Source organism: Candidatus Pacearchaeota archaeon (genome assembly GCA_038874355.1).
GTDB lineage: Archaea > Nanobdellota > Nanobdellia > Pacearchaeales > GW2011-AR1 > JAVZCO01.
In genome coordinates this window covers 56,764-113,204 of sequence record JAVZCO010000001.1, presented here as the reverse complement: position 1 = coordinate 113,204, position 56,441 = coordinate 56,764, and the positions used below count along the sequence as shown (strand labels likewise).

Below are 56,441 nucleotides of genomic sequence, written 5' to 3'. Positions count from 1 at the left end.
AATGTTAGAAATTTTTGATTCTTCTTTTTCATAAATTATTAGCTTTTCTTTTTCAACCTTTTCTTTAAATATGAATTGCATAGTTAAACCAGTAAGAATCGATATGAGAATAACAAAAAATATTCTTGCTAAACCAATTTTTATTCCTAAAACAGACATTGTCAAAAAAATTGCGGTAATATTTATTGCAGGACCTGCGAAAAGAAAAGTTATTGCCGGGCCTAAACCCGCTCCTCTTTTTCTAATTCCAGCAAATAGCGGCAAGATTGTACATGAACATACAGTCAATAATGCACCTGAAACAGAAGCAACACAATAAGAAACATATTTTTTTGCTTCATGCCCTAAATATTTCATAACTTTTTCTTTCTTAATAAAAACAGAAATCGCCCCAGCAATAAACAAAGCAGGCAACAAACAAGTTAAAACGTGTTTCTTTGCATAATCATGTAACAAATCAAAAGCTGATAAAATTGAATTTCTGAACCATTCTGTATCCGAAGGAACAAAGTATAGCAAGCTAAAGATAACTACAATCCAGATAAGTATATTCCAATCTTTTCTTTCCATATTATTTAGAACCCTTTTTAATTATTTCAAGAAGTCTTTCTTCATTTGGTGGCATTCCAACATTAGCAACTTTTCCATTAATAAATAAAACAGGACTTCCCATCACTCCAAGTTCAATTAGTTCATTGATGTCTTCAGAATACTCGATATCTGCCTTAATTTTTCCTTCATCTTTAAGTTTCATAACCAATTGATAAAGTTTTTTGCATGTTGGACATCCAGAGCCAATAACTTTAATTTTCATTTTTCCTCCAATAATTTTATTAATTTAGTTACTCGATTGTCCTTAATTTTATAATAAATTTTTTTGCCTTCTCTTCTCGATTCTAATATTCCATTTTTTTCTAAATTATTCAAATGAATAGAAACAGTTGATTGTGTTCTCTTAACATAAGGAAATATTTCACAGACACATCTCTCACCATTCATTAGAATTTTAACTATTTTTAGTCTTGTTTCATCTGCTAAGGATTTCAAGATATTAAGATTTTCTTCAACCATAAAACATATTGATATACATCAATATATAAACCTTTCGTTTGAGAATAGAAATCCTAAGGATTAAGATCCCAATAATTTCTTAGTGATATCAACTTTTAAAAAAATACTCTTTCACAACTCGTTTAAATCTAAAACTTTCCACTTTGAGAAATCATTTTGATTAAACTCATAAATATCTTTGTCATTTAAGTAGAGTATTTCATCACCTTTTCTTTTTTGCGCCAAAATACCACCAATTAATTTTTTACCCTTTCTGCTTTGTTCTTTTATGTATTTTTGCAATGCTTCAGCTTTTGCTTTCGCATCTTTTGCCGTCATTCCGCTTTTAGAGATTTATTTCTTTTAGCCCAGCAATAATTTCCTCTTCTAGCTCTAAAATTTTTTTCTTTAAGATCTCCGGTTTTTCATATTTAACTTCTTCATATTCAACTTCTCTATATTTAGAAATACTTAAGTCATAATCATTTGCTTTTATCTCTTCAACTGGAACAAAGAAATGCTTTTTTCTTCTGTCTTCATTAGGTTCTTCTTTTCTTTTTTCAAATCTTTCTAATATATCAGGAATATCATTTTTATCAATCTCTACTCTTTTATCATCTAAACTAAAACCATCATTCTCCATATCATAAAACCAAACTTTTTCTGTTGGTTCTCCTTTTGTAAAGAATAAAACAGCAGTTGAAACTCCTGCATAAGGTTTGAAAACTCCTGAAGGCATTGAGATAACTGCATCTAATCTGCATTTTTCTAATATCATTTTTCTTATTGCCTTATGCGCTTTTGAATTTCCAAACAAAACTCCATCTGGAACAATTACCGCGCATCTTCCTTGAGGAGCAAGTGCTAAAATCATTAATTCTAAGAATAAAAGCTCGGTCTTTTTTGTCTTAACACTAAACCTATCACTTATCTCTGCTTCATTTATACTTCCTTTAAATGGCGGATTAGCAAGAATTAAGTCATATCTGTTTTCTGGTATTTCTTCATCTCCTGCTCTTGATAATGAATTCAACCTTTTTATATTTGGTTTTTTTATTCCGTGCATCATTAAATTCATTAGAGCTATTCTTGTCATTGTTTCATCTATATCATAACCATAAATTGATTCCTCGTCTAGAATTTGTTTTTGTTTTGCTGTTAATGTGCTTACTCCTTCTTTTTTGTTTTTATCAAGAATATATTCATATGCTGTAACAAGAAAACCTCCTGTTCCACAAGCAGGATCTAATATTGTTTCGCCATACTTTGGTTTTGCTAGTTCTATCATCATTTTAATTATATGTCTTGGTGTTCTAAATTGTCCGTTTTTCCCAGAGATTTGTAGCTCGCTCAATAAATACTCATAAATATCTCCTTGTGTGTCTCTATTTCTTTCTTTGATGTGCATGTCATCAATTATTTTAACAGCTTCTATAAGCAAAGAAGCAGTCGGTATTGAGAAGTTTGCATTTTTCATATACTCTTTATATAAAGAATCTCCATCTCCAAGGTTTCTCATAAACGGAAATACTTTGTCTCTTACATGATCTAGTATCTCTTCAGCAGGCAAGTTGCTCCAATAGCTCCATTTACAATCTTCATGTCCTTCAAATATAGATTTATATTTTAGGCCAGCAAAATCCGCCTCTTGCTTTCTTTTATTATCTTCATCTTCAAGTCTTTTCATAAAAAGAAGATAACTCATTTGTTCAATTGCAGTTATTGGATTAACTAATCCTCCTGACCAAAACCTATCCCATAACTTTCTTATTTGCGATTTAAGCTGTGCGTCGAGCATTTTTATTTTCCTCCTACATTATTAGGTTTATTTACAGAATCTACTTTATCAAGATATACTTCTAAATGTTCTATAGCTGAATTTAAAATTTTATAAATTCTTGGGGAAGCTTTTACTATTCCCAAATTTTTATTATAATTTGAATAACCTATTTTATCAGTATCCGGATAATTTGATGTAAAGTAATGCGGAAATGTTATAAATGAAACACAAGCTAATTTAGTAAATGAACTGACTAATTGAGGCATTATTGAAAAATCTAATCTATCTTTTAATGATTGAGATTTCTCCGATATTAATGAAAGAGATTTATTTACAACGTTACTTATTTTTTTATTTATGTTTTCATCAAATATTTTATCCGCCTTTTCATAAGAATTTATCAATAAATTAATTTTTTCCTCACTTGCTTTTAATATTTCATTAATTTTTGTATTATCACTGACAAATTCTTTGATCTCTTTGGGGTCCTTATTAATAATATTGGGCTGTAAGGTATTAAGAATTTCAAGATAAGACTTGTACGGTTCTTTTTCCATTAATATCTTAAAAGTTATTGGAGAATCATGACCAATATTGAATAAATCCTTTTTTTCAATTCCAAAAGTTGCCAAACCATAAGATTTAATTATTTTCTCAGTTGCTAAAACAAGGTTAAATATTGCCGTAGCATATCTCTTTTTTTGATATGCGACTTTGTATAAAATTAAGTTGTCTTTTGCACTATTTAAAAAATCTTTTGCGAGTTTGATTTTATTACAGTCAAACCTTAAATTACTAAAGGAGTTTATAAATTTCATTATATTTATTTGTTGTGAATCGTCTATTTTAGTACCCTCCGGCATTAAACTGTTCAATGAATCTCTTATCTTATTCCAATCCGTTTCTTTTTGTTTATCAATCTCCTTCATTTTCATTTTACCAGCTCCCCCCTAAATGCTTTTTGCATTAGAGAATTAAACATTTCATCAATTTTCTTCTTGCTTTCAAGCTGTTTTTCTTTTAGCTTTTCAACCTTCTCAACTATCGAGGCAAATTTTTGCTGAAGCTCGATGGGCGGGAGAGGGATTTTTATTGATTTTAATTGTTTTGAAGTTATCGCTTTAAACGTGCTGCCTGCTCCTAAATTTTCAATCTGATTTTTTTTATAAATAAAAAAATAAAATAAATACTCAACAGATATATTTTTTGATGGTTTTATTGATGCTAAACCTCGACCAATACAAGATTTAATTTTATTAATATTCACATCACCTACAGGTGCTCTTACTGAGATTAAAATTGAATTAGGTTCTGCAATTTTTAAAGGATAAGTTGTCCATTTTTTTACTATGGGATACTTTTCAGTAAATTCTGCTTTTCCTTGAAAAAAAGGCATTCCTTTTTTTCTCTCATTGTAAGAATTTCCAGGAGGCGATTGTCCCATGATTATCTCTGTAACTTCCTCCAGCTCAACCTCCTCAAACTTATCCTTTTCTTTCAAAAACATCTCCGCAAAAACGCTCTTTAAATATTCATCAGCCAATTTTATGGCCTGCTCTCGTTTTTCTTTCAGCTTTTCAGCTTTTTCTAAAATAGCGACGATTTTTTTCTGGGTTTCGATGGGCGGGAGAGGGATTTTTATTTTAGCTATTTCTTCATTTCTAATCCCTTTCTGCGTTGCTCCAGAGCATAATGAATCTTTAATTTTATTAAATTCATTTGTAATAAAAAAATATTTTAAATATTTAGGATAAACTTTGTTTTCTTTACATCTTATTCCTGCAAAACCAGTAGACAAGATATATTTTTTTATTTCATCTTTATTATTTTCATCAAAAACATAAACTTTTAATGTCGCTTGCATTTTAGCAAACCAAACAGAATTAAGAACCGGTTGCATATTTGCCCTAGAAGGTCTATTTTTAAAAGTTATCTTAGCTTCAATTTTTTCTATTTTAGTAGCTTGAATTGATTCTGTTGATAAATAATCTTTTTCTCCTTCAAATTTTTCTATACCGCTAGATAAAATTTCAAAAAATTCTGAATCCCCAAGCTCAACCTCTTGCCAGCCTTCTGGAAGTTTAGTTTTTTGTGTTGTCATTTTGTTCTAAAATTGTTTTAATTCTATTAACCCTTTCTTTCATAGTGGGATGATAATTTATAATCTTATATAATTTAATAAATAAAGAATAATTTTTCTTTTTTTTAATATGTATCGATTTTAATGAATTTTCTAATAACTTTGAAACGTTTTTTATCTTATAATGCTCTTTTAATCGAGAACAAGCAAATAAATCAGCTTCAAATTCATCTTTTTTTAAGTAATTAAAAGAAAGTCTAAATACTGAAAAAAGGATAACTAAAGAAAGTATAAAAGAATAAATAAACTTCATTTTAAAAAGCCAGATGTTAAAAATGCAAAAAGAAAAAAAAGATAAGATGAGGGATGAAATAATTACATATTTTGATCTTTGTTTCTTTGTAGCATGCGCTTCTTCATGAAGGAGGATCAATCTTAAATAATTTTTGTTAAGATTTTTAAAAGAAGGATTAAAAAAAATAGTATTTCCTAAATTTTTAAAATTTGAAAAAAATTTACTTTCTTTTAACTTTCTTTCTTTTCTTATTAGTCCTTTTTCTTTTAATTCTTCAAAAACCTCTACTACATTTGTTCTAGTTTTTTGTGTTGTCATTTTCTTCATTTGTTATATTTAGCTCATCAAATATTTTTTCAAATTTTTTTCTATCTTCTTCATTACTTTCATCTTTCAATTTTTTTATATAATTTTCAAAATCTTTTTTAATATCCTCCAAAAATAAATGGGGGTTAATCTCAATAAGTCTTTCATTTATATTTAAAGCCCTTAGATAATCGCCACTAATTTTTACGGATTTACCGACCATTCCTGTATGAAAGAGGCCGCATCTAACCTCTTTATAAAAATTATTGAGAATTTCGTCAATTTTTTCTTTTTTTTCTAATTCAGGATATATTCTTATTAAACCTTCTTTAAAAAATTCTTTAGATTTTCCCTTACTTATTTTCCCGTTAATATACTGTTGAATCCCTTCAACGTAACTTAAAACAATCTGAAGAATAACAAAACCACTATCTCTTAAAGATTTTAGTTCAGTCGCTATATCTAAAAACCATCCTTTGACCCTATCTTCATAAATTAATATTTTTGTATTTATTTCTTTAGGATTTAAACCATGATCTTTAGAATACTTTTCCAAAAAGTTTTTTTCTGACCATATTTTAAAATTTTCTTCTTTAATTATTTTTCTGTTAAATATAGATTGAATATAACTTTTACTTATATATTTCTTCATCTCACTAACCTCCTTGGCACAGGAACGCTTTTTTTATTTTTTCTTTGGAGTAAATCGTCTCTTTCTTTTAGTTTTAGATGAATTTTGTTGAACAAATCTTCCATGAACTCCGGAGAAAGATCCTCTAAAATTGTTTTTTCTTCTCCATTATCAAGCTTAATTTTCCAGATAAATTTATCTTCTTTACTATCAAAATCAATTATATTCTGGCCAGCGATGTTTGAAATATTGCCTGAATTAATTTTTTCATTAATTGCTTCTCTAATAAATGTGGAAACATCTACTCCTAACTTATCACAATAATCTTGTAGTTGTAAATCTTCTGTTTTATCTAGCTTAACTGTTCGGGGTCTATTGTAGGTTTTGCCATTAACCATAAAAACTAAAAAAAGACCAGATTTTTAAACTTTGGGATTCCTTTGTAATCCCTATATTAATATTCCAAAACAGGGCTTTTTTCTTTTATAAAGGGAATCAAAATATTTGCTGTTTCCTCTATTCTGTTATCTGAAACGCTAAATTTAATAGCTTCCATATTCTTAAAATTAAAAATTTCAATTCTTATATCTTTTATTTTTGAAACTTCTTTTATTTTTGAAAGAATTTTAGAAAAAACTTCTGTGACATTTAATATTTGCATAGCCACTAAATTGCCTTCTTCATCAAAATCAAAAACAAAATTTCCTAATTCAATCGCACCCGAAGATTTTTTCCCCTCTAAATAAACAAATAAGTCGTCATTCTCTTCATCATAATTAAAATTAAATTTTTCCATTTTTATCCTATCGCCTTCTGCCAATCCCTATTTATTTTAATAACTGTTACTATAATAATCTTTCTATTTAGAGTTAGTACATAACGGTGATAAAAATGTTTTGAATAAGCAAAATAACAATCATATTTTTCTTCATTTTCTTTTTTCGATTCTTGCTGCCTAGCATAAACTAACCTAGAAGGATTTAATATGTTTTCTTTAATATCTTTTAAAGAAACATTTCTAACAAAGGCCTGAAATTCAGCGTGTTTAGTTAATATTATGTCTTCTTCTTTGTAATTTTTTAGTTTGTTCTTTAATTTTTCTAAATCCATTTTATCTAATCCTAATCTCTTCTACCTTTCTGATTATGCTATCAAGCTGTTCTCTGCTAAACTTCTCTAGAGGTCTTTCTTCTGCAAGAGGAAATTCAACAAAATCTTTTTTATCAAGATGTTTGTTAATTGCAAAGAAACTAGAAAGCATTCTTAAAAAACTAATTTGTTCTGCATTATATTCTTTGTTGTTTTTAATAATGAGCTCTTCAAATTGTTGTTTTATCATATCTTCTGGATTAGATAAATCTTTTAATTCAAGAATATCTCTCAAAAAAAGAACAAAATCCCGGCTTTTTTGAATGTTCTCAATTGTCCAAGAAGGATTTAGTTTTGCAAGCTCTTGTGATATTTGATATAATTCTTTCCATGTAACTCCTTCTTTAATCATCTTTTGAACAAGAGCGCTTTTTTTAAACTCCTCAAATCTTTTGTCCTCTTTAATTTGCATTTTGAAATTCTCAACCTCCAAAACAAGATCGGGGGCATCTACTCTTATAATCCTCTTCTTTTCTTTTTCATAGTAAATCATTAAAGGAGCGATCTCTCTAATAAGAAAATCAACATCCTCAAACGTTAGCTCTTGCCAAAACTTTTCTTGTAAAACTCGTTTAATTTGTTCGTCTTTTTTCTTTACTGCTTCTAAATCAGATTCCCATACATTAATAACTCTTTCTGTAACAAACTCTTGAACTTTAGAGATGCTTTCAATGTCGCTTTCTTTAATATATTTAAATAAATCGATACAATTAGAAATAAATGTTTGTACTTTTCCATCTCCAAATTCAGAAAACTTTAATAAAGGAGCGATTTCTCTTTTTATCTCTTCTATGTGCTTTTGTAAGTCATATTGTTTTGAAACTATTTTCTTTATTATTGGAATTTTATCTCTAACAATAAAGGACTTTGTATCTATTTTTCCAATTCTTTCAATAATATGGCTCTCGATTATTTCTTTTTCTCTTGGATTAAGATTTTTTTTCAGGAGATCTAATTCTTTTTTAAGAATTTTTTCTCTTATGTCTTCACTTAGTTTTTTTTCCTTACTCACTTCTAACTGATGCTCTAAAACATTAGAAAAATCTCCAAATTTAAAATCAAGAATTCTAAAATCTTTTTTATCATGAACTCCATCATAATTTGGAAGCCATTCTTTATGCTTGCAAGCAGATAAACTTCTTGTACCTCTTCCGACCATCTGCCAAAACCTAATAGGAGAGAAAACAGGAGTGACAAAAACGAGATTACAAACTTCTGGAATATCGATTCCCGTATCAAGAACCCCAACAGAAATAGCCACCCTAGGAGATGATTCTTTCATAAACCTTTCAACAGCATCCATATATCTATCGTATTCAGAAACAATAACTTCGGTTTCGTTACATAGATTTGGGTAAAGTTTATCAAAACACTTTTTTATTGCTTTGGCATGATCTACATTCACGCAAAAAAAGATAGATTTACAAGGCTTTCCGTCTTCTGTTTTATGACAGCGATTCATAAACTCTCTAATAATTAGTTCATTAGTTTTTTTATCTGTAAAGTATCTAGCAAATTTTTTTCCAGGAACCTCAAAATGATCTGGATCCTCGTCCTGTTTCATTAATTCTGTTTTAAGTTCTTTATCAAGCTCCATCCCTCTTATTCCTAATTTTAATACTTTAGTTTCAATAATCTGAGCATCATAAGGAACAAGAACGCCATCACGAACAGCTTCATCATAAGTATATTCTGCAGTAGGTTTTCCTCTTTCACATTCAAATAAATCATAAGTATTTTTGTCCTCAGTTTTAGAAGGGGTAGCAGTTAAACCAATTTTTAAAGCATCAAAATATTTCATGACAAGATTTTGTTTGTCATAATAAGAACGATGCGCTTCATCGAAAATTACTAAATCAAAAAAACCAGGACTAAACTTTTGAAATAGTCTTTCTCCATCGTTTTGTTTAGCCATAAGGGTCTGAACAGTTGAAACATAAAATCTTTTATCCTTCGTAAACTCTTGCTCATTTAATAAACAAGAAGGAGTTGAAGAAAAAAATTTCTGGAATCCATCATAAAATGCCTGCCTACCAAGCGAAATTCTATCAACAACAAATAAAACATTTTGTATCCATCTGGCCTTAACTAAAGCATGAATTATCGCCATTGCTACTCTTGTTTTCCCTGTTCCAGTAGCCATTGTTATTAAGGCGCTTCTGTTACTTATATTAAAGTGATTTAAAATTTGTTTTACAATTTGAATGCTTTTTGACCTATCAACAATATTTGTATTTATTTCTATTTTTGTGAGATCACTCTTATTTTTTGAGAGATTAAGTCTTCTTTGTAAATCTTCTTGCGAAAAAGGACCGGAAATTTCTCTCAGAGGATAATTTTTTTCCTTAAAATACCATTTTTTCCCATTAGTAAGAAAAGCGGGAAGAATGTAACCTATTTGTTTTTCAATATCTCTTTGATAGGTATCAGCTTGAATTCTTCCTTTTTCAGGATCTAGTGAGAATCTTTTTGCTTCAATTATTGCAATAGGTGAGCCATGTTCATCTAAAAGAAGATAATCAATAAACCTTCCTTCCTCTTTCCCATCTATTGTTTTTAAAGAATAAATCTTTTTTTTAAAGTTTGATTTAAGAGAGTTAACTTCTTTTTTTATGTATTCATCTCTCCAGCCTTCCTTTCTCAAAAGAGGGTCTATGTATTGTTCTCTTGTTTCTTTTTCAGGTAAGTTCATAATATTATTAAATAATTCCAACTTTTAACTTTTTCTTTTTGTCTTCTTTTGCTTCTTGAACTTCTCTAACTCTCTAATTAGCTCCTCTTTTGTCCAACTTGAATAATCTTTTTTAGGCATTTTTATTCTATTTTTTTTAGTTTCTATTGTAGATTTTTTCTTAATTTATTAATCTTTTTATAACCACTTCTTTATTTCCTCAACTTCTGGAATTCTACCATATGCTTTTAATTTTCCATCAATTGCTATCGCAGGAGTAGCCATAACTCCTCGATTTATTATTTCATTAAGGTCTGTAATTTTTACAATTTCGGCTTTTTTGTTTTTCTCTTCTAATGCTTTTCTCGCATTTTCTTCTAGTTTTTTGCATTTTGGACAACCCGAACCAAATATTTCTATCTTCATTTTTCCTATTCCTTAATTAATTTAAATATAGTTTCTATTCCTTTATCTTTTATCCTAGATTAAATATTAATACTTTTTATAAATTTTTCTTTTAAGAAAATTTAAAATACTTAACTTATTTAATAATTTAATATATAAATTAATTGAGAATCTATAAAAGCATACAAAAAAGAAAGAATTAAAAGTTAAGTTTGTCTTATGATATTATGAATTTGTCAGAAAAAGAAACAAGAGAAAAATTAAAGAGAGTTTAAAATAATGTGCCGCCCCGTCTTATAACAAAAACAAGAAATCTACTAAAATTTTTCATCGCAACCCATTTTTACTTTCCTCATAGCTTCGCTTCGGCAACTTCGTTTATCCGCATATGTTAGGCGTAATTCAGAATTCGGCTGCCTCCGCAACCACATACTCCAAAATACAGAGATATTTTCAATAAATTTATAAAAAACTTTTCCCCAGTATAAGTTATGATAATTGATGCACATCTCCATCTTCCCGTTGTTAAAAAAAATTCTACCTTTGAGCAATCTAAGAAAAAACTTCTTTCTGATTTGAAGAAAAATAAAATTGATTATGCAATTCTAATTCCAGATAATCTTCATGATTCAAGGATTGGGGATTTGGATGTTTGTTTAGAATTAATAAAAAATGAGAAAAAACTTTTTTTATTAGGGACCATAGATATTAGAACAGAGGAAAAAGAATGGATAACTAAATTGGGTTCGTTACTTCAAGAAAAAAAATCAAAGGAATAAAGATTTTTCCAGGACATGATCCAATTTATCCAACGGATAAAAGATTAATGCCGATTTACAGACTTTGTGTAAAACATAACTGCCCTGTAGTTATCCACACTGGATGGAATTCAAATCATCCAGAAGTTGCAAAATACAACAATCCAAAACATATTATAAAAATTGTAAAGAAATTTCCTAAATTACGAATTATAATATCTCATTATTATTGGCCAGAAGTAGAATATTGTTATAGAATAACAAGAGGTTTCAAAAACATCTATTTTGATACTTCTGCTCTTGCAGATGAGGAAGTTATAAAAGAAACAGGTTTAGATAAAATAAAAAAAGTTTTAGAGCAATCAATTAAAGACAATCCTGAAAGTGTTTTATTTGGTACGGATTATGCAATGTGTGATATTAAAGAACATATTAAATTGATTAATTCTTTAAAAATTTCAAATGAAAATAGGGAAAGGGTTTTTTGGAAAAATGCAAATAAATTATTTAGACTAAATTTAAGAAAGCGCCCTTGAAAATATTAAGAATCTATTCAGCCACCACTGATTCTAAACTCAAAATCCTTAGGATTTTTTCATGTTTTGCTGGCTTTCATTTCTTTCAAAGAGTTTAATAGGATTTATATGCAATTTAGAAAACAACTTCTTCAAAAGTTTTAAATATGCTGTTAAAATAAATTTATTTATGAAAAAAATAAAAGAGATTAATTTTTCTGCTATAGAAAAAAAATGGCAGAAAAAATGGGAAGAAAAGAAAATTTTTCAAGTTAAAGAAGATAATAAGAAAAAAAAATTTTATGTTCTAGAGATGTTTCCTTATCCGTCTGGTTCTGGTTTACATATGGGCCATGCCTTTAATTACATCATAGGTGACATTTATGCAAGGTTTAAGAGAATGTTAGGTTATAATGTATTATACCCTATGGGTTATGATTCTTTAGGATTGCCTGCTGAAAATGCAGCAATAAAAGAAGGAATACACCCTAAGTTATATACAGAAAAAGCAATAAAAAATTTCATTAAACAACAAAAATCATTAGGCTTAAGTTATGATTGGTCTAGAGTTATTAAAACACATGATTCTGATTATTATAAATGGGATCAATGGATATTCTTAAAAATGTTTGAAAAAGGATTAGTTTATAGAAAAAAAGCTCCTGTAAATTTTTGTAAAAAATGTAATACAGTTTTAGCTAATGAACAAGTACATGACGGAAAGTGTTGGCGTCATACAGACACAGAAATTGAAATTAGAAATTTAGAACAATGGTTTTTTAAAATAACAGCATATGCAGATGAACTTTACGAAGACATAGACAAATTAGAAAAATGGCCAGAAAGAATAAAAATAATGCAAAAAAATTGGATAGGAAAAAGTTATGGAACTGAAATAATTTTTAAAATAAATAATGAAGATTGGAAAATTTTTACAACAAGACCAGATACATTATATGGTGTTACTTTTTTAGTAATATCTGCTCAACATCCAAGATTAATGGAATTAGTAACTAATGAGCAAAAAGAAGAAGTAAATAAATTCTTAAAAAAATTAAGATCAACATCTGAAAAAGAATTAAAAGAACTAGAAAAAGAAGGTGTTTTTACAGGAAGTTATGCTATTCATCCATTAACAAAAGAAAAAATTCCAGTTTATGCTGGAAATTTTGTTATTGCAGACTATGCTTCTGGAATAGTCATGGCAGTTCCTGCTCATGATCAAAGAGATTTTGAATTTGCAAAGAAATATAGTATTCCTATAAAAATTGTAATACAGCCATATAATAAGAAATTATCAGAAAAAGAAATGACAGAAGCATATACAGAGGAAGGAATAGTTGTTAATTCAGATATTTTTAATGGTTTAGATAGTAGAGAAGCAAGAAAAAAAATAACAGAATTTTTAGAAAAAAATAATTTAGGTAAAGCAACAATAAACTACAAACTAAGAGATTGGCTTATTTCAAGACAAAGATATTGGGGAACACCTATACCAATAATTTATTGTGATAAATGTGGAATTGTTCCTGTCCCTGAAGAAGATTTGCCAGTAAAATTACCAAAAAATGTTAAATTCGGAGAAGGAAATCCATTAAACACAGCAAAAAAATGGATAAATACAAAATGTCCTAAATGTAAAGGAAAAGCAAAAAGAGAAACAGACACAATGGATACTTTTGTGAATAGTAGTTGGTATTTCTTAAGATATACTGATCCAAAAAATAATAAAGAAATCTTTGATAAAGAAAAAGCAAACTATTGGGTTCCTATTGATTTATATATAGGAGGTGCTGAACACGCTTGTATGCATTTAATCTATTTTAGATTTTATACAAAATTCTTAAGAGATTTAGGATTAATAAAAATAGATGAACCAGCAATACATTTATTTAACCAAGGAATGTTACATGGTAATGATGGCTATGTTATGAGTAAATCAAGAGGCAATGTTGTATTGCCAGAAGAAATAAGTAAAAAATATGGAATTGATACAGCAAGATTATTTTTAATGTCGCAAGCATCTTTGGATAAAGATCTCGTTTGGAGTTCTAGCGGAATAGAAGGAAGTTTTAGATTTATTAATAGACTTTTTAAATATTTTAAAAAAATAAATAATAACTTTGGAAAATCAAGTGCTAAATTAGAATCTAAATTAAATAAAACTATAAAAGAAGTAACAGATGATATAGAAAATTTGAGATATAATTTAGCTATAATAAAATTAAAAAAACTTTTTGATTATATAGAATCAGAAGAAAAAATATCTAAAGAAGATATAGAAATTTTTCTTAAATTATTATCCCCATTTTGTCCTCACATAACCGAAGAATTATGGAATAAGTTAGGAAATAAAAATTTTATAAGTTTAGAAAAATGGCCTGTAGCAGATGAAAGTAAAATTAATGAAAAATTTGAGGAAGAAGAAAAAATAATAGATAAAACTGTAGAGGATATTAAAAATATAATGAAAATATTAAAAGAAAAAAATAATAAAGAAGCCAAAAAAGTTTTTCTTTATGTAATACCAAATGAAATTGAATTATACAATAGAGAAAAGAAAAAATTAGAAAAAGAACTAAATTTAAATATTCAAATCTTTTCAGTGAATGATAAAAATAAATATGATCCTCAAAATAAATCTCAAAAAGCTAAACCAAACAAACCATCTATATATATAGAATAAAAATGGAAAAAGAGGAATGGACAAGAAAAAAATTAATTAAAGCATATATAGATTTTTTTAAATCTAGAGGACATAAAGAGATTCCAAATGCTTCTCTTGTGCCAGAAAATGATCCAACTGTTTTATTTACTACAGCTGGAATGCATCCTCTTGTACCATTTTTATTAGGAGAAAAACACCCACAAGGAAAAAGATTAGTCAATGTACAAAGATGTATTAGAACTAACGATATAGAAGAAGTTGGAGATGATTTTCATTTAACTTTTTTTGAAATGTTGGGAAATTGGAGTTTGGGAGATTATTTCAAAAAAGAAGCAATAGAAATGAGCTTTGAATTTTTAACTAAAATATTAAAAATTCCTATAGAGAGAATTGAAGTAAGTTGTTTTGCTGGAGATGAAGTTGCAGAAAAAGATATAGAATCTAGTGAAATATGGAAAAGTTTAGGAATAAATAAAATAAAATTTTTAGATAGAAATCATAATTGGTGGGGTCCTGCTGGAAATACAGGGCCGTGTGGTCCTGATACAGAAATGTTTGTGAATGGATATGAAATATGGAATGATGTTTTTATGCAATATAATAAAAATCCTGATGGAAGTTATAGTGAATTAAAACAGAAAAATGTTGATACTGGTATGGGTGTTGAAAGAACTTTAGCTATACTCAACAATAAAGATATGTTTCTTACAGATTGTTTTCTTCCAATAATAAAAAAAATAGAAGAAATAACTAAAAAATCTTATGAAAAAAATAAACGAGAGATGAGAATTATAGCAGATCATATTAAAGCTAGTGTTTTTATAATTTCAGATGGTGTTATTCCGAGTAATATAGAAAGAGGATATGTATTAAGAAGACTAATAAGAAGAGCAATAAGATATTTAAAAAAATTAGAAATAAATTTTTCTATAAAAGAAATTGCTTTAAGCGTTTTTGATATTTATGATGATTACAAAAACTTAAAAGAAAAAAAAGAACATATAATAAAAGTTTTAGAAGAAGAAGAAAAGAAATTCTTAAAAACTTTAAGTTTAGGAGAAAAATTATTTGAAAAAATAATAAAAAATAAAAGAATTTTAGAAGGGAAAGATGCTTTTTTATTATACCAAAGTTATGGTTTTCCTCTAGAGATGATAGAAGAATTAGCAAAAGAGAAAAAAATTAAATTAGATGTAGACGGTTTCAAAAAAGAACTTAAAAAACACCAAGAGTTGAGCAGAACAGCATCTGCCGGGGTTTTTAAATCTGGGTTAGCAGATAATAGTGAACAAGTAACTAAATTACACACAGCAACTCATTTGCTTAATCGGGCATTGAAGATAATATTAAAAGATAATAACATACATCAAAAAGGAAGTAATATTACAGCAGAAAGGTTAAGATTTGATTTTAATTTTCAGAGAAAATTAACAAATGAGGAATTAAAAAAAATTGAAGATCTTGTGAATCAAAAAATAAAAGAAAAATTAGAAGTGGTAAAAAAAGAAATGTCTTTAGAAGAGGCAAAGTCTATTGGAGCAGAAGGAGTATTTGAAAATAAATACAAAGATAAAGTTTCTGTTTATTTTATAGGAGATTTTTCTAAAGAAATATGCTCTGGCCCACATGTAAAAAATACAAAAGAATTAGGTAAATTTAAAATAGTAAAAGAAGAAGCAGTTGCTTCTGGAATTAGAAGGATAAAAGCAATTTTAGAATGATCTAAAAAAGAAAATTTATAAATCAAATTAAATACTTAGTATAGATGGCTAAAAAAGAAAAAATAAGTAGAGATATTGCAATTGTATCTTTGTTAATTAATATTTTAATTCTTCCAGGTCTAGGAAGTTTAATCGGAGGAAAAACAGATGAAGGAATTATACAATTAATTTTATTTTTGATAGGAATTCCTTTAAGTTTTATTCTAATAGGAATTCCTTTAATTATATCTATGTGGATTTGGGCTTTAATAACAGGAATTAAATTAATTCAAGAAGCAAAATAATCTTTTATAAATTTTTATAAGATTATTTTTAACTTTTTCTTCTATTTATACATCCTTTATTTCCCTTACATAGATTTTATTATAAAATACTCATCCTAAAAGATAAACTTTATCATTAACTCTTACTTTTTCTTCAACCTTCAATCCAATTAAGTCACCTGCCTTTGCTTTTTCAATTTTTTGATGTTCAATTTGCATTTCCTTTACTTCTTGTTCAAAATCAGTTGTAGTTCCTTTTATCTTTATTTTATCTCCTACTTCCAAGGAATCTGTAAGTTCAACAACAGCAACACTTATTTTGTCAAAGAAATGAGTAACTTTACCTATTTCTTTCATGTCTTTTTCCATTCCTTTTAATAAACATTCGTTCTATATAAATTTTACTGTTTATTTAAAAATGTAAAGATATAACAAAAGTTTAAAAAGAGTAAAATCTTTTGATAAATATGGGTTTAATAAAATTTTTTAAGAATAAATTTAAAAAAAAGGAAGAATATTTTGAAATACCAAAAGAGGAAATTAAAGAAGTTGAAGATATAAATATAAAGGCGAAAAAGGAGTTACTTAAAGAATTGAATAATATAGGAATCTTTCCTAAGATTATGTATTCTATTGGAAATTATCAAGTTGATTTTGCTTTTCCAAAAGAAAAAATTGTAATTGAGATAATAGGAGAAAGTATAAAGGAAAAGAATAATACTCTTAAAAAGAAATATTCTACAATAAAATCATTTGGATGGAAAATATATGGCTTTTCTTCAGAAGATGTTTTTTTAAAATCTAAAGAAATAGCATTAAAAATAAAAAAAATTGTGAATTATCATAAAAAAGAATAATCTCATATTTATTAATTTTCTAGATTACTCTTACTTAAAAATTTTTCTTTATTTATTTTTAAAAAGATATTAAAGATTCTTTTTACTTCATTATTTTAAAAATTTTCTAATTCTTTTAATTTTCTTTGTATTTCTCTCAACTCTAATTCTAAAACATCCTTATTTTTTATTTCTTTTTTATCTTTTAATAATAAAGTTTTTTTATTTTTTTTAATATCTTCACTTTTTTCTTCTATTTTTGGTAAATAATTTAAAAAAATGTAATTTATTTCAGAATGTATATTTTTTAATTTTTCTTTAATTTGTATCTTTAATAAAATTTCTTTTTTTCTTAAGAAAGAATACCTTTTTATAATTTGTAAAATTTTAATTAAACTTAATTCTATACCTAATAAATCCTTTTTCGATTTAATTACTTCATAAAAATCTTTTTTTAGATATATTTTTTTTTCCATTTTTATTTAAAGCACTATTCTTCTAATTCTGAAAAAAGAAGTTTGTCAATACTATCTATTTTTGATTTTGCAGATTGTATTTCTTTTTCCCACTCAATTATTTCAAATTCTTCTTTTTCTTTCAATTCTTTTATATCTCTTAACATTTTTTCTATTTCCATTAATTGCTGTTTTACATCTTGTATTTTTTCTATAGCATTTTTATATTTATCAATTCTAATAAATAAAGGACCTTTTTTTTCATTCGATGTTTTGTTATTTATTTTAATTTCTTTTAAATCTTCTTTTTCAAAATCTTTTTCAAATTTTTTGTCAATTTCTTTTATCAAAGGAGCTTTTATTTGCGGTTTTATTACCTCTAATTCTTCTTTTTCTTCTTTATCATAGTTATAAAAAGATTTTTCTAGATTTTCTTCTTCTATATCCTCTTTTATAAATTTTTTATTTGTATCATTTATATCCTCTTTAATTATAGTTTTTGTTACTTCTTCTTTTAATTTATCATTTTCCTTAAAAGAAGGAAGCGGGGACAATTCTAAATCTCTATCTCTTTTTTCAAAATCTTTTTCATAAAAATTTAAGTCTTTATTTTGACTTATCGAAGAAATTGGCGGAAATTCTGGTAAATTAGGTAATTCTGGAAGTTCTATATTTTTTTCTTCTCTTTTCCTTTTAAATAAAGCCATAAAAAAAATTCTCTTTCTATATATAAATATTTTTGCATAAACTATAAAGTAGTTACTATCTTTTAAAAACAAAAGATATATAATCTTTAATAGCCTATTAAAATAAGAACTATAGAAAATAAAAATTATTAAAATAGAAGATGCAACAAAAATTATTAGAAAATGCTATAGAAAGAGTTATTGGTAAACAAGCTGTAAATATACTTAAAATTTTAGAAAATAAAAAAAATGTTAATGAATTTTTAATAACAAAAAAATTAAATCTTACAATAAATCAAGTTAGAAATATACTATATAATCTTTCTAATCATAGAATAGTATCTTTTACAAGGAAAAAAGATAATAAGAAAGGATGGTATACATATTATTGGACATTAGATAAAAAAAGATGTTTAGAATTTTTAAAGAAAGAATTAGAAAAAGAAAAAAATGAATTAATAAATAAACTAAAGAGTAGAGAAACAAAAAGATTTTATTTCTGTAAAACTTGCGTAATAGATATATCAGAAGAAAATGCTTTATTTAATAATTTTACCTGTCCAGAATGTGGAAACATTTATGAATTAAAAGATAATTCTTTTTTGATAAATGAATTAAAGTCTCTTATAGAAAAGAAAGAAAAACAAATAAAAAATGTAGAGGAAGAAATAAAAGATTTGTCTTTAAAAGAGGAAAAAAATAAAAAAAGAAGAGAGGCTATATTAAAAGAAAAAAAGAGAAAAGATAGATTAAAAAATAAGAAAAAGATTATAAAAAAATCTTTTAAAAAGAAAAAATGAGAAATAAATATTTTTTTATTAGTGTTACAAATTTAATTATCATAATAAATATACTTTTTTTCTTTATATTTAATATTTTTTTTATAGTTCAATTAGATTTAACAAAATATTTAGCTTTAAATCCATTATTTATTTTGAAAGGAAAATACTTATGGACAATCATAACCCATTTTTTTATGCATGCTAATTCATTCCATTTATTTGCCAATATGATTTCTTTATTTTTTATTGGGAATTTTGTTGAAAAAATTATTGGTAGAAAAAGATTTTTTAGATTTTACATTTTAAGTGGAATTTTTGCAGCTTTATTTTTTGTTTTGTTTAGTTTTTTATTCAATAAAGACATTAATTCTTATGCTGTTGGAGCTTCTGGTGCTTTATTTGCTTTGGGTGGTTTATTAATGATTTTATTGCCGAAAATAAAAGTTTATGTATTTTTCTTTTTACCAATGCCCCTTTGGTTAGGAATGCTTTTTATGCTTTTGGCTCTATGGGCAGTTTCTATTAGTTTAGGTTTAACTATTGCAAATACTGCCCATTTAGGAGGTCTTATTATAGGTTTATTGTATGGATTTTATTTAAAAAGAAAATATAGGAATAAAGTAAATTTATTAAGAAAGATTTTTAGATAAAAATGAATAAATATGTAAAATATATTAATTATATAAAAAAAAATAGAAATTATATTTATTTTATTTTAATTCTTTATTTTTTTTCTAGTATATTAGGATATTTTTTTTATTTTTCCTTAGAAGAAAAAATAAATAATCTTATTAAAGAAATATTAAAGATCACAGAAGGAATGAATTTTTTTCAAATTTTTATTTTTATTTTTCAAAATAATTTAAAAACAGCTTTTTTTGGTTTAATTTTTGGTTTATTTTTTGGAATTTATCCATTATTTTTAACTTTAATTAATGGTTATATATTAGGTTATATAATAAAGTTTTCAATAAAAAATAATGATGTAATGAATCTATGGAAATTATTGCCACATGGTATATTTGAATTATTTGCGGTTCTCTTATCTTTCGCTTTTGGTTTAAAGTTAGGTATTTCTATTTTAAAAAAAGGAAAGAATTTTAAAGATAAATTTTTTAAAGAATTTTCCTTAATATTGGAAATATTTATTTATGTTATTTTACCATTACTCTTTTTAGCAGCTTTAATTGAAACTCTTTTGATTTTTTTAGTTAGATAAATAGTAAGTTATCTTTTTTTGTTCTTTATATTTTTTTATTAACCAAGATTTTTCTATAAAATTTTTTATAGGTAATTTTAATCTTTTTTGTATGACTTCAAAAGCATCTTTTAAGCTAGAGAATCTTTCAGCTTCTTTAGAAAAAGCCCCTCTGCTTGCTTCTCTCAATACACCAACACCACAAGGAGCATAATACTCTTTTCTGCATTCTCTAATTACTAAACAAGCAGCTTGTCTTTTTATTTTTTTTAAATACTCACATAAAGCTAATCTATTTGCATAATATGCTCCAGTTACATTTTTAGCATATTTTTTCCTTCCATAAAAATCTTCATAGTCTATTGCAAAATATGTTGGCATGTTAGGGTTCCATACACTTCCAGTTAGCTTTGCTTCTATAACTTCAAAGGAGAATTTGTCTGGAATTAATATAAATTCATAATGATTTCCTATGTAGTAGGAATTAAAAACTAAAATTTCAGAAATTTCTTGATATGTTTTTATTTTTTCTAAAAGTTTTCTTGAGATAATATCATCTGTAGCAGTAATACTCCATCTTGTAGGAACTAATTTTCTTTCTTTTTTCCTTCCTAAATTCCCAACAGATAAAAGTCTTATTATCTGCTCTATTTTTAATTTAGATTTATATAATTCTATTATAGCATCCTCTGCCTTTACGTCAATATCATTTAATAAATATTCTGCTTTCCTTTCTGTTTTTATATTTTCTCCTAATCTTATATTTTTTAGAGGAGCGGGATTTCCTATGACGGGATAATAATTATTAATTAAAATTTTATTTTTTATTGGTTTTAAAAGAAAGATTTCTGCAGAAACAGGCTTATTTGTTAAAGATATCTCTTTAGCTATTTCTAAAAATTTATTTTTTTGATCATATTTTATTTTTGTTTTAAATTTTGAATAAATTAAATTTGATCTCAAGAATAAAATTTTTTCTATATCATAATTATTTTTATACCATATTTCAGAAGAAGAGTAATAAGAAGTATCTCCATATTCCTCTGGAGATAAAATTCCGCTATTTACATTTGGATAATTGTATGTGCTAACAAAAATTTCTGGAGGCAAAGAACTTGAGAAATAAGTTTTTTTTAAATTTTTAATTTTAAATTTATTTAATATAGGACATTTTTTTCCACACAATCCTTTACCTTTACATTTGATACATAAATAATTATCTTCCATAAATTCAAAACTAAGAAGAAATTAATATATTTTTCTATTTATATTAAGAAATTTGTATTAAGAAATATTTAAATTTAATTAATAAAATAGTTTAAAATAATTTATAGAAATAATTATCAAAAGCAATTATTTTTGCTTAATTTTTCCCCCTTTCTTTTTTATTCTTTTAAATCAGATATTCCTAAAATAATGAATAATACTCCTATTAAAATAACAAACCAAATTAAACCACCTTTAAAAAATTCCCAAGCAGCATGTTTAAAATTCCAAAAAGCACCCCAATTTGCAGAATTAAAAGCAAAAATAATTGCTCCTACTAAAAGTATTAAACCTATCAATAATTCTAACCATTTATTCATATAAGTATTATAATAGCATAATTTATAAATATTTCTAACCATTTAAAAAAATGGAAGAAAAAAATAAAAAAGAGGAAAATATAGACAATAATCTTATTTCTTTAAAAAATACTGTAGAAGAAAAGAAAGAGGATTTTATTGAAATAAAAAAGAAAGAAAAATTTGATATCTTAGATGCTTTGAAATTAGTTTCTCCAGGCACGCCTTTAAGAAGAGGAATAGATGATATTGTTTTAGGAAGAAGAGGAGCTCTAATAGTTATTGCTTCTAGCAATGTCGAAGAGATTATTTCCGGAGGTTTTAAATTAAATTGCAAATTTACTCCACAAAGATTATTTGAATTAAGCAAAATGGATGGTGCTATTATTTTATCTAAAGACTTAAAAAAAATTATCTATGCTAATTGTTTATTAATTCCCGACCCAAAAATTTTAACAGAAGAAACAGGATCAAGACATCAAGCTGCAGAAAGAACAGCAAAACAACTAAAAACTTTAGTTATAGCGATTTCTGAAAGGAAATCTTCAATAACTTTATATTATAATAATCTTAAATATTCTTTAAGAGATACAAGAGATATTTTAAATAAATCTTTAGAAAAACTGCAGATATTAGAAAAACAAAAAGAAATTTATAACAATCTCTTGTTAAATTTAAATAAATTAGAAATTACAAGCTTAGTATCTATAAATGATGTTTCTTCTTTATTACAAAGAATAGAAATTATTTTAAGAATATCAAATATGATGAAAAAAGATATAGTAGAATTGGGAAATGAAGGAATCTTATTAAAAATAAGAATGAAAGAATTAATTAAAGAAGTTGATAAAATAAAAAAATTAATAATACAAGACTATTGCCAAGAAAAAAATAAAAAATACAATAAAGAAATTTCTAAATTAAATTTTGATAATCTATTAGAAACATCTAGAATCATAGAGATATATTTTCCTAACACAAAAGAAGAATACATAAAACCTAAAGGATATAGGTTACTTGATAAGTTAGATTTCCCAAAGGAAGATATTAAAATGATTATAGAACATTTCGATAATCTTGATTCAATAATAAATAGTAATCCAAAAGAATTAGAAAAAATACTAAAAAATCCAGAAAAGGTAAATAATTTTTTAAAAGAATTATCCGAACTAAAAGAAAATATTATGTTAGAAAAAATATTTTAAAAAATGTTAACTAAAGAACAAATAGAAGAAATATTAATTCATTTAGAAAAAACAAACAATCCTTTATTTTTTTTTGATGACGATTTAGACGGCTTGTGTAGTTTTCTTTTGTTGAGCCGTTTTATTAATAAAGGAAAAGGAGTTGCAATAAAATCTAGACCAGAATTAAATAAGAGTTATATAAAAAAAATAGAGGAATTAAATTCAGATTATGTATTCATTTTAGATAAACCTTTAGTTAGTAAAGATTTTATTAATAAAGTTTATGAGATGAATATACCCATTGTTTGGATAGATCATCATGATGTAAATCAAAATTATGATATAGAAAAAGAAAAAATTTATTATTATAATATTGCAAAAGGAGAAAAAAAATCTAAAGAGCCTGTAACATATTGGTGTTATAAAATAAACAAAAAAAGAGAAGATCTATGGATAGCTTTAGCAGGTTGTATAAGTGATGGTTATATACCAGATTTTATAAGCGATTTTAAAAAAGATTACAAAGAATTATTAAATTATGAAAATATAAAAAATGCTTTTGATATATTATATAAAACAGAGTTTGGAAAGATTGTAAGAATTTTAAATTTTGCTTTAAAAGACAAAACTTCTAATGTTGTAAAAATGATAAAAATATTACAAAAAATAAAATCTCCTTATGAAATATTAAAAGAAGAAAAAACAAATTTTATGTTAGAAAGATTTAATCAAGTAGAAAAAACATTTAATAAATTATTAGAACGTACAAAAAAATTTATAAAAAAAGAGAAAAAGATAATATATTTTCAATATTCTGGGAATCTCTCTTTATCTGCAGATCTTTCTAATAAACTATTTTATGAAAACCCAGATAAATTTATTGTTGTTGTTTATATAAAAGGTTCAAAAGCAAATGTTTCTATTCGTGGGGAAAATGCCAAAAAGATTACAGAAGAAGCAATAAAAAAATTAGAAAACGCTACTGGTGGAGGTCACGAAATGGCAACAGGAGCTACCCTTAATGTAGAAAATTTAAAAAAATTTAAAGATAAGATAGAAGAATTGGTAAATAAATACAATTAGATAAAAATTTAAAAAAATAATTTAATTAAATTTAATAACTTTTTCCAATATAAACATAATAGGACGCTTTTTTATTACAAATAATACACTTTTCATTTCCTATTTTTTTATCTTCAGGTATATTAAGGGTTTTTGCAGATGTTTCTTCTTTTATTTTTTCCTCACATCCTTCTGAAGAACATAATGTAGTTAAAGCAATTTTTTTATTATTTATTATTCTTTTTAACTCTTCAAAATCTTTAGCTATTAAAATACTTTCGTTCATTAGTTTTAATGCTTTTTCATAAAGTTCATTATGTATTTCTTCCAAAGTTTTTTTCACTTCTTTTTCTATATTCTTAATTTTAACAATTCTTTTTTCATTTGTTGTTCTTTTTACAATAACAACCTGGTTTTTTTCTATATCCTTAGGACCAATTTCTATTCTCAAAGGAACTCCTTTTAATTCCCACTCATTAAATTTAAATCCAGGTTTGTAATTTTCTCTAGAATCTAAAAAAACATTATAATTTTTTAGTTTTTTTTCTAATTCTTTTGCTTCTTTTAAAACTTTCTCTTTTGATTTCTCGAAAAATATAGGAACAATAACAATTTGTATTGGAGCTAGTTTAGGTGGTAATATTAAACCTTTGTTGTCTGAATGAACAATAAACATAACTCCAAGCATTCTTGTTGAAATTGCATAAGTTGATTGATAAACATATTTTTCCTTTCCATCTTCATCTAAATATTTTATATTGTATGCTTTTGAAAAATTTTGACCATCATCATGATAATCTGGTCCTTGAATAGCTTTTCCATTAGGCAAAATAACTTCTATCGTGTAGGTTGCTTTTGCTCCTGCAAATTTTTCTTTTTCTGTTTTTCTTCCTATTATTCCAGGTAAAGCCATATATTCTTTCATAAAATTATAATAAATTTTTAGTATTTTTTCTTTATCTTCATTTAGTTCTTTTTCATTAGAATAAACATGATGCCCTTCATTCCATAAAAATTCTCTTGTTCTTAAAAAAGGTATTGGGTTTTTAAATTCCCATCTAACAACATTATTCCATTGATTTAATCTTAATGGTAAATCTCTATAACTTCTAATCCATTTGGAATAAGAATCATACATTATTGCTTCGCTTGTAGGCCTTATAGCTAATTTTTCTTTTAAGTCTGTATTTCCCGCTTTAATGACCCATGCTACTTCTGGAGAAAATCCTTCGACATGTTCTTTTTCTTTTTCTAGTAATTTTTCTGGTATGAATAAAGGAAAATAACAATTTTTTATTCCAATCTTTTTAAATTCTTTGTCTAATATTTCTTTTATTTTTTCCCATATTGCATAAGAATAGGGTTTATAAACTAAACATCCCGAAACAGAAGAATAATCTGCCAAATCTGCTTTTATTATGAGTTGAGTAAACCATTCTGAAAATTCATCTTTTTTTGCTGTTATTCCAAGTTCTTTTTTCTTCTTCATTATAATTAATTTTAAATAAAAACATTTATTAAATCTTTCGATATAATAATTGTATATTTAAAATACATTTAGAAGATTAGGCCTATAAGTCAATGGATAGACTACTCGGCTTCGGACCGAGAAATCGAGGTTCGAATCCTCGTAGGCCTATAATCTTAAAAGTAATATCTTATGATTTATAGTAAAAAAGATGGTGAAAACAATATTAAAATTTATTCCAGCTTTAGCAATATTAATTGGAACTATTGTAGGCGCAGGATTTTTAGGAATTCCTTATGTTGTTAGTAAATCAGGATTTATACCAGGTTTATTAGTTATTTTATTTGTTTTTTTATTTATTCTTACTATAAAATTATATTTAGGAGAAATAGTATTAAGAACAAAAGGAAATCTTCAACTTGTTGGATATGCAGAAAAATATACTGGAGAAATAGGAAAATTTTTAATGTTTTTTGCAACAATTTTTGGTATATATTCTGCTTTAATAGCATACATTATTGCTGAAGGAGAAAGTTTATCTTATCTAATTTTTGGAAATTTCAATTATAGTTTTATTTTTTCTTGTTTTTTCTGGCTAATAATGTGTTATTTAACTTTTATTGGATTAAAAGCCTTAAAAAAATATGAAAAAATTTCAATGTTTTTAGTTATTATTTTGTTTCTAATTATTTTTATTAATTATGTAAAGTCAATAAAATTAGAAAATCTAATGTATGTAAATAAAGAAAATTTTTTTTTGCCTTTTGGTGTTATTCTTTTTAGTTTTTTAGGTTTTTCTGCTATACCAGAAGTTAATAGAGTTATGCATGGAAAAGAAAATTATATAAAAGATGTAATAATAATAGGAACTTTAGTTCCTTTTATATTATATTCTATTTTTAGTTTTGTATTGTTAGGAAATTTTGCAGAAAACATAAATGAAATTGCAACTTTATCTTTAAACAGAATTTACTCATCTTTAGCTGTACTTACTTTGTTTACAGCTTATTTTTCTTTGTCTATTGCAATACGTGACATGTTTAGATTTGATTTAAAATTAGGAAGAATGAAAGGATGGATTTTTTCTTCTTTTGTTCCATTCATTATTTTTTTGTTATTTTATATATTTAAAATAGATAGTTTTATAAAAATATTAGGTATAGGTGGCGTTATTTCTGGCGGTTTAACTGGAATTTTAATTTTATTTATGAATTATAATGCGAAAAAGAATAGTGAAAGAAAACCAGAGTATGAATTAAAAATAAATAAATTTATTATATTTTTATTTTCTTTAATATTTCTTATAGGAACAATATTAGAATTATTAAAATGATTACTTTTCTATTTCCTTTAATAAAATTTTTTTAATTAAATTAATATCTGCTCTTCTATCACTCTTTTTCATTACTGCTCCAATAAGAAAAGATAAAGCTTTTTCTTCTCCATTTTTGTAATCAGAAACTGCTTTTTTATTCTCTTCTATTACTTCTTTACAAATTTTTTCAATTTCTTTTTCAGATATCTTTTCAAATTCTTTAAGGTTCTTTTTTATTGAAAAGGAATTAGGAACAAATTCATTTAAAATTTGTTTTGCTTTTAGTTCTGTTATTTTTTTATTTTTTACGGCTTCTAAAAGTTCTATAAAATGTTCTACTTTAATATCAACTTCATCTAAACTTTTTTTATTATAGTTTAAAACTCTTAATAATTCTATAGTTATCCATGGCAATGCAAATTTTGCATCTATTTTTTCTGCTACTCCTTCAAAAAATTCTACTATATCTAAATTTTTTGTTAAAATTTTAGCATTCTTTTCATCTATTTTATACTTTTTTATTAATTTGTTTAATTTTTCCGAAGGTGTTTCTGGAAGAGATTTTTTTATATCTTCTATTTCTTTTTCAGAAATTTTTAGTATAGGCAAATCTGGCTCTGGTATAAATCTATAGTCCTCTTCTTTTTCCTTTTTTCTCATTACTACAGTTTTATTTATTGTTTCATCAAATCTTCTTGTTTCTCTTTTTGCTGTCTCTTTTTTTTGTCTTTTTAATTCATAATCTATTGCTTTTTTTATGTTTTCTATAGAAGAAATATTTTTTACTTCTACCCTCTCACCATTATTTGTTGATATATTGACATCAACTTTTATTCCTGCATTTTTTTCGATTGCTTTTATGTAAGATAAAGTTAATAAAAGATTTTTTATCCATTCAACAACTTGTTCAGAAGAATTAAAATTAGGCTCTGTAACAATTTCTACTAATGGTAAGCCAGACCTATTGTAATCTATTTCTCCTGTTTCTGGGTTCCATGAAGCAGGATCTTCTTCTAAGTGTAATTCTTTTATTTTTATTCCATCAAAAAAACCTTTTTCTGCTAAAGGAATACTATAACTTCCGGATTGAGTTATCTGATATCCTTTTGGTAAATCTGGCCAGTCATAATGTTTTCTTTGCCAGATTATTTTTTTATTAATATTACAATTTAATATTAATCCTATAGAAATTGCTTTTTTTATTGCTTCTTCGTTAGGCAACATAGGCTTACTTCCAGGCATTCCTGTACAAATAGGGCAAATATTTGTATTGGGTTTTATATTTTGTTTAACAAAATGTCTTATTGCTTTGCATCTACAAAACAATTTTTCTTTTGTTGTTAAATAACAATGTATTTCTAGGCCTATTTTTACAATATCATTTTTCATTTCTCTATAAAATTAACTCAATTAATAAATATTTCCAAAATAATTAAAAACTCCCCTTTATTAATTAATTTATGAAGAAAAAAGGAATGTCGGAAGTTATAATTGCTCTATTATTAATATTAATTGTTGTATCTGCAATATTAATTTTATCAAAATATTTAAAAAATGTTATATTAAAAATTCAAGATTCTTCTTCAGAAGAACTCGCTAAGTTTAATTGCCCATCTCAACTAACATTAACTTATTTTGGTTGTATAAATGAAGATGGAAGTTTATATTTTAAGATTAAAAATTTAGGAGATCCTATATACAGTTCAAGTTTAATAGTACTCATAGGAAGTAAAGATTCAATGTCTATAGTATTTGCAGAACCTTATCCTGATAAAATAGAAGGGATAAAAGAATATAATTTGACTATCCCAAACAATATAGGGTTTTTAGATAAAATAAAATTACTTCCTTCTATAAAAATAAAAAATAATGATAATTATATATTATGTAACAATTTAAATGAACAGTATGTTAAGAATTGTTAAATTAATAAAAGTATTAAGTTAAAATATCCTTCAACCTTTTTTAATTAATTCTAAGATAAATCCTAAAATAAACCCGAATTATTATTATATTATCGTATAATATTCCTTTTCTTCATAAGAAATAGAATAATGTATGAATATATAGAAAATTTGGAATATCTATTTTTTTTCATTTTATAAAATAAAGATATTTTAATATTAGAAGCAGAGAGGGGATTAGAAAATATTAATTTATTTTAAATTTTTAAAATTTTTAATATAAAAATTTATATATATACTTTACCTTTACAATTTATATGGAGAAAAAGTTTAAAATATTAATAATAATTAATATTTTATTTTTATTGATTATTACATTAATTATTTTTTTTTCTTTTAAACCAATAATTAAATCCCCAAATTCCGGAAATTGTAATATAATAAAGATTAATGGAGAACCTTCAGATAAAATAGATATCGTTTTTCTTACAGATAATTTAGATGAAGTTAAATTATTAGAATTATCTAATCTATATATTAATGAAATTTTTAATTTTACTCCATTTTCATCTGCTAAGACAAAATTTAATTTTTATTATATTCCAAATAAAACTACTTGCGAAATAAATAATAACTTTTTGTTTTGTTATAATAAACAAACAATACAACTTGCATCATCATGTAATTATGATTATATATTTGTTTTATCTTCGAGAAATAGCATTATAAGAAGTTCTGCTTATATGGGTATCGGGAGTATTAATATAAATTCTCCTAAACAAATTATATTACATGAATTTGGACATTTATTTGCCAATTTAGCAGACGAATATGTACCATCCTCACTTCCATTTAATCAAAAAAATTGTTTTTCTTCATGTAACTATTTACATGCAAATTCATATGGATGTTATCAAGGATGTTCAAATAATAATTATTTTAGATCCTCTCAGAATAGTATCATGAGAAGTTTATTTTCAAAGAGTTATTATGAATTAAATGAAAATATAATTAAAAATTATTTAGAAAAATACAAATGAAAAAAAAAATAATATTATTAATAGCAATTTTTTTACTAATTATTATTATATCTTCTGCAAAACTAACTTTCTCTCAAGAAGATAATTGTAGTAATAAAAAATATTTCTTGCTAAGATTTAATTATAACAATGGAAGTATAAAATTAATAAGTAAAGGTCTTGAAACTGGATGCTCTCCTAACATTTTACATAATATGAATAAAGAATATAACTTAAAAGTTACTGGAAATAATTCATATAATATAAATTTTGATCCTTCTTTTTTATTTGTCGATGGTTTAAATGACAGTAATGATACTGTTGGAGGAGCGAATCAAATAATAGAAAGTGAATTTTATTTAGCTATCCCTTACAATAAAGAAGAAAAAAAAGTAGAATTATACAAAGAAAATGAAAAGATCATGGAAATCTCATTAGAAGAATCTAGAATTTTTAAGATAAAATTGAATAATAAATTAGGATTTGGGAAGTATGCTTATATTTATAAAAATATTAATGAAACTTATATAGAAAAAATTAATTTATGTAGCGAAATAATATGTAATTCTATAAATTATAAATATAATATTCCAATAAATTTTGAAGGGACTTACTATTTTGTTTATTATGACTATGATAAGAAAATGTGGATAACTAAAGAATTTGATTGATTATTATATTTTATATATTTAAAATAGATAGTTTTATAAAAATATTAGGTATAGGTGGCGTTATTTCTGGCGGTTTAACTGGAATTTTAATTTTATTTATGAATTATAATGCGAAAAAGAATAGTGAAAGAAAACCAGAGTATGAATTAAAAATAAATAAATTTATTATATTTTTATTTTCTTTAATATTTCTTATAGGAACAATATTAGAATTATTAAAATGATTACTTTTCTATTTCCTTTAATAAAATTTTTTTAATTAAATTAATATCTGCTCTTCTATCACTCTTTTTCATTACTGCTCCAATAAGAAAAGATAAAGCTTTTTCTTCTCCATTTTTGTAATCAGAAACTGCTTTTTTATTCTCTTCTATTACTTCTTTACAAATTTTTTCAATTTCTTTTTCAGATATCTTTTCAAACAATAAGAGTTTTAAAATGTTTTTAAAAACATTTTTATATATTTGTTTTTTTATAAGTAAATGAAAATAGAAAAAAATATTAGTTTTGGAGATAAAATAAAAGTTATTACTTCTAAAGAAGATATAGAAGGGACTTTTATTCCTTCAAGTGATTCTTCTTTAATATTAATAAAATTAGATTCAGGTTACAATATAGGAATAAAAAAAGAAGATATAATAAATATAGAATTAATAGAAAAATTTAAGAAAGAGGAAGAAAAAATAAAAATAGAAGAAAATAAAAACTTACCTTATATAGATTTAATCATAACTGGTGGGACAATATCTAGTAAAGTAGATTACAAAACAGGAGGAGTTTCTTGGATAACAAAGCCAGAAGAATTATTTAAGTTTTATCCAGAAATTTTTAATATAGTTAATATTAATCAAATAAAAATTCCATTTATGAAAGCTTCTGAAAATATGTGTTGGGAAGACTGGAAAATTTTAGCTAAAGAAGTTGAAAGTAGTTTAAATAATAAAAATATAAAAGGAATTATTATAACTCATGGAACAGATTTTTTACATTATACTTCTACTGCTTTATCTTTTTTTTTAAAGGATATTAATAAGCCAGTTGTTTTAACTTATGCACAGAGAAGTAGCGATAGAGCAAGTAGTGATGCAGAAATGAATTTGTTATGTTCTGCTTATACCGCTCTTAGCGATATTGCTGAAGTTGTAGTAGTTGGACATGCAACGATTAATGATGATTATTGTTATGTTCATAGAGGAACAAAAGTTAGAAAATTACATGCAAGCAGAAGAGATGCTTTTAAATCTGTTAATGAAAAGCCGATAGCTAAGGTTTTTCCAGATGGAAAAATAGAAATTTTATCTTTTTATAATAAAAGAGATGAAACAAAGAAAGTTAAATTAGATTTATCTTTTGAAGAAAATGTTTTTTTGTTAAAATTCTTTCCAGGTTTAAAATCGGAAGTAATAGATTATCTTTCTTCTTGTTATAAAGGTATAATCTTAGAAGGTTCTGGTTTAGGCCATGTTGCTATTGGTAATGATGTAAAAGAAAATCTTTTGCCTTCAATAAAAAAAGCAATTAACAATGGAACCATAATTTGTATGACAACACAAACTTTGTATGGTAGGGTAGATGAATATGTTTATAGCCCAGCAAGAGAATTAGAAAAAATAGGAGTAATTTATTTGAAAGATATGTTACCAGAAGTTGCTCTTATTAAATTAAGTTATGTTTTAGGAAAAACTTCTGATATAAAGAGGATCAAAGAATTAATGTTGAGAAATATTTCAGGAGAATTTAATGAAAGGTTGGAAGAATGAAGTTATCACTTTATAATAGTTAAAAAATAGAAAGTTTTATAAATACAGAAAGATATTATGAATTATGGAAAATAAATTATCTCAATATACAAGAGAAGAATTTGAGTCTTTTGCTAAAGGAATAAAAAAAATTATAGATATTGTTAAGTCAAAAAAACCAACTTATATCTTTGCTCCTCTTATTGGTTCAATTCCTTTAGTAGATTTAATGTGTATAGCAGATAGACATTTTCCTTCAGAAATACTAGAATATCCTCCAAACTCTAGCAGATTTAAAGATAGAGAAAAAATATTGGATAAGTGGTATAGAAATTTCTTAAAATATAATTATAATGGAGAAAAAATAAAAATAGTCTGTATAGACGAAGTTGTTTCTGGAAGTTCTGCGGTGAAAGGTTACAATCAGTTCAAAAAATCTTTGTTTGATTATGGGAAAGAAATCAAAGAGAGATTAGATAAAAAAATAGATTATGAGATAGTTGGTATTGGAGAGTTTCCTACAGATAATAAAAGAAATCCTGCATTTAAAAGATTAATTAGAGATAAGAAAGCAAATGTAATTGAGGTTAAGAGAATAATCACTTCTGATAATATTTATTTTAATCCCATAAGATTTGAAATTGAAAAAATAAAAGAAAGCGGGAGATATATCTTCAAACCAAAAATAGAAAGATTTGAGTTTTCAGAAGAATACTTAAATTTGATGAGAGAATTTGCGGAATATTGTGGAGTAGATCCAAATAGTATTAAAATAAAAAATACTTTAAAAATAAAGGAAAGTTTAGAAAAGTATCTAGAATAACTTTTTATATTTTCAATTATTAATTTGTATAAATAACAAACACTAATTTTATTAACCTAATTTTCTTTTTAAGATTATGATGAAAAAAGAAGAAATAAAAAAGGATTTTGATCTTAGATGTGGTTTAGAAATACACCAACAATTAGATACTAATAAATTATTTTGTAATTGTCCTTCTATATTAAGACAAGATGTCCCTAATTATACAATAAAAAGAAAATTACATTTAGTTGCGGGAGAAGAAGGAGAAGTAGATATTGCTGCGAAACACGAATCTATGAAAGAAAAATCATTTATTTATGAATGTTATTATTATAATGTTTGTTTAGTAGATTTAGATGAAGAGCCTCCAAGAGAAATAAATCAAGAAGCATTAAAGATAGCATTACAAATTTCTTTATTATTAAATTGCGAAATTTTACAAAATACTCAAATAATGCGAAAAATTGTTATAGATGGAAGTAATGTCAGTGGTTTTCAAAGAACAGTTTTGATTGCTAAAAATGGATATGTTGATACAGATTTCGGAAAAGTTAGAATTGCTAAAGTAATTTTAGAAGAAGATGCTGCAAGAATAATAAAAGAAGAAAAAAATTATAGAATTTACAGATTAGACAGATTAGGAATTCCATTAGTTGAAATAACAACATATCCGGACATAAAAAATGCACAACAAGCAAAACAAGTTGCTTTAAAGATAGGAGAAATTTTAAGGGCTTGTAAAGTAAAGAGAGGTTTAGGAACTATAAGACAAGATATTAATATGTCGGTTAATGTCGATGGAAAACAAGGAGCTCGGATAGAAATTAAGGGAGTTCAAGAACCAGATTTAATAGAAAAAACAATTTTAAGAGAAATAGAAAGACAAAAAAAATTAATAAGAGAAAATAAAAGTAAAGAAGAAGTAAAAAAAGCATTAAAAGATGGAACAACAGAATTTTTAAGGCCTTTACCAGGAGCATCGAGAATGTATCCTGAAACAGATTTACCTTTGTTACATATTTCTAGAGACTTTATAAATAAAATAAAAGAAAATCTTCCTAAATTAAAATCCGAGATAAAATCTGAATTAGAAAAAAAAGGACTTCATAAAGAATTAATTAAAGAACTTCTGGAGGAAAAAAGGATAGAAGATTTTGAAGAATTATTAGCAGTATATAATAATCCTGAACTTATAGCAAAAATGTTAACTGTATGGAGAAAAGAAATAGAAAAAAAAACAAATAAATCTACAAAAATTTTGACTTTAGATGTATTAGAAACAATCATTCAAGCTTTGCAATCAAAAAAAATTAATGAGAGTGATGTTAAAATTATCATGGAAGAGATTGTTTTAGGGAAAAGTGTTAATGAAGCATTAAAGAGAGAAAAGATAGAAAATATAGAAGAGGAAATATTAAAAATAATTAAAGAAAAGCCAGGATTAACTATAAATGCTTATATGGGATTAGTAATGAGTAAATTTAAAGGAAAAATAAATGGAAAAGAAGCTTATGAAATTATTAAAACTTTATTAAATAAAAAAAGTTAAAATGAAGATAATTGTTACTGGAGGTGCAGGTTTTATTGGAAGTCATATCGTAGACTCTTATATAAAACTTGGTTATGATGTTATTGTAATTGACAATTTGTCTAGTGGAGATAAAAAAAATATAAATAAGAAAGCAAAATTTTACAAAGCAGATATCTGTGATGAAGAAGAAATAAAGAAAATTTTCAAAAAAGAAAAACCAGATATTGTAAATCATCATGCAGCTCAAAAAGATATTAATTTCTCTATTTCTAATCCTTTAGAAGATGCTAAGATTAATATTTTAGGAAGCATAAATATAATAAAAAATTCATTTAAACAAAATGTAAAAAAAATAATTTATGCTAGTTCTTCTGCATGCTACGGAAATATACAAAAGAAATACTTACCTATAAAAGAATCTTATGAAGTTTATCCAATTAATCAGTACGGATTAAGTAAATATATAGTAGAATTATACTTGGAAATGTATAATAAAGAAAGCGGGTTAGATTTTGTTTCTTTAAGATATAGTAATGTTTACGGGCCAAGACAAAAAGGAGGAGAAGCAGGTGTTATTCCTATTTTTATAAATAAAATGTTAAAAAATGAAAGACCTATTATTTTTGGAGATGGTAATCAAACTAGAGATTTTATATATGTTGATGATGTAGTGAGAGCAAATATTATTGCTTTAAAAAAGACACCATCTCATATTTATAATATTTCAACTTCAAATCAAACATCTATAAAAAAATTGTTTTATGTTATAGCAAAAGAATTAAATTTTAAACAAGAACCAATTTTTAAAGATGCATTACCTAGGGAAGTTAAATATTCTTCTTTAAGCTATAAAAAAGCTAAAAAAGAATTAAACTGGGAACCAAAAATAAGTTTAGAAGAAGGAATAAAAAAAACAATTGGATGGTTTAAAAGAAATTAAAAATCTATAAAATAAACATATAGATTTATAAATACAAATATTTACAAATTTTAGAATATAAGAATCGTTTTTGCGATTTCTTATATATAATAAAGTAAAAGTTTATGTAAGGAGGTTTAATAATGGCATACGAAAATAGAAGAAGGAGAAGAGGTTTTAGAAGATTTAACGGGCCTAGACAAATGCATAAAATAACATGTAGCGATTGTGGTAAAGAAGGCGAAGTTCCTTTTAAACCAAGAGAAGGAACACCTGTTTATTGTAAAGATTGTTTTATGAAAAGAAAAGGGATAACTCCTAAAGAAGTAGAAAAATCCCAAGAATCTAACGAAGAAGAAACAGAAGAAGATGATGAAGATTTAGAAGAAATTGAAGAAGAAAGCGAAGAATTTGAATAAAATTTAGATTGTATAAAAAAGAATAAAAATAACACAAAAAATAATTTTTAAATTTTTATTTTTTTAGTTATATTTTTAAATATTTATTTCTTTAAAGATTTTAAAATGGAAAGATCTTATATAGAAAATGTTTTGAAAGGAAAAGAAAAAAAATATAAAATTTATGGCTGGGTACATGATATTAGAGATTTAGGAAAAATAAAATTCTTAATCTTAAGAGATATAACTGGAATAATACAAATAACTGCTATAAAAGGAATAACAAAAGATAATATTTTTGATTCTATAGATAAGGTTCCAAGAGAATCTGTTGTGAGTATAGAAGGAAAAGCAGTAAAAAATTCGCAAGCACCAGGAGGAACAGAGATTAATCCAGAAAAATTTGAGATTATAAGCAAAGCACAGCATCCTTTACCAATAGATGTTTCTGATTTTAGTAAAACAGAATTACCAAAAAGATTAGATTATAGATTTTTAGATTTCCACAGAAGAAAAACACAAGCTATATTTAAAATACAGACAGAAATAGCTTTTTCTTTTAGAGAATTTTTTTATAAAAAAGGTTTTATTGAAATACAGAATCCTTGTATTATAGGTGTTGCAAGTGAAGGTGGAACAGAATTATTTCCTGTTCAATATTTTGAAAAAAAAGCTTATCTTGCTCAATCACCACAATTATACAAACAAATGCTTGCTTGCAGTATGGAAAAAACCTTTACAATCACTCCTGTTTTTAGAGCAGAAAAACATAATACAACAAGACATATTAATGAGATAAGACAAATGGATATAGAGATGGCTTTTGCAGACCAAATGACAATAATGAAAGAATTAGAAGAATGTATTATATACATAGTAAAAAATATTTTAAAAAAATGTAAAAAAGAATTAGAGTTTCTTGATATTAATTTAAAAGTTCCAAAAGGAGTTTATTTAAGTTATGATGAGGCAATAGAAAAAATTAATGGTAAGTATGAAGAAGATTTTACACCAGAACAAGAAAAAAAATTATGCGATCTCTATAAAGATAATATAGTTTTTGTTCATTCTTGGCCATCTTCTTTGAAACCATTTTATATCATGCCAAAAAATGCAGATCCTAAATCTAAATATAGCGAAGGTTTTGATGCTTTATACAAAGGTATAGAAATAAGCTCTGGCGGGCAAAGAATTCATATACCAGAATTATTAATAGAAAGAATAAAAGAAAAAGGATTAAATCCTAAGAATTTTAAAGATTACATAGACAGTTTTAGATATGGAGCTCCACCACATGCTGGTTGGAGTATTGGTTTAGAAAGATTAACTCAAGTTATTTGTAATTTGGACAACATAAAAGAAGCAACAATGTTTCCAAGAGATAGAGATAGACTTACACCATAATTATAAATAAGAATTTTATTATAAAAGATTAAATTTCTTAATAAGAAAGATGAAAATTCTAAATTTAAATAACAAGAGATTTAAATTACCAATTTTTCTTCCAGATGCTACATTAGGTAAAATAAAATATTTAACATCAAGAGATTTAAAAAAATCCGGAACAGAAGGAGTTGTAGTAAATATCTTTCATCTTTTAAAAAATAATTTAATTAAAAAAATAAAAAGAGAAGGAATCCACGAATATATGAAATTTAATGGTTTGATTATTTCTGATTCTGGCGGGTTTCAAATAATGAGTTTATTACATAAGAATCCTAATTTAGGGAAAATAGAAAAAGATAAAGTTATTTTTTTTATTGATAAAAAAAGAATAATTTTAACTCCAGAAGAATGTATAAGATTACAAATAAAAATAAAAAGTGATATTATTATGTGTTTAGATGAATGTACTTATCCATCTTATAATTATAAAAAACAAAAAGAATCTGTTGAAAGAACTATTTTTTGGGCAAGAAAATGTAAAAAAGAATTTGAAAAAATAACAAAGAACAAAAAAGAAAGGCCATTATTATTTGCAATAATTCAAGGTGGTAATAACAAAAAATTAAGAAAATTTTGTGCAGAAGAATTAATAAAAATAGGTTTTGACGGATATGCTTATGGGGGATTTCCTATAAAAAAAGGAAAATTAATGACAGAAATGTTAGAATACGTTTCTAAATTGATACCTAATAACAAAATAAAATATGCAATGGGTATTGGAAAGCCGCAAGATATTATAGAATGTAGAAAAATTGGATACGATCTTTTTGATTGTGTTATTCCAACTCGAGATGCAAGACATAAAAGATTATTTGTTTTCACAAAAAAACCAAATAAAAAAAATTTACTTAATTCTTTCGAAACAATAAATATAAGAAAAAAATATTGTAATCAAAAAAAGATATCTAAGTATTGTGATTGTGAATTATGTAAAAAATATACAAGGAAAAATTTTATAAATCTTTTTAAAAACGATAAAGAAGAAGCTTTTAGATTAGCAACATTACATAATTTAACTTTTTATTCTTCTTTAACTAAAATATTAAAGAAAAAATATATTAAATATTAAAATAGAAGAAAAAGCAATATTTTATAAAAATATAGAAGAATTAGGCATCTTAAAAAATGCAGAAGAAATAAGAGAAGCAAGAAGAAGATATAAAAAATATACTGGAAAATCTTATAAGAAATAATATAAGAAACAATAAAACAATAAATTTATATACCCTTAAATTTCTTTATGAGAATGGCAAAGGATATAAAAAATGAAGATTTAGATGAACTTGAAGAAGATGACGAAGATTTAGAAGAAATTGAAGAAGAAAGCGAAGAATTTGATGAAGATTTAGATGAACTTGAAGAAGATGACGAAGATTTAGAAGAAATTGAAGAAGAAAGCGAAGAATTTGAATAAGATCTTTAAATATTTTATTTTCTTTTTTATTTTTTATTTACTAATATTTTTAAACTCTTTTTTTCTTTTTATATTATGTTAAGTGAAGAAGAAAAAGAAAATATAAAAAAAGAAGCAAAAAATATAATAGATAAGTTTTCTAAAGTTTTAGATTCTGTAAATGAAAATATAGAAGATTTTTTTATTGAAAGAGAAAAGGATAGGAGAAAAGAAAGTGAAAGTGAGAATTATTTGGATTTAGATTTTAGAAATACTTTTTTTGAAAATGCTCCAAACAAAAATAATAATTTTTTAATAGCTGAAAAGAAAAAATGGGAATAACAGAAGAAAAATTAAGATTCTATTTAAAAAATATAGAAAGAAATAATAAAAAAGGGAAAAAAATAAATGCAATATTGCATCTTAATGAGAATGCAGAAAAAGAAGCAAAAATAATAGATGAAAAAATAAAAAAGGGTGAAGCTGGAAAATTAGCTGGAAAAATAATTTCTGTAAAAAGTAATATTCATGTTAAAGGGATGATTTGTAATTGTGCTTCTAGAACTTTAGAGAATTATAAAGCACCTTATGATGCAACAGTAATAAAAAAACTAAAAGAAGAAGACGGATTAATTATAGGAATGTGTAATATGGACGAATTTGCTTGTGGTTCTTCAGGAGAAACTTCTGCTTTTGGAGTTTGTAAAAATCCTACTGCTCTTGATTTAATTCCTGGTGGTTCTTCTTCTGGAAGTGCAGCTAGTGTTGCTGCTGATTTTTGTGATATCTCTTTAGGAAGTGATACTGGAGGAAGTGTAAGAAATCCGGCTTCTCATTGCGGTGTTATTGGAGTTAAACCTACTTATGGTTTAGTAAGCAGATATGGTTTAATTGACTTAAGCATGAGCTTAGATCAAATTTCTCCAATAACTAAAAATATAGAAGATGCGATATTAATTTTAAATGTAATAAAAGGAAAAGACGAAAAAGATCCAATAACTTATGAATCTGAAGAAATAAAATTTATAGAATTAAATAAGATAAAAATAGCTTTTTTAGAAATGAAATGTGATGAAAGAATATACAATTTTGTTTTGAATAAAGTTATGAATATATGTGAAAAAGAAAATTTTATATTTAATAAAATAAAGCCAACTTATATTGATTTAGCTGTTCAAACATATTACCCTATATGTTATGTTGAATTTTTTTCTGCTACAAGAAAATTTGATGGAAGAAGATTTGGTAAAAGGATAGAAGATTCTTGCGGAAAAGAAGTTTTAAGAAGAATTTTAGGTGGGCAAGAAATATGCCAAGCAGAATATAAAGGAAAATATTATAGGCAAGCATTAAAAGTTAAACAACTAATAAAAAAAGAATTTGATAAAATATTTATTAATTATGATGCAATTGTTTTACCAACAGTTCCAAAACTGCCACATAAAATAGGAACTAAACTTTCTGTAGAAGAAATGTATTCTTACGATTCTTTTACAATTCCAGCTAATTTAGCAGAAATTCCCTCAATTTCAATTCCGATAGGGAAAATAAATAATATCCCTATAGGATTACAAATAATGTGCAAAAGATTTGATGAAAGTAAAATGTTTTCTATAGCAAATAAATTTATTGAATAAATTAATAAAATGAAAAAATCAATTAAAAATAAACTGTATGTTATATCAGATGGCCTTGGTTCAGGAAAAACTTCAGTGATAAAAAAACTTTCTAAAAAATATAAAACTGCAGAAGAAGCTGCTAAAATTATTATAAAAAAAGTTTAATGGTAAAAATATAAAAGAAATTAATTCGAGAATATTACAAAAAGAAATTTTTATATTACAAGAACAATAAATAAAAAAATAAAAAGTAAGGATAAAATCATTTTTTGGATAGGGGTTTTGGAGATACATTAGGTTATTATTTATATCATAAAATAAAAATACCTAAAATTTTTTTTAAAAAATCAAAAAAAATAAGATATGAAAAAATTTTCTTTTTAGATCCTTTAAAAATATATAAAAAAGATAAAATAAAAAAAGAAGAAGAAAAAGAAGCAAAAGAAATAGCAAAATGTATATTAAAAGCTTATAAAATATTAAGATATAAAATAATTAAAGTACCTTTTATTTCTATAAAAGATAGAGCAAGTTTTATTGAAAAAAGACTTTAAATTAAATTGAACCTATAACTAAATTTATAAATTATAAAATAATATAAATAAAAAAATGTCAGAATCTACTTACCTTTTAGCGGATTTAAATGACGAGCAAGCAGAGATTTTAGGTAATGTTATTGCTAATAAAACTTCAAGAAAAATCTTAAATTTGTTATCAAAAAGAGATTTAGCAATATCGGATATAGCGAAGGAATTAAATTTACCAATCTCTACAATAAGTTATAATATTAAGAAATTATCTGAATCTAATTTAGTAAAAATAAAAGATTATTATTGGAGCGAAAAAGGAAATAAAATGCCTATTTACTCATTAACTAAAAAATTAATTTTAATCTCTCCAGAGAAAAAGAAGATAAAAAGAAAAAAAATAAGAGATTTAATTTCTGTTTTTTTTATTAGTTTTGGTATATCTGTTGCTATAAAACTTATATATCCAAGAGCAACTTTTAAATTTAGAGAATCCGCTGTTGAAAAATCTTCAGAGTTATTAAAAAAAGGAGTAGAAGAAGCTTCTTCTATTGCAATAAAAACAACAGAAAATATGCCTTTATTATATTCTTTAGTTAAGGAAGCAACTAATTATGCCCTCTTCTTTTTTGCAGGTGCATTATTAGCAATTTTACTTTATCTGTTTTTTAGTAGAAAAGATTCAAATTAAATTGAACTTAAGAAAAAGTTTAAATATTTAATAAAAAATATAATAAAAAAATGAAAAAAGAAATAAATTATACAGCAATAATAATAACTTTAATCTTAGTTGTAGGTTTATTTTTTATTATGTCCCCCTTTAATAAAAGAGAATTAAATACAATAACTACACAAGGAAACTATAATATAAAAGTTTTTCCTGACAGTGCTGTTGTTTCTATTTTCATAAAAACAAACTCTTTTTCTGCAGAAGAAGCAAAAAACAAAAATTCTGAAGTTTATTCTAAGATACTAGAAGAATTAAAAATGATTGGATTTAAAGAGGGAGAAATACAAACAGAGAACTATAATATATATGAAGATTATGAGTGGAATTATGGAAATAGAAAATTCAAAGGTTATGTTGTTTCTCATTATGTTAAAATAGAAACAAAAGATTTTGATAAAATAGGTGAAATAATAGATGTTGGTATCAATAACGGAGCTTTAATTAATTATATAAATTTTGAATTATCTCCAGAAAAACAGAACGAATATAAAACAAAAGTTTTAGAAGAAGCAACAAAAGATGCTAAAATAAAAGCAGAATCTATTGCTTCTGGTTTAGGTAAAAAAATAAAGGGTATAGTTTCTGTAACTACAAATGATTATTATTACTATCCTTACAGATTTTATGAATATTCAGAAAATTTAGAAAGCTCATCAATAAAAGAAATTTCTACAAAAATAGAACCACAAAACTTAGAAATTAGTGCTGTAGTTACAGCTGTTTTTAAAGTTTAATTGGGTTATCTTAGTTTAGGTAATAAAAAATTAATAAAAATTTTTGATAAATTTTTATATTTTTTAATTCTAAAGAAACAGGAATAGTTAAATTTTTAAATTATACTTTTTTTCTTTTTTAATGAAAAAAGTACAATTAAGTTTATTTATTATACTTGAATTAGCGCTAATTGTGCTTTTATTATAAAACAAAATTCTAAAAAAATTTTTCTTAAATTCTATGGAAAAAAATTATTGTGATATAATTAAAATAAAAGAAAAAGAAATAGAAAGAATAGTTTTTAGTGTTAATAGTACTTATTACACTACAAAAATTAAATGGCCAGGAATAAACCCTATTGTAATATTGAATAACGAAAAAGAAAATTTATTATTCATAATTTATGATAATGAAATAAAAATATGTAATCCAAATAATAATAATTCTTTAATCTTAAAAAAACAATTAGAAGATATATTAAATGAAGAATAAAAAATATGAGCTAGTTGCTCCAGCCGGAGATGTTGCAAGTTTTATTGCAGCTTATAAAGCAGGAGCAGATGCTATTTACTTTGGTTTAAAAGAATTCAATATGAGATATAATGCAGAAAATTTTTCTTTAAAAGATTTAGAAGAAATTCAAAAATATCCTGTAAAAAAATACTTGACTTTAAATACAATAATTTTTGATAATGAGTTAAAAAGAATAGAAAATATAATAAAAAAAGTAAAAAATAAGATTGATGCAATTATCTGTTGGGATTTTGCAGTTATTAATTTATGTAAAAAGTATAATATACCTTTTCATATATCAACTCAAGCTTCTGTAGCAAATAGCGAAGCAACAAAATTTTACAAAAAATTAGGAGCAAAAAGAATTGTTTTAGCCCGCGAGCTTAATTTAAAACAAATAAAAAAAATTTCTAAAATAATAGAAATAGAATGTTTTATTCATGGTGCAATGTGTATTTCAGAAAGTGGAAGATGTTTTACTTCTCAATTTTTACATGGAAAAAGTGCAAATAGGGGCCAGTGTTTACAGCCATGTAGAAGGGAGTATAAAGTTATAGATGAGCAAGGTAATGAATTAAAATTAAAAAATAATTTTGTTATGTCTGCTAAAGATTTATGTACCTTACCATTTTTTGAAAAATTAAAAAAAGCTGGAATTAAAGCATTTAAAATAGAAGGAAGAAATAGAGACATAGATTATGTAGATACAGTTGTTAGGGTTTATAGAGAAGCTATAGATAAAAATTTAGATGAAAAAAGAAAATTAGAACTAATGAAAGAATTAGAAAAAGTTTATAATAGAAAGTTTTCTTCTGGATTTTATCTTGGTTTACCAACAGCAGACGATTTTACTAATATTAAAGGAAGTAATACTTCACAAACAAAAAAAATTATAGGTAGAATAGAAAATTATTTAACAAATAAAAAAGTAGCAATTATAAAATTATTTAGTGATAAATTACAATTAGGTGATGAAATATTAATAGAAGGAAGAAAAACAGGACTTGTAAGATTAAAAATAACAAGTATGCAACAAAATAAGAAAGATATAAATAATGTAAAAAAAGGAGAAATTTTTGCAATTTTGTGTGAGGAAAAAGTTAGAAAAAATGATTCTGTTTTTAAGATAATTGACAAAAATAGATAATCTTTTAAACTTTAAAATTATTTTTTATTAATGTTATATAATAATATAGAAATAGAATGGTTAGGTCACGCTTCTATTTACCTAAAATATAAAAATAAAATAATTTACATAGATCCATATATTTTGAAAGCAGAAAAAGAAAAAGCCGATATTATTCTAATAACCCATAATCATTATGATCATTGTTCTATTGCAGATATCAAGAAAATAGTAAAAAAAGAAACTACAATAATCATTCCACCAGATTGCCAATCTTCAATAAACAAAATAAATATAGAAATTTCTACGAAAATATTAGAGCCAAAATCTTCTATAAAAATAGATGATATAAAAATTTTAGCATTCCCTTCTTATAATATAAATAAGCCTTATCATCCAAAAGAAGAAAATTGGAATGGTTATATTATTGATATTAATGGTACAATAATTTATCACGCAGGTGATTCCGACTTAATAAAAGAAATGGAAAATTTAAAAGAGAAGATAGATATTGCTTTTTTACCTGTGGGAGGAGTTTATACAATGAATGCAAAAGAAGCAGCAGAAGCAGCAAATATAATAAAACCCAAGTTAGCAATTCCTATACATTATGGAAGTATTATTGGAGCAGAAAAAGATGCTTTAGATTTTGTTAAATTATGTAAAGAAAAAAATATTAATTCTTTAATTTTATAAAAAAGATAAAATGTCTTTTAAAGATTTATTGAAAAATTCTTTAAAAAACAAATTAAATGAAAAAGAATTAGAGAATTTACCTTCGGGTTATCAGGCTTTAAATAATATATGCATAGTTAATTTAAATAAAAAAGTTTTAAGGTATAAAAAAGAGATTGGAAAAAAAATTTTAGAATTGTTTCCGCGTTTTATAGCAGTATATAACAAAAAAGATGTCATAAAAGGAGTTTTTAGAAAGCCACAATTAGAGTTTTTAGCAGGAAATAAAAAAATTAAAGAAGTAAAAATAATTGAAAATAATTGCATTTATTGTTTTGATTTTAAAAAAATAATGTTTGCTAAAGGAAACATAAATGAAAGAATTAGAATTGCTAAATGTGTTAACACGGAAGAAATTATTGTTGATATGTTTGCAGGAATTGGATATTTTTCTATTCCAATTGGAAAATTTTCTTATGCAAAAAAAATATATTCTATAGAATTAAATCCGCTATCTTTTAAATATTTAAAGAAAAATATAGAATTAAATAAAATAAAAAATATTGAGCCAATTTTTGGAGATAATAGAAAGATAATAAAAAAATTAAAAAAAGAAAATATTTTAGTAGATAGGATAATAATGGGTTACCTGCCACCACCAAAAAAGTTTTTTAAATATGCTCTATTAATAATAAAAAATAAAGGAATAATACATTATGAAACTCTTCTTAATAAAAAAAATTTAAAAAGAGAAATAGAAAAAAATTTAAAAGAATTGAAAGAAATTGCTTTAAAAAAAAATAAGAAAGTCGAATTAATAAAAGTGAATTATGTTAAAAGTTATAAGCCTCATATTAATCATTATACTTTAGATATTCAAGTTTTTAATATTTAGGATTTTAGGTTTTTTATAAATTATATCCCAAGAAAGATTATAACAATAAGCTCCAACATTTTCTACTTTTAAAATGTCTCCTTCTTTCAAATTTCCTTCATAAAATCCTAAAATATCGTTTGAGAAAAGTAATGGTCCTGCTAAAATATATACCTCTTTTTTTTCTTTTTCATCTTTTTTACTTAATTTAGAAAAGATATATTTTGATAAAGTTATCTTTGGCAATAAGTTTATTCCAGAATCTAATATAGCATATTTTTTTCTGAAGTTTTCTTTAATCAAAACTACTTTTGTTAAAAGAAAAAAAGAATCTGCAACTAAATATCTTCCAGGTTCCAATATTATAGTACAATTAAATTTTGATAAATTTTTTTTTATTATTTCTATATAATTTTCTAATTTTAAATTTAGGTTTTTTAATTGAAATTTATCAGGTAAGCCGCCACCAATATCTATGTATCTTATTTTTATTCTTAAATTTTCTATAATTTCTGATAATTTTTTTATATATTCTTCATATTCTTTTATTTTTAATTGTGTTCCAGCATGACAATGTATACATATAGTATTCATATTTTTTAATCTAGCATACTCTATTGCTTTTTTTAATGATTCTTTTTCAAAGCCAAATTTAGTTTCTTTAAGAGAAACCCTTATACCTACATTTAATTTCTTATTTTTAGAAATCTTATACAACTTGTTAATTTCAGAAAAAGAATCTACATTAATCAAAAAATTATTTTTTATTGCAAATTTTAATTCTTCTTCTTTTTTAGCACATCCATTAAAAATAACAAATCTTTTTAAAGAAATTTTTTTTGCTTCTTCTAGTGAAGCAACTTCAAAATCACAATTCAACTTATCTAAGGTTTTTATAACTCCTTTATAAGAATTTGTTTTTACAGAATATGCTATTTTAAAATTTTTTAAATTTTTTTTACATATATCATATAGTTCTTTGTAATTTTTTTTTAATATTCTTTCATCAAAAACAAAAACAGGAGTTCCTATTCTCATAATTTTTAATAAAAAATAAAGTATAAAAAGTTTTATTTTTATTTTTATTTATGAGCTGGGAAAAAATTAAGAAAAATCAATTAAGAAAGAAAGATAATTCTAGTATAGGTAAAATAGATAAAAAAATAAAAAAATTATGTGAAAAAATAAATAAACAAGAGAATTATTATACAACTTCAAGCTGTTCTGGTAGAATTGTTTTAATTAAAAAAGAAGAGAAAAAGAAACCGAATTTATTTTTATTTAGAAAACACGAAGAAATTGATTATAATTATTTTGTCAAGGTATTAGATGAATTAAAAAATAAAAAAATAAAAGGAATAATATATTTTAAACAAGAACCTTGTGTTTTAGCTGTTGCATGTAAAACTTTAGAGGATGCTAAAAATTTAATTAATAAAGCGAAATTTTGTGGTTGGAAAAATTCTGGAATGATAGCCGGAAAGAAAAGATTTATTTGTGAGTTAAGAAGTACAGAAAAAATAGAGTTACCAATAATTGGGAATGGAGAAATTCTTTTTAGTGAAAAATATTTAAAAATTTTAATTAAAGAAGCAAATGAAAAACTTAAAAAAACTTGGGAGAAAATAAATAAATTAGAGAGGCTATTTTAAAATGGAAATTGGAAAAAAGTATCTAGAAAAAATATTAGAGGATATATTTAAATATTTAAGAGGAGAATTTTTTTTATCAAAAGAAAAAAATTCTTCTGGAAAGAGTTATGCTTGTTATATATGTTTAAAAGAGATAAAAGAAAGTTATGTTTTAATAAAAGAATTTGATGAACTAACAAAAACAGAAAGAAGATATCACGAAAATTGTTTAAAAAGTTTATTTAGTTATTATATTTTTATTAAAAATCATGACAATATTTCAGAAAATTAATCAACTTTTTTTATTTTAAGATTACAGAAAAATAATTTTTTATAAAAGAAAAGTTTTTAAAGAATTAAATTTTATTCTTTTAAAATAAAAAAGGAGGAAAAATAATATTTTTCAGAATTTTTCTGAATAAATAAACTGAAAGGAGGTAAAAATGGTTTTAGATTTTGCAAAAGAAGCTATCGCTAATGCAGAAAAGCATAGCATAAATTTTGACGAACTTAAAGCAGGAAAAGCAAATATAAAAGTTATTGGAGCTGGTGGTGCAGGATGTAATGCAATAACTTGGCTTTACAACAAAGGAATCAATGGGGCAACTGTTTATGGAGTTAATACAGATGCTTTGCACTTATCAATAACAAAAGCAGATGAAAAAATTTTAATTGGAAAAGAATTAACAAGAGGTTTAGGTTGTGGTGGTTATCCTCAAAAAGGAAGAGAAGCAGCAAAAGAAGCAATTGCAGATTTAAAAAGAGCAGTTTCTGGAGCAGATATGGTATTTATTATTGCTGGTATGGGTGGTGGTACAGGAACAGGGTCAGCGCCAGTAATAGCACAACTTGCTAAAGAAGCTGGAGCAGTAACAATAGGAGTTGTAACAATGCCATTTGATTGTGAAAAAGCAAGAATAGATAAAGCAGAATTTGGTTTACAAGAATTAAGAGAAGTTTCAGATACAGTTATTGTAATAGATAATAATAGATTAGTTGATATTGCTGGGAATTTGCCTATGGAACAAGCTTTTGCTGTTGCAAATGAACTGGTTAGTACAATGATCAAAGGAATAGTGGAAACTATTACCTTGCCATCATTGATTAACCTAGATTATGCAGATGTCTCAGCAATAATGAAAAACGGAGATGTAGCAGTTATAGGAATTGGAGAAAGTGATACAGCAAATAGAGTTGAAGAAGCAGTAAGACAAGCTTTATCACATCCTTTATTGGATGTAGATTATAAAGGAGCTACTGGTGCTTTAATTCATGTTACTGGTGGTCCTGATTTGAAACTTGAAGAATTTAGTAATATTGGTAAACTTGTTTCAGATAATCTAAGTGAGGAAGCTCAAGTTATAATTGGGGCAAGAATCAACAAAGAATTTCAAGGAAGAGTTAGGGTTATAACAATAATGACAGGTGTTAAAAGTCCTTATGTATTAGGAAAGCCAAGATATGCTGAGCCAGAAATGAGAAGTGAGATGTCCGAACTTGGAATAGAAGTTTGGAAATAATTTTATGTTTTTTAGCGCGTCTTTTTTGACGCGCTTTTTCTTTTTCTTATTCTTTTTATTTTCTTTTTTTATTCAATATTAATTGCTTTTAGCAAGTCGCTAGAAAGCAAAAGATAACAAGGCGCGGTTGAGCGAGATAAGAAAAATTTTGAAAGAATCTGTATAATTTCAGGGTCTGACGAAGTGCGCATTTTTTTCCTTTCTTTTTTAATTTTTATAAATGATCATTTAAGTTTCTGTTTTTACCCATTCTTTCATATACTTATTCCCATATCTATTAAAAAAAAGAATTCCTGAAAGTTCTCTTTTTTTTCTTTGTTCAGATTTACCTAATTCATATCCTATAGGAAATACTGCTTCTACTTCTATGTTTTTAGGAATTTGTAAAATATCTTTAATTTGATTATCAACAAAAGCACCAACCCAACAAGTTGCTAAACCCAATTCTGTTATTTTTAGAAGAAAATTTTGTATAGCTGCTCCTGCTTGTTGTTTTACATATCTTAAAGCTCTTTCATCGTACATTCTTACTGCCTGAGAAGGATCAGAACAAAAAACAACAACGTAATAAGAATCTGCTATAAATTGTTGTTGGCAAGCTTCTGCTATTTTTTTTATTTTTTCTTTATCATCAACCAAGATAAATCTTAAAGTTTGTATATTCCCAGCAGAAGGCGCTAATCTAGCAGCATCTAATGCTTCTATTATGTCACGCCAATTCGGTTTCTTAGTAGTAAATTTTCTTACGCTATGTCTTTTTTCTATTGCTTCATCGAGTTTCATTAAAATTATTATTATTCTAGAGTATAAAAATTTTATTAAATTTATTTTTTTATTTTTAGAAATGAAATTTGATAAGATTTTTTATTTTGCTTTACTTAAAGAAGGTTCTTATGAGCATATAAAAATAGCAGCTTCAAAATATCTTTATAACTCTGATTTTATAAGTTCTTTAAATTTACAAGAATGTTTAGAATCTTATATTTATTTCAGAGAATATTTTAAAAAGGAAAGTTTGGAACTAGAAATTTTAGTTAATCTTATTGTAGATAATTTTAAAATTCCAGATAATTTAAGAAATAATCAATTTAGAAATGTTTTTAATATCTTAGAAAAGATGTATAAAAATTACAAAAATAAATAAACGTCCCCGGGAGGACTCGAACCTCCGACCCCACGATTAACAGTCGTGTGCTCTACCTGCTGAGCTACGAGGACTTATATTTATTATTAATATAATTCTAATAATATAAAAGTAATTTTTAAATTTTCTTATTTTATATTTTTATTCTTTTAAATGGTTTTTTTACTAATAAAGGAAATTCTCTTAATAAGAAATTATTAATATTATAAATTTCTGAAACTAAGGGAACGTCTTTCCAACTTACTTTTTGTTTTATTTCTCTAACCTCTTTTATTTTAAAAACTAAGAGGAAAGCAAAGGCATATCTTAGTATACCAGATATCAAAGAAATAAACATTAATTTATGAAAAATTAAAACTTTTTCTGGAAGATGTGTTGCTAATAAACCTCCAATAGTGGCCCCAATAAATACGCCAGCGCCATTTAAAACACTTGTATAAGCAACACATAAGCTTCTTCTTTGTGGTGTTGCGGCATCATAAACAAAATTTCCTGCAGCTAAGTTAAATCCAGCCCATGAAAATCCTGAAATAAAATTTGCTACTAATATAAAATAAAAAAACCAACTAAAATTAGGATTAATAAGCCAAGCAAAACATATTAATGGTATTAAAAAACTTGTTATTTTTAACATAGTTATATTTCCGAACTTATCTGCAAATCTTCCCCATATAGGCATAAAAATAAAGCTTGCAATAGTAGCAGATATATTAATTAGAATAAATTTAGAATAACTAAAATTTAAAACTCTTAACATATATATAGAATAAAAAGGTGATGAAATATTAGTTACTAATACAATAAAAGCAATATATATAGAAAATCTTCCAAAATTATTAAAAGGAGCTTTTTTTACAAATTGAAAAAATGAAAAATAATATTCCTCTTGGAATTTAAAAGCCGGTTCATATTGTTGTAAAACATAATATCGCGATATTAACCTAAATATCATTGCAAAAAGAAAAATTATAGAAAAACCAAAAAAAATCCATGCCTGATTATTTGTTATTCCTGAAAAAAACTTAAATTTATCTAAAATAATACCAGCAATTAACATAGAAATTAATGCAATAATTCCTCCAATTTTATTCCTTAAACCAAAAAATCTTCCAAATTCTTCTTTTTTTATTAAATCCCCTAACCAAGAACTCCAGGCAGGAGCAGCCAAATTTCCAAGAGAAGCATAAACTGTCCAAAAAATAATAACTAGTAATGGAGCGTATTTTATATCTTTTAAAAATAGAATTGAAACTAAAATTATAGGGATCCATAAAATAGACTGAATTAATATAGCTATACTAAATATTCTTTTTCTAGAATATTTTTTCATTAATTTAGATGTAAACAACTGAGCTAATGGCGCAATTAAATTTGGTATGGAAGTTAAAGCAGCAATCTGCTGATTTGTTGCTTTTAATTCTATCATGTAAGGTGAAATATAAGAATCACCAAAACCAACAGTAGCATTTACAAAAGCGGCGTCTTTTAAAGAATGAGATTTTGATTTTTTAATTAATTCTTCTTTTTTATTATCTTTTTCTAATTTTTTTTTGTTTATTTTTATATTTCTTTTTTTCATATAAAGAGATAACTTTATTCTCTGATTTAAAAATCTTTATTTTTATACCTTTATTCCAGATTCTTTAACATCTTTGCTGTGCTGATCCATTTTTCCTTCTCCTAAACAATCCCAACAAGTATGAATAGTTCCGTCTTTTTCTTTTATAACTCCAGTTCCTTTACATTTTTGGCATGTTTTTTCCATTATAATAAAGATAATTATGGGTATTTAAGTTTATAGTTTTTAAAAAGAATATTTTATTTATTATAATATTCCTCTTTCTTTTTATTAAGATTAAAAAATTTATACCAATCCTATTAAATTCTTTAGATTTATCTTTCTTTTTTAAATTTTTTATTTTTCCGCAAGTTCTAATATTAATTTTTCTTCTTTTAATGTATAGTTTATGATAGGTAAATTTACAGGAATTAATTTAAAATAAACTTTTTCTTTCGAGAAAGCTTTTATTTCTATACTATTTTCTAATTTGTTTATAAAAACATTTTTTATATTTTTAACTCCAGGTAAATTAATCTCATAAATTATGCGATTACTTAATCTTCTAACCTTTGTTTCTGCTTCTTGTCTAGGAAGTTTTGCTATTTTCTTAATTTCTTCTTCTGTTATCTCTTGAATTTTTCTAGGGGTTACATTTATATTTTTTTCTTTTATTCTTTTTTTCCCGGATAAATCACTTACTTCTATTTTTGGAGATTTTCCAGGTTCTGTAGATATACTTATACTTATTCCATTTTCAATATCTTTCTTTTTATTTTTTTCTTTTGCTATTTCTTTATCTATTTCTATAAATTGTCTTTCAAATTCTTTGATTAAGGAATTAAACATTTTATCTAAAAAAGAAATTCCAAAATTAGGGAATTCTATAGAATCGTTTTTTCCTAAAAAACCATAATCTTCATTTATATTTTCTTCTGTTTTATTTCCGCAAAAGGGACAGTAATTAAATCCTTTTCTTATAATTTTTCCACAAAATCTACATTTCTTCTTAAACATAATCTTTAAAAAATTTAGTTATTTAAAAACTTAATGGAAAATAAGGATAATTATAAAAAAATTTTAAAGAAGTTTAATATAACAGAAGAACAAATAAAAAAATTAAAAGAAGAGCAAAAAAAATTATCTAAATTAATAAAAATAAAAGATTCTACAAATTTCGATTTAGTAGAAATTTATGCCGGAATAGAAAATATTTTTAAAGGAAATAGAATTATTTCTGCAATTGTTTTGATGAAAGATAAAGAAATTATAGAACAAAAATATATTACTGAAAAAGTAAATTTTCCTTATATTCCCGGATTAAGAGCTTATAGAGAATTACCTTCAATGATAAAAGTTTTTAATATGTTAGAAGAAAGGCCAGATGTAATATTTGTTAGAGCTTCTGGAATTGCTCATGAAAGAGGATTGGGTTTAGCAAGTCATTTTTCTCTTTCTGTTAATGTTCCTACAATAGGAATAACAGATAATTTGTTAATTGGAGAAATAAAAGGAAATGATATAATAATAAATAAAAAAATTGTTGGTAAAGTTTTGAAATTAAAAAAAGAAGCAAACCCAATTTATGTTTCACCGGGAAATTTAATTTCAATATCTGCAGCAGAAAAATTAACAATAAAATTTACTACACCCCCCCATAAATTTCCAGATCCTTTAATTGAAGCAAGAAAATATGCGAAAAAATTATTAAGAGAATTATTTCTCAATTAAATATATTTTTAATTATAATAATATTTTTAAGTAAATCCGTTAAAAATTATAATATGAAACTTTTTAATTTTGCTTTTTTATTTTTATTTTTAATGAAAATTTCTCATTATGAAAATGTAAATCTTTCTAATTCTAATATGTCTAAATTAGAAGAAGAAATTTTATCAGAAACACAAAAAAAATATTTTGAAATATCAAAAAAATATTTAGATAATGAAATAACTCCACCAAAACCTGTTATAAAGATAAAGAAAAATAAAAATGGCGGGATAATAGAAAAAAAAATCTATTATTGTGCCGGTTATGTTCAACAATTTTTTTTAAATTATTTTGGTAAAAATTGGTGTATTGAAAAGGGGTTAATTAAAGAAGATGGAAAAAATTCTGGAGGAACCTGGGATATTGTTAAAAGTATGGAAGAAAAAGGATACCTTTTTTGGTCTAATAAAGATCCTAAGATAGCAAAATTAAAAGAAGAATATAGAAAAGCTTTCAAAAAAAATGATGAAAAATTAAAAGAAGAAATAACAATAAAACTTGCAAAAAGAAATAGAAGATATATCGAAAATTACTTAAAACCTTTTGATATTTTATCATTATGGTATAAAGATTCTCATTATAAAGAAAACGATTTAACCCATCTATGTGTCTATTTAGGAGATAGAAAAGTTTTGCAGCAATGGGGGGAGAAAATAGAAATAATAGATTTAAATATTTTATATGAAAGAACCCCCGCAGGAATAGAAAGAGTTTTTAGATTAATTAAGTAAGTTTAAAAAACTCTTTTTCTTTATGAAGATATAAAATGAAAAATAAAAAATTAAATAATAAATTAAAAATAACAAAAAAATATGTTTTTAGAAAGAGTAAAGAAGTTAGAGGAAAATCTATAAAAGGATATGATTTTAAGAAAGGAATAGATTATGAAAAAATTTTAGATTCTTATGAAACAATAGGGTTCCAAGCAACTAATCTAGCAAAAGCAATTAACATTATAAAAGAAATGAGAAAAAATAATTCTTATATTTATTTAGGCTATACTTCTAATTTAGTTAGTTCTGGATTAAGAGATATTATTTGTTATTTAACAAAAAATAAAATGATAGATGTTTTAGTAACAACTGCTGGAGGAATAGAAGAAGATTTTATTAAATGTTTAGGCGACTTTAAATTAGGAGATTTTAAGGTTTCTGGTAAAGAATTAAGAAAAAAAGGAATAAATAGAATAGGAAATATTTTTGCTCCAAACAATAGATATGTAGAATTTGAAAAATTTATTCAGCCAATATTAAAAGAAATTTATGATGAACAAAAAAGAAAAAAACAAATAATCACTCCTTTAGATTTAATATGGAAAGTTGGAGAAAAAATTAATGATGAAAAAAGCATTTATTATAATGCATGGAAAAATAAAATTCCAGTTTATTGCCCGGCAATTTTAGATGGGGCAATAGGAGATAACATTTATTTTTTTTCTCTTAATCATAAAGATTTTAAGATAGACATAGTTAAGGATTTAGAATGGTTTAATAATACTACAATAGGAAAGAAAAAAACTGGTGCAATTATTTTAGGTGCCGGAATAATAAAACATGCTATATTAAATGCAAATATGTTAAGAAACGGATTAGACTATGCTGTATATATCAATACAGAACAAGAATATGACGGAAGCGATTCTGGAGCTTCTACAGAAGAAGCTGTTTCTTGGGGAAAAATTAAAGGTAAAAGAATTAAGGTTTTTGCTGATGCTACTTTAGTTTTTCCTTTAATAGTTGCTAAGTGTTTTAGAAATTAACTTTTAGAGGTTATTAAAATGGTATCTACATTGGGAAATTTAAAATTAAAAAATCCTTATTTTCTTGCTCCAATGGAAAAAATTAATGATATTGCTTTTAGAATTTTATGTAAAAAAGCAGGAGCTAGTTTATGTTATACTGGAATGGTAAATCCTTTAACAAAAGAAAATTTAATGTTAGATGATAAACCAGCTTTACAATTGTTTTCTAATAACGAGAAAGGAATAATTAGTTTTATTAAGAAATATGAAAATAAAGTAAGTTTATTTGATTTTAATTTAGGCTGTGCAGCAGAAATAGCAAAAAAATGTAAAATAGGAGCTTTTATGCATAATAATTTAAAAAAAATTGAAAAAATTATAAGTGTTATGAAATCAACTACTAAAAAACCAATAACAATAAAATTGAGAAAATCTTCTTATACAGAAAAGATAATAAAAATAGCAGAAAAATATTGTGATGCCATAGCAATACATCCAAGAACAAAAGAACAATTTTTTAATGATGATCCGGATATAGATTTTGCTAAAAAAATAAAAGAAAAATTTAATTTACCTATAATTTATTCTGGAAATGTTAATGAAAAAAACGCAGATTTTTTATTAGAAAAATTTGATTTTATCATGATAGGGAGAAGTGCAATAGGAAATCCTAACATATTTGCAAAATTAACAAATAAGAAAATAAGATTTAATTTTAATGATTATTTAAAATTAGCACTAAAATATAATTTAAAATTTTCTCAAATTAAATTTCAAGCAATTAATTTTACAAAAAATAAAAAAAATGCATCAAAAATTAGAAGTTTAATAACAAAAATAAAAACCTTAAATGAATTAAATAAAATTATGAATGCAGCCTGCGGGAATTGAACCCGCCCCACGAGCTTGGGAAGCTCGGATTCTACCGATAAACTAAGGCTGCTTATAAAAATAAAATTTTTAGAATATTATAAAGTTTGTGTAAGAGAAAAGAAGCAAAGGGAAAGTTAATTCAATAACTTTTAAATTTTTCTAAATAATTTTTGTAATACAATAATTTTTATATATATCTAATCTTTTAAATAAAAATGGCAAAAAGAACAGAAATTGAAAAATATGTAAGATGGATGATAGCTTCTGATATATTATACAGGACTATAAAAAATTTAGGAGAAAAGGGTATGAGAAGATTAAATAAAACTGCAAAAAATATAGCAGATTTAATTGAAAAAAAAGAAGAGATAGGAGAAAGAATTATTGCAAAGATAGAAGAATTAACAGAGGAAAGAAGAGCTAGAACAATGAAAGAAGGAATAGAAGAATTTTCTAAAAAATATCCACAATATGGAAAAATATTGAAAGGTATAATAGAAGAAAAAAGATTAGAAAGGAATAAATATTTAGTATATGCTTTAAAACCTTCCTTTACCCTTGCAGAAGAAGATTATTTACAAGTGATAATGGATTTGGGTTTTGATAGAAGAGAAGCTTCTGCTATATATCCACATATATTAGAATATGCAGAAAGAGAAGGAAAATCTTCTTTTTATGAAGAGAGAAAAATTCTTTTAAAAGAGTCAAAAAATAAGAAAAAACAAAATAATAAATCAGAATAATTTTTTTATAAT

69 protein-coding genes, 3 tRNA genes and 1 pseudogene (1 of these 73 running past the window's edge) are annotated in these 56,441 nt (G+C 24.6%); 44 read left to right on the top strand and 29 right to left on the bottom strand.

Annotated elements, in window-relative coordinates:
• The 14 genes from QW117_00705 to QW117_00640 all read right to left on the bottom strand — a co-directional run.
• Window positions 1-570, bottom strand: the 5' portion of a protein-coding gene (locus tag QW117_00705) for a permease (protein MEM3405483.1). Its footprint begins 546 nt before the window's first position; the window shows 570 of its 1,116 coding nt (coding positions 1-570); the start codon lies at window positions 568-570; its stop codon lies off the left edge, out of view.
• Window position 571: 1 nt separating this feature from the next.
• Window positions 572-814 (bottom strand): thioredoxin family protein, encoded by a 243-nt coding sequence (locus tag QW117_00700; GenBank protein ID MEM3405482.1) that lies wholly within the window; start codon window positions 812-814, stop codon window positions 572-574.
• Entirely contained in the window at window positions 811-1,071 is a 261-nt protein-coding gene (locus tag QW117_00695; GenBank protein ID MEM3405481.1) for a metalloregulator ArsR/SmtB family transcription factor, read from the bottom strand. Before QW117_00695 ends, QW117_00700 begins: the two co-directional genes overlap by 4 nt.
• Window positions 1,072-1,182: 111 nt before the next feature.
• Window positions 1,183-1,389, bottom strand: coding sequence for a hypothetical protein (locus tag QW117_00690; GenBank protein ID MEM3405480.1), 207 nt, complete (start codon window positions 1,387-1,389; stop codon window positions 1,183-1,185).
• 7 nt (window positions 1,390-1,396) lie between these two features.
• A complete protein-coding gene (locus QW117_00685) occupies window positions 1,397-2,848 on the bottom strand; it encodes an N-6 DNA methylase (GenBank protein MEM3405479.1) in 1,452 nt (483 codons plus the stop codon).
• 2 nt (window positions 2,849-2,850) lie between these two features.
• Window positions 2,851-3,765: a hypothetical protein gene (locus tag QW117_00680; protein MEM3405478.1), complete on the bottom strand. Its 915-nt coding sequence runs from the start codon at window positions 3,763-3,765 to the stop codon at window positions 2,851-2,853.
• Complete coding sequence (locus QW117_00675; GenBank protein ID MEM3405477.1) at window positions 3,762-4,931, bottom strand: restriction endonuclease subunit S; 1,170 nt, start codon at window positions 4,929-4,931, stop codon at window positions 3,762-3,764. Before QW117_00675 ends, QW117_00680 begins: the two co-directional genes overlap by 4 nt.
• Complete coding sequence (locus QW117_00670; protein MEM3405476.1) at window positions 4,912-5,523, bottom strand: M48 family metalloprotease; 612 nt, start codon at window positions 5,521-5,523, stop codon at window positions 4,912-4,914. The genes QW117_00675 and QW117_00670 overlap by 20 nt, the downstream gene beginning before the upstream one ends.
• Window positions 5,504-6,163 (bottom strand): hypothetical protein, encoded by a 660-nt coding sequence (locus tag QW117_00665; GenBank protein MEM3405475.1) that lies wholly within the window; start codon window positions 6,161-6,163, stop codon window positions 5,504-5,506. Before QW117_00665 ends, QW117_00670 begins: the two co-directional genes overlap by 20 nt.
• Window positions 6,160-6,540 (bottom strand): hypothetical protein, encoded by a 381-nt coding sequence (locus tag QW117_00660; GenBank protein MEM3405474.1) that lies wholly within the window; start codon window positions 6,538-6,540, stop codon window positions 6,160-6,162. The genes QW117_00665 and QW117_00660 overlap by 4 nt, the downstream gene beginning before the upstream one ends.
• A gap of 56 nt (window positions 6,541-6,596) precedes the next feature.
• The gene (locus tag QW117_00655; GenBank protein MEM3405473.1) at window positions 6,597-6,938 is read right to left on the bottom strand and encodes a DUF2283 domain-containing protein; all 342 of its coding nucleotides are present in this window, start codon (window positions 6,936-6,938) and stop codon (window positions 6,597-6,599) included.
• Window positions 6,939-6,940: 2 nt separating this feature from the next.
• Window positions 6,941-7,252 (bottom strand): hypothetical protein, encoded by a 312-nt coding sequence (locus QW117_00650; protein MEM3405472.1) that lies wholly within the window; start codon window positions 7,250-7,252, stop codon window positions 6,941-6,943.
• Between the two features lies 1 nt (window position 7,253).
• Complete coding sequence (locus QW117_00645; GenBank protein MEM3405471.1) at window positions 7,254-9,983, bottom strand: DEAD/DEAH box helicase family protein; 2,730 nt, start codon at window positions 9,981-9,983, stop codon at window positions 7,254-7,256.
• A gap of 177 nt (window positions 9,984-10,160) precedes the next feature.
• Window positions 10,161-10,388, bottom strand: a complete 228-nt coding sequence (locus tag QW117_00640; protein MEM3405470.1) for a thioredoxin family protein — start codon at window positions 10,386-10,388, stop codon at window positions 10,161-10,163.
• Between the two features lie 470 nt (window positions 10,389-10,858).
• Here QW117_00640 and QW117_00635 point away from each other — a divergent pair, with 470 nt between their 5' ends.
• From QW117_00635 to QW117_00615, 5 genes are all read left to right on the top strand, one after another.
• Window positions 10,859-11,146 (top strand): hypothetical protein, encoded by a 288-nt coding sequence (locus tag QW117_00635; protein ID MEM3405469.1) that lies wholly within the window; start codon window positions 10,859-10,861, stop codon window positions 11,144-11,146.
• The gene (locus QW117_00630) at window positions 11,107-11,661 is read left to right on the top strand and encodes an amidohydrolase family protein (GenBank protein MEM3405468.1); all 555 of its coding nucleotides are present in this window, start codon (window positions 11,107-11,109) and stop codon (window positions 11,659-11,661) included. Before QW117_00635 ends, QW117_00630 begins: the two co-directional genes overlap by 40 nt.
• A 169-nt stretch (window positions 11,662-11,830) precedes the next feature.
• Complete coding sequence (leuS, locus tag QW117_00625; protein MEM3405467.1) at window positions 11,831-14,326, top strand: leucine--tRNA ligase; 2,496 nt, start codon at window positions 11,831-11,833, stop codon at window positions 14,324-14,326.
• A 2-nt stretch (window positions 14,327-14,328) separates the two neighbouring features.
• Window positions 14,329-16,029 carry an alanine--tRNA ligase gene (locus QW117_00620; GenBank protein MEM3405466.1) on the top strand — a complete coding sequence of 567 codons (1,701 nt, stop codon included), beginning with the start codon at window positions 14,329-14,331 and terminating at the stop codon, window positions 16,027-16,029.
• Window positions 16,030-16,073: 44 nt separating this feature from the next.
• Entirely contained in the window at window positions 16,074-16,313 is a 240-nt protein-coding gene (locus tag QW117_00615) for a hypothetical protein (protein MEM3405465.1), read from the top strand.
• Between the two features lie 90 nt (window positions 16,314-16,403).
• On the opposite strand, the gene QW117_00610 is transcribed toward QW117_00615, so the two are convergent.
• A complete protein-coding gene (locus QW117_00610) occupies window positions 16,404-16,661 on the bottom strand; it encodes a translation elongation factor-like protein (protein ID MEM3405464.1) in 258 nt (85 codons plus the stop codon).
• Window positions 16,662-16,759: 98 nt separating this feature from the next.
• On the opposite strand from QW117_00610, the gene QW117_00605 reads away from it, so the two are divergent.
• On the top strand, window positions 16,760-17,149 hold the full coding sequence (locus tag QW117_00605) for a DUF559 domain-containing protein (GenBank protein ID MEM3405463.1): 390 nt from the start codon (window positions 16,760-16,762) through the stop codon (window positions 17,147-17,149).
• A gap of 95 nt (window positions 17,150-17,244) precedes the next feature.
• Here the strand turns inward: QW117_00605 and QW117_00600 are convergent, their stop codons facing one another.
• Both QW117_00600 and QW117_00595 read right to left on the bottom strand, forming a co-directional pair.
• Window positions 17,245-17,604 (bottom strand): hypothetical protein, encoded by a 360-nt coding sequence (locus QW117_00600; GenBank protein MEM3405462.1) that lies wholly within the window; start codon window positions 17,602-17,604, stop codon window positions 17,245-17,247.
• A gap of 14 nt (window positions 17,605-17,618) precedes the next feature.
• The gene (locus tag QW117_00595) at window positions 17,619-18,290 is read right to left on the bottom strand and encodes a hypothetical protein (protein MEM3405461.1); all 672 of its coding nucleotides are present in this window, start codon (window positions 18,288-18,290) and stop codon (window positions 17,619-17,621) included.
• A gap of 140 nt (window positions 18,291-18,430) precedes the next feature.
• Between QW117_00595 and QW117_00590 the strand changes: the two genes are divergently transcribed.
• Genes QW117_00590 through QW117_00580 form a run of 3 tightly spaced genes read left to right on the top strand, consistent with a single transcriptional unit; the run spans window position 18,431 to window position 20,270 of the window.
• Entirely contained in the window at window positions 18,431-19,069 is a 639-nt protein-coding gene (locus tag QW117_00590; protein MEM3405460.1) for a hypothetical protein, read from the top strand.
• Window positions 19,066-19,701, top strand: a complete 636-nt coding sequence (locus tag QW117_00585; protein ID MEM3405459.1) for a rhomboid family intramembrane serine protease — start codon at window positions 19,066-19,068, stop codon at window positions 19,699-19,701. Before QW117_00590 ends, QW117_00585 begins: the two co-directional genes overlap by 4 nt.
• A gap of 2 nt (window positions 19,702-19,703) precedes the next feature.
• Window positions 19,704-20,270 (top strand): stage II sporulation protein M, encoded by a 567-nt coding sequence (locus tag QW117_00580; GenBank protein ID MEM3405458.1) that lies wholly within the window; start codon window positions 19,704-19,706, stop codon window positions 20,268-20,270.
• Here the strand turns inward: QW117_00580 and QW117_00575 are convergent.
• Window positions 20,259-21,476 carry a hypothetical protein gene (locus QW117_00575; GenBank protein ID MEM3405457.1) on the bottom strand — a complete coding sequence of 406 codons (1,218 nt, stop codon included), beginning with the start codon at window positions 21,474-21,476 and terminating at the stop codon, window positions 20,259-20,261. The two genes, QW117_00580 and QW117_00575, sit on opposite strands and share 12 nt — an antisense overlap.
• Before the next feature lie 158 nt (window positions 21,477-21,634).
• Window positions 21,635-21,835: a hypothetical protein gene (locus tag QW117_00570; protein MEM3405456.1), complete on the bottom strand. Its 201-nt coding sequence runs from the start codon at window positions 21,833-21,835 to the stop codon at window positions 21,635-21,637.
• A gap of 50 nt (window positions 21,836-21,885) precedes the next feature.
• Between QW117_00570 and disA the strand changes: the two genes are divergently transcribed.
• Both disA and QW117_00560 read left to right on the top strand, forming a co-directional pair.
• Window positions 21,886-23,019 carry a DNA integrity scanning diadenylate cyclase DisA gene (gene disA, locus QW117_00565; GenBank protein MEM3405455.1) on the top strand — a complete coding sequence of 378 codons (1,134 nt, stop codon included), beginning with the start codon at window positions 21,886-21,888 and terminating at the stop codon, window positions 23,017-23,019.
• A gap of 3 nt (window positions 23,020-23,022) precedes the next feature.
• On the top strand, window positions 23,023-24,084 hold the full coding sequence (locus QW117_00560) for a DHH family phosphoesterase (protein MEM3405454.1): 1,062 nt from the start codon (window positions 23,023-23,025) through the stop codon (window positions 24,082-24,084).
• A 31-nt stretch (window positions 24,085-24,115) separates the two neighbouring features.
• Here the strand turns inward: QW117_00560 and proS are convergent, their stop codons facing one another.
• Window positions 24,116-25,552 carry a proline--tRNA ligase gene (gene proS, locus QW117_00555; protein ID MEM3405453.1) on the bottom strand — a complete coding sequence of 479 codons (1,437 nt, stop codon included), beginning with the start codon at window positions 25,550-25,552 and terminating at the stop codon, window positions 24,116-24,118.
• 78 nt (window positions 25,553-25,630) lie between these two features.
• Here proS and QW117_00550 point away from each other — a divergent pair.
• Together QW117_00550 and QW117_00545 are read left to right on the top strand one after the other, a co-directional pair.
• Window positions 25,631-25,702, top strand: a tRNA-Arg gene (locus tag QW117_00550).
• Between the two features lie 40 nt (window positions 25,703-25,742).
• Window positions 25,743-26,864, top strand: a complete 1,122-nt coding sequence (locus QW117_00545) for an aromatic amino acid transport family protein (protein ID MEM3405452.1) — start codon at window positions 25,743-25,745, stop codon at window positions 26,862-26,864.
• Here the strand turns inward: QW117_00545 and gatB are convergent, their stop codons facing one another.
• Window positions 26,865-28,235: an Asp-tRNA(Asn)/Glu-tRNA(Gln) amidotransferase subunit GatB gene (gene gatB, locus QW117_00540; protein MEM3405451.1), complete on the bottom strand. Its 1,371-nt coding sequence runs from the start codon at window positions 28,233-28,235 to the stop codon at window positions 26,865-26,867.
• A gap of 71 nt (window positions 28,236-28,306) precedes the next feature.
• Between gatB and QW117_00535 the strand changes: the two genes are divergently transcribed.
• The 4 genes from QW117_00535 to QW117_00520 all read left to right on the top strand — a co-directional run bounded on the left by QW117_00535 (window position 28,307) and on the right by QW117_00520 (window position 30,664).
• Window positions 28,307-28,771: a hypothetical protein gene (locus tag QW117_00535; GenBank protein ID MEM3405450.1), complete on the top strand. Its 465-nt coding sequence runs from the start codon at window positions 28,307-28,309 to the stop codon at window positions 28,769-28,771.
• 296 nt (window positions 28,772-29,067) lie between these two features.
• On the top strand, window positions 29,068-29,790 hold the full coding sequence (locus QW117_00530; protein ID MEM3405449.1) for a M64 family metallopeptidase: 723 nt from the start codon (window positions 29,068-29,070) through the stop codon (window positions 29,788-29,790).
• On the top strand, window positions 29,787-30,440 hold the full coding sequence (locus tag QW117_00525; protein ID MEM3405448.1) for a hypothetical protein: 654 nt from the start codon (window positions 29,787-29,789) through the stop codon (window positions 30,438-30,440). The genes QW117_00530 and QW117_00525 overlap by 4 nt, the downstream gene beginning before the upstream one ends.
• Window positions 30,437-30,664, top strand: a complete 228-nt coding sequence (locus tag QW117_00520) for a hypothetical protein (GenBank protein ID MEM3405447.1) — start codon at window positions 30,437-30,439, stop codon at window positions 30,662-30,664. Before QW117_00525 ends, QW117_00520 begins: the two co-directional genes overlap by 4 nt.
• Here QW117_00520 and QW117_00515 read toward each other — a convergent pair whose 3' ends face one another.
• Entirely contained in the window at window positions 30,665-30,880 is a 216-nt protein-coding gene (locus QW117_00515; GenBank protein ID MEM3405446.1) for a hypothetical protein, read from the bottom strand. It lies immediately after the preceding gene.
• 42 nt (window positions 30,881-30,922) lie between these two features.
• Between QW117_00515 and gatD the strand changes: the two genes are divergently transcribed.
• The 18 genes and pseudogenes from gatD (at window position 30,923) to QW117_00425 (ending at window position 45,470) form a co-directional block, all read left to right on the top strand.
• Window positions 30,923-32,200: a Glu-tRNA(Gln) amidotransferase subunit GatD gene (gatD, locus tag QW117_00510; protein MEM3405445.1), complete on the top strand. Its 1,278-nt coding sequence runs from the start codon at window positions 30,923-30,925 to the stop codon at window positions 32,198-32,200.
• 64 nt (window positions 32,201-32,264) lie between these two features.
• Window positions 32,265-33,002, top strand: a complete 738-nt coding sequence (locus QW117_00505; protein ID MEM3405444.1) for a hypothetical protein — start codon at window positions 32,265-32,267, stop codon at window positions 33,000-33,002.
• 76 nt (window positions 33,003-33,078) lie between these two features.
• The gene (gatE, locus tag QW117_00500) at window positions 33,079-34,533 is read left to right on the top strand and encodes a Glu-tRNA(Gln) amidotransferase subunit GatE (protein MEM3405443.1); all 1,455 of its coding nucleotides are present in this window, start codon (window positions 33,079-33,081) and stop codon (window positions 34,531-34,533) included.
• 1 nt (window position 34,534) lies between these two features.
• A complete protein-coding gene (locus tag QW117_00495; protein ID MEM3405442.1) occupies window positions 34,535-35,455 on the top strand; it encodes an NAD-dependent epimerase/dehydratase family protein in 921 nt (306 codons plus the stop codon).
• Between the two features lie 122 nt (window positions 35,456-35,577).
• Window positions 35,578-35,742 (top strand): annotated as a pseudogene (locus QW117_00490) (CxxC-x17-CxxC domain-containing protein).
• 216 nt (window positions 35,743-35,958) lie between these two features.
• The gene (aspS, locus tag QW117_00485) at window positions 35,959-37,236 is read left to right on the top strand and encodes an aspartate--tRNA(Asn) ligase (protein MEM3405441.1); all 1,278 of its coding nucleotides are present in this window, start codon (window positions 35,959-35,961) and stop codon (window positions 37,234-37,236) included.
• A 49-nt stretch (window positions 37,237-37,285) separates the two neighbouring features.
• Window positions 37,286-38,347 (top strand): tRNA guanosine(34) transglycosylase Tgt, encoded by a 1,062-nt coding sequence (locus tag QW117_00480; GenBank protein ID MEM3405440.1) that lies wholly within the window; start codon window positions 37,286-37,288, stop codon window positions 38,345-38,347.
• A 177-nt stretch (window positions 38,348-38,524) separates the two neighbouring features.
• Window positions 38,525-38,692 carry a hypothetical protein gene (locus QW117_00475; protein MEM3405439.1) on the top strand — a complete coding sequence of 56 codons (168 nt, stop codon included), beginning with the start codon at window positions 38,525-38,527 and terminating at the stop codon, window positions 38,690-38,692.
• A gap of 75 nt (window positions 38,693-38,767) precedes the next feature.
• A complete protein-coding gene (locus tag QW117_00470) occupies window positions 38,768-39,013 on the top strand; it encodes a hypothetical protein (protein MEM3405438.1) in 246 nt (81 codons plus the stop codon).
• Window positions 39,010-40,308: an Asp-tRNA(Asn)/Glu-tRNA(Gln) amidotransferase subunit GatA gene (gene gatA / locus QW117_00465; GenBank protein MEM3405437.1), complete on the top strand. Its 1,299-nt coding sequence runs from the start codon at window positions 39,010-39,012 to the stop codon at window positions 40,306-40,308. The genes QW117_00470 and gatA overlap by 4 nt, the downstream gene beginning before the upstream one ends.
• Before the next feature lie 9 nt (window positions 40,309-40,317).
• Window positions 40,318-40,455 (top strand): hypothetical protein, encoded by a 138-nt coding sequence (locus QW117_00460; protein ID MEM3405436.1) that lies wholly within the window; start codon window positions 40,318-40,320, stop codon window positions 40,453-40,455.
• 104 nt (window positions 40,456-40,559) lie between these two features.
• Window positions 40,560-40,844, top strand: a complete 285-nt coding sequence (locus QW117_00455; GenBank protein MEM3405435.1) for an AAA family ATPase — start codon at window positions 40,560-40,562, stop codon at window positions 40,842-40,844.
• 55 nt (window positions 40,845-40,899) lie between these two features.
• Entirely contained in the window at window positions 40,900-41,508 is a 609-nt protein-coding gene (locus QW117_00450) for a winged helix-turn-helix domain-containing protein (GenBank protein MEM3405434.1), read from the top strand.
• 50 nt (window positions 41,509-41,558) lie between these two features.
• Window positions 41,559-42,281: an SIMPL domain-containing protein gene (locus tag QW117_00445; protein MEM3405433.1), complete on the top strand. Its 723-nt coding sequence runs from the start codon at window positions 41,559-41,561 to the stop codon at window positions 42,279-42,281.
• Between the two features lie 220 nt (window positions 42,282-42,501).
• A complete protein-coding gene (locus QW117_00440) occupies window positions 42,502-42,753 on the top strand; it encodes a hypothetical protein (GenBank protein MEM3405432.1) in 252 nt (83 codons plus the stop codon).
• Window positions 42,743-43,921 (top strand): peptidase U32 family protein, encoded by a 1,179-nt coding sequence (locus tag QW117_00435; protein ID MEM3405431.1) that lies wholly within the window; start codon window positions 42,743-42,745, stop codon window positions 43,919-43,921. Before QW117_00440 ends, QW117_00435 begins: the two co-directional genes overlap by 11 nt.
• A gap of 30 nt (window positions 43,922-43,951) precedes the next feature.
• Entirely contained in the window at window positions 43,952-44,596 is a 645-nt protein-coding gene (locus QW117_00430; protein ID MEM3405430.1) for an MBL fold metallo-hydrolase, read from the top strand.
• A gap of 10 nt (window positions 44,597-44,606) precedes the next feature.
• Window positions 44,607-45,470, top strand: a complete 864-nt coding sequence (locus QW117_00425; protein MEM3405429.1) for an RsmD family RNA methyltransferase — start codon at window positions 44,607-44,609, stop codon at window positions 45,468-45,470.
• On the opposite strand, the gene QW117_00420 is transcribed toward QW117_00425, so the two are convergent.
• Complete coding sequence (locus QW117_00420; protein MEM3405428.1) at window positions 45,444-46,487, bottom strand: alanine racemase; 1,044 nt, start codon at window positions 46,485-46,487, stop codon at window positions 45,444-45,446. The two genes, QW117_00425 and QW117_00420, sit on opposite strands and share 27 nt — an antisense overlap.
• Window positions 46,488-46,537: 50 nt before the next feature.
• On the opposite strand from QW117_00420, the gene QW117_00415 reads away from it, so the two are divergent.
• The 3 genes from QW117_00415 to ftsZ all read left to right on the top strand — a co-directional run bounded on the left by QW117_00415 (window position 46,538) and on the right by ftsZ (window position 48,600).
• On the top strand, window positions 46,538-47,101 hold the full coding sequence (locus tag QW117_00415) for a tRNA wybutosine-synthesizing 3 family protein (protein MEM3405427.1): 564 nt from the start codon (window positions 46,538-46,540) through the stop codon (window positions 47,099-47,101).
• A gap of 1 nt (window position 47,102) precedes the next feature.
• Window positions 47,103-47,372 (top strand): hypothetical protein, encoded by a 270-nt coding sequence (locus QW117_00410; GenBank protein ID MEM3405426.1) that lies wholly within the window; start codon window positions 47,103-47,105, stop codon window positions 47,370-47,372.
• A 151-nt stretch (window positions 47,373-47,523) separates the two neighbouring features.
• A complete protein-coding gene (ftsZ, locus tag QW117_00405; protein MEM3405425.1) occupies window positions 47,524-48,600 on the top strand; it encodes a cell division protein FtsZ in 1,077 nt (358 codons plus the stop codon).
• 228 nt (window positions 48,601-48,828) lie between these two features.
• On the opposite strand, the gene QW117_00400 is transcribed toward ftsZ, so the two are convergent.
• Window positions 48,829-49,383, bottom strand: a complete 555-nt coding sequence (locus QW117_00400; GenBank protein ID MEM3405424.1) for a nitroreductase family protein — start codon at window positions 49,381-49,383, stop codon at window positions 48,829-48,831.
• Window positions 49,384-49,444: 61 nt separating this feature from the next.
• On the opposite strand from QW117_00400, the gene QW117_00395 reads away from it, so the two are divergent.
• The gene (locus QW117_00395) at window positions 49,445-49,744 is read left to right on the top strand and encodes a hypothetical protein (GenBank protein ID MEM3405423.1); all 300 of its coding nucleotides are present in this window, start codon (window positions 49,445-49,447) and stop codon (window positions 49,742-49,744) included.
• 1 nt (window position 49,745) lies between these two features.
• On the opposite strand, the gene QW117_00390 is transcribed toward QW117_00395, so the two are convergent.
• The 4 genes from QW117_00390 to QW117_00375 all read right to left on the bottom strand — a co-directional run bounded on the left by QW117_00390 (window position 49,746) and on the right by QW117_00375 (window position 52,319).
• Window positions 49,746-49,818: transfer RNA gene (locus QW117_00390), tRNA-Asn, on the bottom strand.
• Window positions 49,819-49,877: 59 nt separating this feature from the next.
• Window positions 49,878-51,323: an MFS transporter gene (locus QW117_00385; GenBank protein ID MEM3405422.1), complete on the bottom strand. Its 1,446-nt coding sequence runs from the start codon at window positions 51,321-51,323 to the stop codon at window positions 49,878-49,880.
• A gap of 42 nt (window positions 51,324-51,365) precedes the next feature.
• Window positions 51,366-51,509 (bottom strand): hypothetical protein, encoded by a 144-nt coding sequence (locus QW117_00380; GenBank protein MEM3405421.1) that lies wholly within the window; start codon window positions 51,507-51,509, stop codon window positions 51,366-51,368.
• Window positions 51,510-51,659: 150 nt separating this feature from the next.
• Entirely contained in the window at window positions 51,660-52,319 is a 660-nt protein-coding gene (locus QW117_00375; GenBank protein ID MEM3405420.1) for a hypothetical protein, read from the bottom strand.
• A gap of 33 nt (window positions 52,320-52,352) precedes the next feature.
• Here QW117_00375 and QW117_00370 point away from each other — a divergent pair, with 33 nt between their 5' ends.
• Genes QW117_00370 through QW117_00355 form a run of 4 tightly spaced genes read left to right on the top strand, consistent with a single transcriptional unit; the run spans window position 52,353 to window position 55,704 of the window.
• The gene (locus tag QW117_00370; protein MEM3405419.1) at window positions 52,353-53,033 is read left to right on the top strand and encodes an endonuclease V; all 681 of its coding nucleotides are present in this window, start codon (window positions 52,353-52,355) and stop codon (window positions 53,031-53,033) included.
• A gap of 53 nt (window positions 53,034-53,086) precedes the next feature.
• Complete coding sequence (locus QW117_00365) at window positions 53,087-53,803, top strand: hypothetical protein (protein MEM3405418.1); 717 nt, start codon at window positions 53,087-53,089, stop codon at window positions 53,801-53,803.
• 35 nt (window positions 53,804-53,838) lie between these two features.
• Window positions 53,839-54,831: a deoxyhypusine synthase gene (locus tag QW117_00360; protein MEM3405417.1), complete on the top strand. Its 993-nt coding sequence runs from the start codon at window positions 53,839-53,841 to the stop codon at window positions 54,829-54,831.
• An 18-nt stretch (window positions 54,832-54,849) separates the two neighbouring features.
• Complete coding sequence (locus QW117_00355; GenBank protein MEM3405416.1) at window positions 54,850-55,704, top strand: tRNA-dihydrouridine synthase family protein; 855 nt, start codon at window positions 54,850-54,852, stop codon at window positions 55,702-55,704.
• Here QW117_00355 and QW117_00350 read toward each other — a convergent pair.
• Window positions 55,686-55,756, bottom strand: a tRNA-Gly gene (locus QW117_00350). The genes QW117_00355 and QW117_00350 overlap by 19 nt on opposite strands.
• Before the next feature lie 145 nt (window positions 55,757-55,901).
• Here QW117_00350 and QW117_00345 point away from each other — a divergent pair.
• Window positions 55,902-56,429 carry a hypothetical protein gene (locus QW117_00345; protein ID MEM3405415.1) on the top strand — a complete coding sequence of 176 codons (528 nt, stop codon included), beginning with the start codon at window positions 55,902-55,904 and terminating at the stop codon, window positions 56,427-56,429.
• Window positions 56,430-56,441: the final 12 nt, after the last annotated feature.

Coding starts and splice junctions, on each gene's coding strand:
- QW117_00375 (MEM3405420.1), bottom strand. CDS start 52,319: ATGTTTAAGAAGAAATGTAGATTTTGTGGAAAAATTATAAGAAAAGGA.
- QW117_00545 (MEM3405452.1), top strand. CDS start 25,743: ATGGTGAAAACAATATTAAAATTTATTCCAGCTTTAGCAATATTAATT.
- disA (MEM3405455.1), top strand. CDS start 21,886: ATGGAAGAAAAAAATAAAAAAGAGGAAAATATAGACAATAATCTTATT.
- QW117_00385 (MEM3405422.1), bottom strand. CDS start 51,323: ATGAAAAAAAGAAATATAAAAATAAACAAAAAAAAATTAGAAAAAGAT.
- QW117_00655 (MEM3405473.1), bottom strand. CDS start 6,938: ATGGAAAAATTTAATTTTAATTATGATGAAGAGAATGACGACTTATTT.
- QW117_00695 (MEM3405481.1), bottom strand. CDS start 1,071: ATGGTTGAAGAAAATCTTAATATCTTGAAATCCTTAGCAGATGAAACA.
- QW117_00605 (MEM3405463.1), top strand. CDS start 16,760: ATGGGTTTAATAAAATTTTTTAAGAATAAATTTAAAAAAAAGGAAGAA.
- gatB (MEM3405451.1), bottom strand. CDS start 28,235: ATGAAAAATGATATTGTAAAAATAGGCCTAGAAATACATTGTTATTTA.
- QW117_00680 (MEM3405478.1), bottom strand. CDS start 3,765: ATGAAAATGAAGGAGATTGATAAACAAAAAGAAACGGATTGGAATAAG.
- QW117_00685 (MEM3405479.1), bottom strand. CDS start 2,848: ATGCTCGACGCACAGCTTAAATCGCAAATAAGAAAGTTATGGGATAGG.
- QW117_00595 (MEM3405461.1), bottom strand. CDS start 18,290: ATGGCTTTATTTAAAAGGAAAAGAGAAGAAAAAAATATAGAACTTCCA.
- QW117_00475 (MEM3405439.1), top strand. CDS start 38,525: ATGGCAAAGGATATAAAAAATGAAGATTTAGATGAACTTGAAGAAGAT.
- QW117_00415 (MEM3405427.1), top strand. CDS start 46,538: ATGAGCTGGGAAAAAATTAAGAAAAATCAATTAAGAAAGAAAGATAAT.
- QW117_00645 (MEM3405471.1), bottom strand. CDS start 9,983: ATGAACTTACCTGAAAAAGAAACAAGAGAACAATACATAGACCCTCTT.
- QW117_00435 (MEM3405431.1), top strand. CDS start 42,743: ATGAAGAATAAAAAATATGAGCTAGTTGCTCCAGCCGGAGATGTTGCA.
- QW117_00370 (MEM3405419.1), top strand. CDS start 52,353: ATGGAAAATAAGGATAATTATAAAAAAATTTTAAAGAAGTTTAATATA.
- QW117_00600 (MEM3405462.1), bottom strand. CDS start 17,604: ATGGAAAAAAAAATATATCTAAAAAAAGATTTTTATGAAGTAATTAAA.
- proS (MEM3405453.1), bottom strand. CDS start 25,552: ATGAAGAAGAAAAAAGAACTTGGAATAACAGCAAAAAAAGATGAATTT.
- QW117_00620 (MEM3405466.1), top strand. CDS start 14,329: ATGGAAAAAGAGGAATGGACAAGAAAAAAATTAATTAAAGCATATATA.
- ftsZ (MEM3405425.1), top strand. CDS start 47,524: ATGGTTTTAGATTTTGCAAAAGAAGCTATCGCTAATGCAGAAAAGCAT.
- QW117_00380 (MEM3405421.1), bottom strand. CDS start 51,509: ATGGAAAAAACATGCCAAAAATGTAAAGGAACTGGAGTTATAAAAGAA.
- gatD (MEM3405445.1), top strand. CDS start 30,923: ATGAAAATAGAAAAAAATATTAGTTTTGGAGATAAAATAAAAGTTATT.
- QW117_00495 (MEM3405442.1), top strand. CDS start 34,535: ATGAAGATAATTGTTACTGGAGGTGCAGGTTTTATTGGAAGTCATATC.
- QW117_00590 (MEM3405460.1), top strand. CDS start 18,431: ATGCAACAAAAATTATTAGAAAATGCTATAGAAAGAGTTATTGGTAAA.
- QW117_00585 (MEM3405459.1), top strand. CDS start 19,066: ATGAGAAATAAATATTTTTTTATTAGTGTTACAAATTTAATTATCATA.
- aspS (MEM3405441.1), top strand. CDS start 35,959: ATGGAAAGATCTTATATAGAAAATGTTTTGAAAGGAAAAGAAAAAAAA.
- QW117_00355 (MEM3405416.1), top strand. CDS start 54,850: ATGGTATCTACATTGGGAAATTTAAAATTAAAAAATCCTTATTTTCTT.
- QW117_00440 (MEM3405432.1), top strand. CDS start 42,502: ATGGAAAAAAATTATTGTGATATAATTAAAATAAAAGAAAAAGAAATA.
- QW117_00615 (MEM3405465.1), top strand. CDS start 16,074: ATGGCTAAAAAAGAAAAAATAAGTAGAGATATTGCAATTGTATCTTTG.
- leuS (MEM3405467.1), top strand. CDS start 11,831: ATGAAAAAAATAAAAGAGATTAATTTTTCTGCTATAGAAAAAAAATGG.
- QW117_00665 (MEM3405475.1), bottom strand. CDS start 6,163: ATGAAGAAATATATAAGTAAAAGTTATATTCAATCTATATTTAACAGA.
- QW117_00570 (MEM3405456.1), bottom strand. CDS start 21,835: ATGAATAAATGGTTAGAATTATTGATAGGTTTAATACTTTTAGTAGGA.
- QW117_00525 (MEM3405448.1), top strand. CDS start 29,787: ATGAAAAAAAAAATAATATTATTAATAGCAATTTTTTTACTAATTATT.
- QW117_00650 (MEM3405472.1), bottom strand. CDS start 7,252: ATGGATTTAGAAAAATTAAAGAACAAACTAAAAAATTACAAAGAAGAA.
- QW117_00400 (MEM3405424.1), bottom strand. CDS start 49,383: ATGAAACTCGATGAAGCAATAGAAAAAAGACATAGCGTAAGAAAATTT.
- QW117_00365 (MEM3405418.1), top strand. CDS start 53,087: ATGAAACTTTTTAATTTTGCTTTTTTATTTTTATTTTTAATGAAAATT.
- QW117_00445 (MEM3405433.1), top strand. CDS start 41,559: ATGAAAAAAGAAATAAATTATACAGCAATAATAATAACTTTAATCTTA.
- QW117_00450 (MEM3405434.1), top strand. CDS start 40,900: ATGTCAGAATCTACTTACCTTTTAGCGGATTTAAATGACGAGCAAGCA.
- QW117_00535 (MEM3405450.1), top strand. CDS start 28,307: ATGAAGAAAAAAGGAATGTCGGAAGTTATAATTGCTCTATTATTAATA.
- QW117_00610 (MEM3405464.1), bottom strand. CDS start 16,661: ATGGAAAAAGACATGAAAGAAATAGGTAAAGTTACTCATTTCTTTGAC.
- gatE (MEM3405443.1), top strand. CDS start 33,079: ATGATGAAAAAAGAAGAAATAAAAAAGGATTTTGATCTTAGATGTGGT.
- QW117_00425 (MEM3405429.1), top strand. CDS start 44,607: ATGTCTTTTAAAGATTTATTGAAAAATTCTTTAAAAAACAAATTAAAT.
- QW117_00560 (MEM3405454.1), top strand. CDS start 23,023: ATGTTAACTAAAGAACAAATAGAAGAAATATTAATTCATTTAGAAAAA.
- QW117_00420 (MEM3405428.1), bottom strand. CDS start 46,487: ATGAGAATAGGAACTCCTGTTTTTGTTTTTGATGAAAGAATATTAAAA.
- QW117_00640 (MEM3405470.1), bottom strand. CDS start 10,388: ATGAAGATAGAAATATTTGGTTCGGGTTGTCCAAAATGCAAAAAACTA.
- QW117_00530 (MEM3405449.1), top strand. CDS start 29,068: ATGGAGAAAAAGTTTAAAATATTAATAATAATTAATATTTTATTTTTA.
- QW117_00395 (MEM3405423.1), top strand. CDS start 49,445: ATGAAATTTGATAAGATTTTTTATTTTGCTTTACTTAAAGAAGGTTCT.
- QW117_00580 (MEM3405458.1), top strand. CDS start 19,704: ATGAATAAATATGTAAAATATATTAATTATATAAAAAAAAATAGAAAT.
- QW117_00430 (MEM3405430.1), top strand. CDS start 43,952: ATGTTATATAATAATATAGAAATAGAATGGTTAGGTCACGCTTCTATT.
- QW117_00480 (MEM3405440.1), top strand. CDS start 37,286: ATGAAAATTCTAAATTTAAATAACAAGAGATTTAAATTACCAATTTTT.
- QW117_00505 (MEM3405444.1), top strand. CDS start 32,265: ATGGAAAATAAATTATCTCAATATACAAGAGAAGAATTTGAGTCTTTT.
- QW117_00690 (MEM3405480.1), bottom strand. CDS start 1,389: ATGACGGCAAAAGATGCGAAAGCAAAAGCTGAAGCATTGCAAAAATAC.
- QW117_00345 (MEM3405415.1), top strand. CDS start 55,902: ATGGCAAAAAGAACAGAAATTGAAAAATATGTAAGATGGATGATAGCT.
- QW117_00470 (MEM3405438.1), top strand. CDS start 38,768: ATGTTAAGTGAAGAAGAAAAAGAAAATATAAAAAAAGAAGCAAAAAAT.
- QW117_00700 (MEM3405482.1), bottom strand. CDS start 814: ATGAAAATTAAAGTTATTGGCTCTGGATGTCCAACATGCAAAAAACTT.
- QW117_00410 (MEM3405426.1), top strand. CDS start 47,103: ATGGAAATTGGAAAAAAGTATCTAGAAAAAATATTAGAGGATATATTT.
- QW117_00675 (MEM3405477.1), bottom strand. CDS start 4,931: ATGACAACACAAAAAACTAAACTTCCAGAAGGCTGGCAAGAGGTTGAG.
- QW117_00460 (MEM3405436.1), top strand. CDS start 40,318: ATGAAAAAATCAATTAAAAATAAACTGTATGTTATATCAGATGGCCTT.
- QW117_00660 (MEM3405474.1), bottom strand. CDS start 6,540: ATGGTTAATGGCAAAACCTACAATAGACCCCGAACAGTTAAGCTAGAT.
- QW117_00670 (MEM3405476.1), bottom strand. CDS start 5,523: ATGACAACACAAAAAACTAGAACAAATGTAGTAGAGGTTTTTGAAGAA.
- QW117_00360 (MEM3405417.1), top strand. CDS start 53,839: ATGAAAAATAAAAAATTAAATAATAAATTAAAAATAACAAAAAAATAT.
- QW117_00575 (MEM3405457.1), bottom strand. CDS start 21,476: ATGGAAGATAATTATTTATGTATCAAATGTAAAGGTAAAGGATTGTGT.
- QW117_00635 (MEM3405469.1), top strand. CDS start 10,859: ATGATAATTGATGCACATCTCCATCTTCCCGTTGTTAAAAAAAATTCT.